The sequence below is a fragment of the Cellulosimicrobium sp. BMG9.22 genome, assembly GCF_059159975.1.
The window spans coordinates 170,347-226,333 of record NZ_JBZGBY010000001.1; the positions used below are offsets into that span (position 1 = coordinate 170,347).

52 protein-coding genes and 2 pseudogenes (2 of these 54 running past the window's edge) are annotated in these 55,987 nt (G+C 72.3%); 28 read left to right on the forward strand and 26 right to left on the reverse strand.

Annotated elements, in window-relative coordinates:
• Both AC4H2H_RS00745 and AC4H2H_RS00750 read right to left on the reverse strand, forming a co-directional pair.
• Window positions 1-266: the 5' end (the start) of a DUF8171 family membrane protein gene (locus AC4H2H_RS00745; RefSeq protein WP_494368899.1), read on the reverse strand. The gene continues 715 nt to the left of window position 1, outside the view; only the first 266 of its 981 coding nucleotides appear in the window; it begins with the start codon at window positions 264-266; its stop codon lies off the left edge, out of view.
• 58 nt (window positions 267-324) lie between these two features.
• Entirely contained in the window at window positions 325-2,142 is a 1,818-nt protein-coding gene (locus tag AC4H2H_RS00750; RefSeq protein ID WP_494368900.1) for an HAD family hydrolase, read from the reverse strand.
• 176 nt (window positions 2,143-2,318) lie between these two features.
• Here AC4H2H_RS00750 and AC4H2H_RS00755 point away from each other — a divergent pair, with 176 nt between their 5' ends.
• Window positions 2,319-3,158, forward strand: a complete 840-nt coding sequence (locus tag AC4H2H_RS00755; RefSeq protein WP_494368901.1) for a hypothetical protein — start codon at window positions 2,319-2,321, stop codon at window positions 3,156-3,158.
• Window positions 3,155-4,153 carry a LacI family DNA-binding transcriptional regulator gene (locus AC4H2H_RS00760; RefSeq protein WP_494368902.1) on the forward strand — a complete coding sequence of 333 codons (999 nt, stop codon included), beginning with the start codon at window positions 3,155-3,157 and terminating at the stop codon, window positions 4,151-4,153. Before AC4H2H_RS00755 ends, AC4H2H_RS00760 begins: the two co-directional genes overlap by 4 nt.
• An 8-nt stretch (window positions 4,154-4,161) precedes the next feature.
• On the opposite strand, the gene AC4H2H_RS00765 is transcribed toward AC4H2H_RS00760, so the two are convergent.
• Genes AC4H2H_RS00765 through AC4H2H_RS00775 form a run of 3 tightly spaced genes read right to left on the reverse strand, consistent with a single transcriptional unit; the run spans window position 4,162 to window position 6,910 of the window.
• Window positions 4,162-4,803 (reverse strand): GNAT family N-acetyltransferase, encoded by a 642-nt coding sequence (locus tag AC4H2H_RS00765; protein WP_494368903.1) that lies wholly within the window; start codon window positions 4,801-4,803, stop codon window positions 4,162-4,164.
• Between the two features lie 59 nt (window positions 4,804-4,862).
• Window positions 4,863-5,714 carry an ABC transporter permease gene (locus tag AC4H2H_RS00770; protein ID WP_494368904.1) on the reverse strand — a complete coding sequence of 284 codons (852 nt, stop codon included), beginning with the start codon at window positions 5,712-5,714 and terminating at the stop codon, window positions 4,863-4,865.
• Complete coding sequence (locus tag AC4H2H_RS00775) at window positions 5,711-6,910, reverse strand: ATP-binding cassette domain-containing protein (RefSeq protein ID WP_494368905.1); 1,200 nt, start codon at window positions 6,908-6,910, stop codon at window positions 5,711-5,713. The genes AC4H2H_RS00770 and AC4H2H_RS00775 overlap by 4 nt, the downstream gene beginning before the upstream one ends.
• Window positions 6,911-7,026: 116 nt before the next feature.
• Here AC4H2H_RS00775 and AC4H2H_RS00780 point away from each other — a divergent pair, with 116 nt between their 5' ends.
• From AC4H2H_RS00780 to AC4H2H_RS00825, 10 genes and pseudogenes are all read left to right on the forward strand, one after another.
• On the forward strand, window positions 7,027-7,896 hold the full coding sequence (locus AC4H2H_RS00780; protein WP_494368906.1) for a TetR/AcrR family transcriptional regulator: 870 nt from the start codon (window positions 7,027-7,029) through the stop codon (window positions 7,894-7,896).
• Between the two features lie 158 nt (window positions 7,897-8,054).
• A complete protein-coding gene (locus AC4H2H_RS00785) occupies window positions 8,055-8,684 on the forward strand; it encodes a DNA-3-methyladenine glycosylase I (protein ID WP_494368907.1) in 630 nt (209 codons plus the stop codon).
• Between the two features lie 57 nt (window positions 8,685-8,741).
• Window positions 8,742-10,184 carry an L-serine ammonia-lyase gene (locus AC4H2H_RS00790; RefSeq protein WP_494368908.1) on the forward strand — a complete coding sequence of 481 codons (1,443 nt, stop codon included), beginning with the start codon at window positions 8,742-8,744 and terminating at the stop codon, window positions 10,182-10,184.
• Window positions 10,185-10,277: 93 nt separating this feature from the next.
• Window positions 10,278-10,877, forward strand: a complete 600-nt coding sequence (locus AC4H2H_RS00795) for a sulfite oxidase-like oxidoreductase (protein ID WP_494368909.1) — start codon at window positions 10,278-10,280, stop codon at window positions 10,875-10,877.
• Entirely contained in the window at window positions 10,870-11,730 is an 861-nt protein-coding gene (locus tag AC4H2H_RS00800) for a ferredoxin reductase (RefSeq protein ID WP_494368910.1), read from the forward strand. Before AC4H2H_RS00795 ends, AC4H2H_RS00800 begins: the two co-directional genes overlap by 8 nt.
• A 189-nt stretch (window positions 11,731-11,919) precedes the next feature.
• Window positions 11,920-15,081, forward strand: a complete 3,162-nt coding sequence (locus AC4H2H_RS00805) for an alkaline phosphatase D family protein (RefSeq protein ID WP_494368911.1) — start codon at window positions 11,920-11,922, stop codon at window positions 15,079-15,081.
• Window positions 15,082-15,121: 40 nt separating this feature from the next.
• Window positions 15,122-16,417, forward strand: a complete 1,296-nt coding sequence (locus AC4H2H_RS00810) for a serpin family protein (protein WP_494368912.1) — start codon at window positions 15,122-15,124, stop codon at window positions 16,415-16,417.
• A 310-nt stretch (window positions 16,418-16,727) separates the two neighbouring features.
• A pseudogene (locus AC4H2H_RS00815) lies at window positions 16,728-17,327 on the forward strand (serpin family protein); the annotation flags it as partial.
• Complete coding sequence (locus AC4H2H_RS00820; RefSeq protein WP_494368913.1) at window positions 17,266-17,829, forward strand: serpin family protein; 564 nt, start codon at window positions 17,266-17,268, stop codon at window positions 17,827-17,829. The pseudogene AC4H2H_RS00815 and the gene AC4H2H_RS00820, both read left to right, overlap by 62 nt.
• Before the next feature lie 233 nt (window positions 17,830-18,062).
• Window positions 18,063-21,446 carry a discoidin domain-containing protein gene (locus AC4H2H_RS00825; RefSeq protein WP_494368914.1) on the forward strand — a complete coding sequence of 1,128 codons (3,384 nt, stop codon included), beginning with the start codon at window positions 18,063-18,065 and terminating at the stop codon, window positions 21,444-21,446.
• A gap of 54 nt (window positions 21,447-21,500) precedes the next feature.
• On the opposite strand, the gene AC4H2H_RS00830 is transcribed toward AC4H2H_RS00825, so the two are convergent.
• The 3 genes from AC4H2H_RS00830 to AC4H2H_RS00840 all read right to left on the reverse strand — a co-directional run bounded on the left by AC4H2H_RS00830 (window position 21,501) and on the right by AC4H2H_RS00840 (window position 23,294).
• Window positions 21,501-22,088: a pyridoxamine 5'-phosphate oxidase family protein gene (locus AC4H2H_RS00830; RefSeq protein WP_494368915.1), complete on the reverse strand. Its 588-nt coding sequence runs from the start codon at window positions 22,086-22,088 to the stop codon at window positions 21,501-21,503.
• A gap of 123 nt (window positions 22,089-22,211) precedes the next feature.
• Window positions 22,212-22,727, reverse strand: a complete 516-nt coding sequence (locus AC4H2H_RS00835; RefSeq protein WP_494368916.1) for a GNAT family N-acetyltransferase — start codon at window positions 22,725-22,727, stop codon at window positions 22,212-22,214.
• A gap of 105 nt (window positions 22,728-22,832) precedes the next feature.
• Entirely contained in the window at window positions 22,833-23,294 is a 462-nt protein-coding gene (locus AC4H2H_RS00840) for a hypothetical protein (protein ID WP_494368917.1), read from the reverse strand.
• 96 nt (window positions 23,295-23,390) lie between these two features.
• Here AC4H2H_RS00840 and AC4H2H_RS00845 point away from each other — a divergent pair, with 96 nt between their 5' ends.
• Together AC4H2H_RS00845 and AC4H2H_RS00850 are read left to right on the forward strand one after the other, a co-directional pair.
• A complete protein-coding gene (locus AC4H2H_RS00845; RefSeq protein ID WP_494368918.1) occupies window positions 23,391-24,464 on the forward strand; it encodes an App1 family protein phosphatidate phosphatase in 1,074 nt (357 codons plus the stop codon).
• Window positions 24,465-24,512: 48 nt separating this feature from the next.
• Window positions 24,513-25,361, forward strand: a complete 849-nt coding sequence (locus AC4H2H_RS00850) for a hypothetical protein (protein ID WP_494368919.1) — start codon at window positions 24,513-24,515, stop codon at window positions 25,359-25,361.
• Window positions 25,362-25,546: 185 nt separating this feature from the next.
• On the opposite strand, the gene AC4H2H_RS00855 is transcribed toward AC4H2H_RS00850, so the two are convergent.
• Window positions 25,547-26,695 carry a hypothetical protein gene (locus tag AC4H2H_RS00855; protein WP_494368920.1) on the reverse strand — a complete coding sequence of 383 codons (1,149 nt, stop codon included), beginning with the start codon at window positions 26,693-26,695 and terminating at the stop codon, window positions 25,547-25,549.
• Window positions 26,696-26,980: 285 nt separating this feature from the next.
• On the opposite strand from AC4H2H_RS00855, the gene AC4H2H_RS00860 reads away from it, so the two are divergent.
• Entirely contained in the window at window positions 26,981-27,319 is a 339-nt protein-coding gene (locus AC4H2H_RS00860; RefSeq protein WP_494368921.1) for a hypothetical protein, read from the forward strand.
• A gap of 1,098 nt (window positions 27,320-28,417) precedes the next feature.
• Window positions 28,418-29,035, forward strand: coding sequence for a hypothetical protein (locus tag AC4H2H_RS00865; protein ID WP_494368922.1), 618 nt, complete (start codon window positions 28,418-28,420; stop codon window positions 29,033-29,035).
• A gap of 242 nt (window positions 29,036-29,277) precedes the next feature.
• Here AC4H2H_RS00865 and AC4H2H_RS00870 read toward each other — a convergent pair whose 3' ends face one another.
• Complete coding sequence (locus tag AC4H2H_RS00870; protein ID WP_494368923.1) at window positions 29,278-29,523, reverse strand: hypothetical protein; 246 nt, start codon at window positions 29,521-29,523, stop codon at window positions 29,278-29,280.
• 14 nt (window positions 29,524-29,537) lie between these two features.
• Window positions 29,538-30,182, reverse strand: coding sequence for a peptidoglycan DD-metalloendopeptidase family protein (locus AC4H2H_RS00875; protein WP_494368924.1), 645 nt, complete (start codon window positions 30,180-30,182; stop codon window positions 29,538-29,540).
• Between the two features lie 214 nt (window positions 30,183-30,396).
• Between AC4H2H_RS00875 and AC4H2H_RS00880 the strand changes: the two genes are divergently transcribed.
• The 5 genes from AC4H2H_RS00880 (at window position 30,397) to AC4H2H_RS00900 (ending at window position 34,572) form a co-directional block, all read left to right on the forward strand.
• Window positions 30,397-32,814 (forward strand): glycoside hydrolase domain-containing protein, encoded by a 2,418-nt coding sequence (locus tag AC4H2H_RS00880; RefSeq protein ID WP_494368925.1) that lies wholly within the window; start codon window positions 30,397-30,399, stop codon window positions 32,812-32,814.
• 143 nt (window positions 32,815-32,957) lie between these two features.
• Complete coding sequence (locus tag AC4H2H_RS00885) at window positions 32,958-33,302, forward strand: hypothetical protein (protein ID WP_494368926.1); 345 nt, start codon at window positions 32,958-32,960, stop codon at window positions 33,300-33,302.
• A gap of 35 nt (window positions 33,303-33,337) precedes the next feature.
• Entirely contained in the window at window positions 33,338-33,562 is a 225-nt protein-coding gene (locus AC4H2H_RS00890; protein WP_494368927.1) for a hypothetical protein, read from the forward strand.
• A gap of 117 nt (window positions 33,563-33,679) precedes the next feature.
• Window positions 33,680-33,904, forward strand: coding sequence for a hypothetical protein (locus AC4H2H_RS00895; RefSeq protein ID WP_494368928.1), 225 nt, complete (start codon window positions 33,680-33,682; stop codon window positions 33,902-33,904).
• Window positions 33,901-34,572: a DinB/UmuC family translesion DNA polymerase gene (locus AC4H2H_RS00900; RefSeq protein ID WP_494368929.1), complete on the forward strand. Its 672-nt coding sequence runs from the start codon at window positions 33,901-33,903 to the stop codon at window positions 34,570-34,572. The genes AC4H2H_RS00895 and AC4H2H_RS00900 overlap by 4 nt, the downstream gene beginning before the upstream one ends.
• Window positions 34,573-34,593: 21 nt before the next feature.
• Here the strand turns inward: AC4H2H_RS00900 and AC4H2H_RS00905 are convergent, their stop codons facing one another.
• A complete protein-coding gene (locus AC4H2H_RS00905) occupies window positions 34,594-35,256 on the reverse strand; it encodes a hypothetical protein (RefSeq protein WP_494368930.1) in 663 nt (220 codons plus the stop codon).
• A 388-nt stretch (window positions 35,257-35,644) separates the two neighbouring features.
• On the opposite strand from AC4H2H_RS00905, the gene AC4H2H_RS00910 reads away from it, so the two are divergent.
• Window positions 35,645-36,757: a hypothetical protein gene (locus AC4H2H_RS00910; protein WP_494368931.1), complete on the forward strand. Its 1,113-nt coding sequence runs from the start codon at window positions 35,645-35,647 to the stop codon at window positions 36,755-36,757.
• A 461-nt stretch (window positions 36,758-37,218) separates the two neighbouring features.
• Complete coding sequence (locus AC4H2H_RS00915; protein WP_494368932.1) at window positions 37,219-37,509, forward strand: hypothetical protein; 291 nt, start codon at window positions 37,219-37,221, stop codon at window positions 37,507-37,509.
• Here AC4H2H_RS00915 and AC4H2H_RS00920 read toward each other — a convergent pair.
• The 7 genes and pseudogenes from AC4H2H_RS00920 to AC4H2H_RS00950 form a co-directional block, all read right to left on the reverse strand.
• Complete coding sequence (locus tag AC4H2H_RS00920; RefSeq protein WP_494368933.1) at window positions 37,506-37,688, reverse strand: hypothetical protein; 183 nt, start codon at window positions 37,686-37,688, stop codon at window positions 37,506-37,508. The two genes, AC4H2H_RS00915 and AC4H2H_RS00920, sit on opposite strands and share 4 nt — an antisense overlap.
• Before the next feature lie 46 nt (window positions 37,689-37,734).
• Window positions 37,735-38,334 (reverse strand): hypothetical protein, encoded by a 600-nt coding sequence (locus tag AC4H2H_RS00925; RefSeq protein ID WP_494368934.1) that lies wholly within the window; start codon window positions 38,332-38,334, stop codon window positions 37,735-37,737.
• A 259-nt stretch (window positions 38,335-38,593) separates the two neighbouring features.
• A pseudogene (locus AC4H2H_RS00930) lies at window positions 38,594-38,839 on the reverse strand (hypothetical protein); the annotation flags it as partial.
• 152 nt (window positions 38,840-38,991) lie between these two features.
• Window positions 38,992-39,396 (reverse strand): DoxX family protein, encoded by a 405-nt coding sequence (locus tag AC4H2H_RS00935; RefSeq protein WP_494368935.1) that lies wholly within the window; start codon window positions 39,394-39,396, stop codon window positions 38,992-38,994.
• A 66-nt stretch (window positions 39,397-39,462) separates the two neighbouring features.
• Window positions 39,463-40,122, reverse strand: coding sequence for a response regulator (locus tag AC4H2H_RS00940; RefSeq protein WP_494368936.1), 660 nt, complete (start codon window positions 40,120-40,122; stop codon window positions 39,463-39,465).
• Window positions 40,119-41,468: a sensor histidine kinase gene (locus AC4H2H_RS00945; protein ID WP_494368937.1), complete on the reverse strand. Its 1,350-nt coding sequence runs from the start codon at window positions 41,466-41,468 to the stop codon at window positions 40,119-40,121. The genes AC4H2H_RS00940 and AC4H2H_RS00945 overlap by 4 nt, the downstream gene beginning before the upstream one ends.
• Window positions 41,469-41,584: 116 nt before the next feature.
• Window positions 41,585-42,361: a helix-turn-helix domain-containing protein gene (locus tag AC4H2H_RS00950; RefSeq protein ID WP_494368938.1), complete on the reverse strand. Its 777-nt coding sequence runs from the start codon at window positions 42,359-42,361 to the stop codon at window positions 41,585-41,587.
• Between the two features lie 86 nt (window positions 42,362-42,447).
• Here AC4H2H_RS00950 and AC4H2H_RS00955 point away from each other — a divergent pair, with 86 nt between their 5' ends.
• Window positions 42,448-42,861: a nuclear transport factor 2 family protein gene (locus AC4H2H_RS00955; protein WP_494368939.1), complete on the forward strand. Its 414-nt coding sequence runs from the start codon at window positions 42,448-42,450 to the stop codon at window positions 42,859-42,861.
• 49 nt (window positions 42,862-42,910) lie between these two features.
• Here the strand turns inward: AC4H2H_RS00955 and AC4H2H_RS00960 are convergent, their stop codons facing one another.
• Entirely contained in the window at window positions 42,911-43,555 is a 645-nt protein-coding gene (locus AC4H2H_RS00960) for a lysophospholipid acyltransferase family protein (RefSeq protein ID WP_494368940.1), read from the reverse strand.
• A 97-nt stretch (window positions 43,556-43,652) separates the two neighbouring features.
• Between AC4H2H_RS00960 and lgt the strand changes: the two genes are divergently transcribed.
• Complete coding sequence (gene lgt, locus AC4H2H_RS00965) at window positions 43,653-44,606, forward strand: prolipoprotein diacylglyceryl transferase (RefSeq protein WP_494368941.1); 954 nt, start codon at window positions 43,653-43,655, stop codon at window positions 44,604-44,606.
• Between the two features lie 135 nt (window positions 44,607-44,741).
• Here the strand turns inward: lgt and AC4H2H_RS00970 are convergent, their stop codons facing one another.
• From AC4H2H_RS00970 to AC4H2H_RS00980, 3 genes are all read right to left on the reverse strand, one after another.
• On the reverse strand, window positions 44,742-44,948 hold the full coding sequence (locus tag AC4H2H_RS00970; RefSeq protein ID WP_494368942.1) for a hypothetical protein: 207 nt from the start codon (window positions 44,946-44,948) through the stop codon (window positions 44,742-44,744).
• Between the two features lie 209 nt (window positions 44,949-45,157).
• Entirely contained in the window at window positions 45,158-46,837 is a 1,680-nt protein-coding gene (locus AC4H2H_RS00975; RefSeq protein ID WP_494368943.1) for a nucleobase:cation symporter-2 family protein, read from the reverse strand.
• A gap of 260 nt (window positions 46,838-47,097) precedes the next feature.
• Complete coding sequence (locus AC4H2H_RS00980; RefSeq protein ID WP_494368944.1) at window positions 47,098-48,456, reverse strand: 8-oxoguanine deaminase; 1,359 nt, start codon at window positions 48,454-48,456, stop codon at window positions 47,098-47,100.
• Between the two features lie 267 nt (window positions 48,457-48,723).
• Between AC4H2H_RS00980 and AC4H2H_RS00985 the strand changes: the two genes are divergently transcribed.
• Window positions 48,724-49,923 carry a cation:proton antiporter gene (locus tag AC4H2H_RS00985; RefSeq protein ID WP_494368945.1) on the forward strand — a complete coding sequence of 400 codons (1,200 nt, stop codon included), beginning with the start codon at window positions 48,724-48,726 and terminating at the stop codon, window positions 49,921-49,923.
• Window positions 49,924-49,999: 76 nt separating this feature from the next.
• Here AC4H2H_RS00985 and AC4H2H_RS00990 read toward each other — a convergent pair whose 3' ends face one another.
• Window positions 50,000-51,187: a ricin-type beta-trefoil lectin domain protein gene (locus AC4H2H_RS00990; protein WP_494368946.1), complete on the reverse strand. Its 1,188-nt coding sequence runs from the start codon at window positions 51,185-51,187 to the stop codon at window positions 50,000-50,002.
• Window positions 51,188-51,615: 428 nt separating this feature from the next.
• Here AC4H2H_RS00990 and AC4H2H_RS00995 point away from each other — a divergent pair, with 428 nt between their 5' ends.
• Window positions 51,616-52,458 (forward strand): alpha/beta fold hydrolase, encoded by an 843-nt coding sequence (locus tag AC4H2H_RS00995; protein ID WP_494368947.1) that lies wholly within the window; start codon window positions 51,616-51,618, stop codon window positions 52,456-52,458.
• A gap of 7 nt (window positions 52,459-52,465) precedes the next feature.
• On the opposite strand, the gene AC4H2H_RS01000 is transcribed toward AC4H2H_RS00995, so the two are convergent.
• Complete coding sequence (locus AC4H2H_RS01000) at window positions 52,466-53,803, reverse strand: NYN domain-containing protein (RefSeq protein ID WP_494368948.1); 1,338 nt, start codon at window positions 53,801-53,803, stop codon at window positions 52,466-52,468.
• A 9-nt stretch (window positions 53,804-53,812) separates the two neighbouring features.
• On the reverse strand, window positions 53,813-54,910 hold the full coding sequence (locus tag AC4H2H_RS01005; protein WP_494368949.1) for an AI-2E family transporter: 1,098 nt from the start codon (window positions 54,908-54,910) through the stop codon (window positions 53,813-53,815).
• 281 nt (window positions 54,911-55,191) lie between these two features.
• Between AC4H2H_RS01005 and AC4H2H_RS01010 the strand changes: the two genes are divergently transcribed.
• On the forward strand, window positions 55,192-55,987 hold the 5' portion of the coding sequence (locus AC4H2H_RS01010) for an alpha/beta fold hydrolase (RefSeq protein WP_494368950.1). It continues 11 nt past the right edge of the window; 796 of the gene's 807 nt are visible here — the first part of the coding sequence; it begins with the start codon at window positions 55,192-55,194; its stop codon lies beyond the right edge, outside the window.

The following is a 55,987-nucleotide window of genomic DNA, read 5'->3' on the forward strand; positions in this document are numbered from 1 at the left end:
TCGCCGATCGCGACGCCGAGCGCGACCCACACCGGGGTGAGCAGCGCGGCGAGCACCACGGGGATGAACGCGAAGTAGGCGATCTCGACCTCGAAGGAGCCGACCTCGAACGAGGGCAGCATGTCCGCGACGAGGTCGGCGACGCCGTACAGCGTCATGGACAGCACGAGGATCATGAGCTTCTGGGAGCCGGAGATCCCGTCGGGGTCGTGCACGAGACGGCGGAGCGTCGGGCGGGGAGCGGTGGTGGTCGGCGAGCCGGTCATGAGGGCCTTCCTCGGGTCGGTGGTGCTCGTCGGGCGGGTGTGTGGAGCGGGTCGTGAATCAGGGCAGGACGAGCGCGAGGACCTCATGGATGCCGTCGACGACGTGGTCCGGCGCGGGAGAGCCGACGACGTCGGGGGCGCCGAGCCCGTCGAGCGCGTCGAGCGCGTCGTCGGGGGTGGAGCCGCCACGGACGAGCACGACCGTGCCGACGCCGGCTCCGCGCGCGGCCGGCACGTCGCGGCCCGGCTTGTCTCCGACGAACCACGCCCGGGCGGGGTCGGCGTCGAGGGCCACGAGCGCCGTCCGGGCGGTCGTCGGGTCGGGCTTGCGCACGCCCAGCTCGTCCGAGTAGACGTGCGCACCGAGGAGCTCGTCGAGGCCTTCCTCCACGAGCTCCTCGCGCACCGCGCGCCCGCACACCGTGTTGGACACGACCGCCACCGGCACGCCCGCGTCACGGGCGCGCTCGAGCAGCTCGCGGACGCCCGGGCGCACGGTCGGCACGGACTTGCTCCGCGCGTACCGGACCATGAGCTCGTGGCACTCGGCGCGCAGCCAGTCGCGCAGCCCGGCCTGACGGACGCCGTCGGGCTCGTCGGTGGGCTCGCCGGCGGGTGCGGCGCCGGCCCGCACGGCGACGACGCCGTCGAGGCACGGCCCGACGAGGTCGACCCAGAACGTCGCGGCGTCGATCTCCGGCACCGTCGACCCGACCGAGCGCCCGGCGGTCTCGTGCGCGTGCTTCCAGGCCCGGTGCCGGGCGCGAGCCTCGGTCAGGGCCTGCGCGGCGTCGTCGGTCGACACGGCGTACCCGGCCCGGGTCAGCCGCAGCGCGAGGTGCTCGGCGAAGCGCCGTCGGACCGCCTCGTCGGGCGTCGAGACCGCGATGACGCCGCCATGATCGAGCAGGATCGCGGAAGGAAGCCCCTCCTCACGTGCCGAACCCGGGGCTACCGGCCCTTCAACGGCCCGATCCGCCGATAACCCCGGATTCGGCGGCGGGAGCGGGGCGTGCCCTGGCACCGCGACACCCGACGCGAGGCGCGCGTCGCGGAGCAGCGGGACCAGGCCTGCGGGCGTGTCGAGCACGACGTCGGCCGTCTCGCGGACGGGGAACGGCGGGTTGTCCGTGTGCGTGTGTCGCGTGACGACGACGGCGGCCACCCCGGCGCGACGACCGGCGACGACGTCGCGGTCCTGGGTGTCGCCGACGTACCAGCACCGTGCCGCCGTCGTCCCGAGCGCACGCGCGGCGAGCTCGACGATCCCGGGGTGCGGCTTGCGGATCCCGACCTCGTCGGAGTACACCTGCACGGCGAACCGGTCCTCGAGGCCGTGCTGCGCCAGCAGGGCCCGGTGCGCTCTGCCGGAGTGCGCGTTGGACACGATGCCGACGGGGACGCCGAGGTCTTCCGCGAGGTCGAGCAGCTCGACCACGCCGGGCCGCACCTCGTGGTCCGCGAGCGTGGCGGTGAGCCGCTGCTGCAGCGTGCCCGCGCTCCCGGCGAGGATCTCGCGCGCCGGCTCGGGCAGCGGGCTCCCGTAGAACTCGCGCCAGATGGTGCGGTGGTCGAGCTCCGTGGGCTCGAGACGCCGGGACTGGGCGTGCTTCCAGTGCTTGAGCGCGACGTTGCCTCCCTCCAGGACGGGCAGCAGCTCCTCCGCGGTGAGGTGCTGCCCACCGCGGGCCAGGACGTCCGCCACGTGCGCCGCCATCGTGGCCATGCCGTCGGGCCGCTTGCGGGTCGCGAAGACGACGCCGCCGAAGTCGAGGAGGAGCGCGGTCGGCCGCGTGGTCAGCCCCGGTGCGGGCGCCGCGGCCACCCGGGACTCGGCCTGGGAGCCGGGTGCAGTCGAGGTGGAGGTGAGTGTCACGTCGGTGACGCTAGGGAAGGCTCCCCAACCGCCGTCGTCCGGGTGGTGGCGCCCGGGTGAACGCCGCACGAAGTTTCTGGAACGTTCCAGACGCCGCGAGCTCGCGGCCGGTCGGTGTCCCGACGGACGCGACCGCCCCACGACCTGACGGCGGGGTCCGCAACTAGGGTGTCGGCGTGACGCTGCTCCTCAAGCTCGTGCTGGCTCCTGCCCTCGTCGTGGCCTCCTCGATGGCCGGGCGCCGGTGGGGGGCCGGGCTGACGGGCGTCCTGGTGGCGCTGCCGATCGTGGCGGGACCGATCCTGCTCATCACGACCCTGGAGCACGGCACCCGCTTCGGGGCCGCCGCGGCGTCGTCCTCGCTGCTCGGCCTCGTCTCGCTCGCCCTGTTCGCCGTGGTGCTCGCCTGGTGCTCGCGCCGGACCGGCTGGGTCGCCTCGCTCGCCGCCGCCTGGGTGGCCTGTCTCGCGGCAGACGTCGTCCTCGCGCCGCTGAGCGTGCCGCCCTGGTGGGGCTTCGCGGTCGTGCTCGTGGCGCTGTGGGGTGCGTCCCGGGCGCTGCCGCCCGACGCCCTGCCGCCCGACGCCCTGCCGCCGGGCGCTCGACCGTCGGTGGCGTGGCCCTGGTGGGACCTGCCCGGCCGCGCGGTGGCGACGGCCGCGCTCGTCGTGATCGTCACCGGGCTGTCGGGCACCCTGGGCCCCGGCATGACCGGGGTGCTCGCCCCGTTCCCCATCGCGTCGAGCGTCGTCGCCGCGTTCACGCTGGCGCAGCACGGCTCGGCCGAGACGGTGCGCCTGCTCCGCGGCCTCCTCGCCGGGCTCCTCGGGTTCGCCGTCTTCTGCCTCCTCGTCGCGCTGCTGGTCGACGAGCTCGGGACGGCGCCCGCGTTCGGCATCGCGCTGGCGGGGACGGTCGTCACCCAGCTCGCCCGGCAGCACGTGCTGCGCCGACGTCGCCTCCGGCGCCCGTCCGGGAGGAGCCGCGACCCGCGCCGGGCGAGGATGGACCCGTGACCGTCCCCGGCGCCGCTCGCCGGCCCACGCTGCTCGACGTCGCCGCGCACGCGGGCGTCTCGAAGTCGCTCGCCTCCCTCGCCCTGCGCGGGGACGCCGGGGTGAGCGACCGGACGCGCGAGCGGATCGCGCGGTCGGCCGACGCCCTCGGCTACCGGTCCAACACGCTTGCCCGTGCTCTCAAGCAGGGGCGCAGCACGTTGCTCGGGGTCGTCATCTCCAGCCTCGACAACCCGTACCACACGGAGATCGTCGCGTCGGTCGAGGCCGCCGCCGAGGCAGACGGGCTGTCCGTCCTGCTCGCGCACGGCTCCCGGGACCGCGGTCGACTCGCCGGGCAGGTCCAGCGGCTCCTCGACCTCGCGGTCGACGGGCTCGTCGTCGTCTCCTCGTGGGTGGAGCCGGAGGTGCTGACCGCCGCGACGCACCGGGCGCCCGTCGTCATGGTGGGCCGCCCGGCCGCCCCCGTGGCCGGCGTCGACACCGTCAACAACGACGACGAGCGCGGTGCGGCGCTCGTCGTCGACCACCTCGTCGCGACGGGCCGGACGAGGATCGCGCACGTCACCGGGTCACGACGCCCCGCGGGGCTCGCGCGCCGGGCCGGATACGAGACGGCGATGCGCGAGCACGGGCTCGGCGCGCACGTGCGCGTCGTCGAGCACGACGGCGCCGTGCCCGACCTCGGGCCGCTGCTGGACGCCGGGTGCGACGCCGTCTTCGCGCGCAACGACGTCGAGGCGTTCGACGTCCTCGACCGCACGCACGACCTGGGGCTGCGCGTGCCGCAGGATCTCGCGGTCGTCGGCTACGACGACACCGCCCTCGCGACCCGGGCCCGCCCACGGCTCACGAGCGTCCAGCAGCAGCGCGACGTCATGGGACGGCGCGCGGTCGAGCTGCTGCGCGAGCGCGCCGGCGGACGGCGCGACGACGTGCACGAGGTCCTCGCCCCGACGCTCGTCGTGCGCGGCTCGAGCGTCGACCACCTCTGATCCACCGCTCAGACCGCGCCTCGCCCCGGCGCCGAGGTAGAACCCTGGTCCGCCCGGGACGCAGCGGCGCGGGTGCGGCTCATGGATACGTACGCGGAGAAGCCCGCCCGCCCGGCGAACCGCACGGGGCGGCGGTGGGACTCCGTGAACCCGAGCTTGCGGTAGAGCCCGAGCGCCGGCGCGTTCGTGTCCTTGATGTCGCGCAGCACGAGCTCGTCGTACGGCAGGTCCATGAGATGACGCATCAGCGCGGTCGCCACGCCCTTGCCCTGCTGCTCCGGCGTGGTGGTGACGAACCCGACCTCCGCGAGACCCTCCCGGGCGCCGTCGTACGCTCCGAGGAACTGGCTGCGGACGATCCGGTAGCTGATCGCACCGTGCACACGGCCGAGCGCCTCCCGGAAGGGGCCCTTCACGGGCGCGAAGCACTCCTGCGACCCCTCGGTGAGCGAGGCGACGGCGGCCGGCTCACCGTCCGCGAGCGCCACGGAGAAGCGCTCGAGGACGAGCATGTGCTCGAACGCGTCGGCGAGGACGCGCGGATCCTTGGAGAAGTACGCGAAGTCCTCGGCGAAGCCCTGCACGAGAACCTCGGTGATCCGTCGTCGGTAGGCCTCGCCGAGCACGTCGCCCCGCTCGATGGTGATCATCCTGTCGCTCCTTCCGGGAGGTCGATCGGCAGCGGACCCACCGCCGGCCGTCACGAGGTTCACTGCCGCCGCCGGCGCGCGAACACGAACGCCGCGGCGCCGAGGAACACCAGCACGATGCCGACGCACCACGCGAGGGCGAGCGCCGCCGTCGGGCCGAGGTCCGTGACGGGCGCGCCGGTCGAGTCCGTCCCGACGAGCAGGCCGCGGATCGTCTCGATGACGGGCGTCACCGGCTGGTGCTCGGCGAACCCGCGCAGCCATTCCGGCATGGTCTCGGGCGGCACGAACGCGCTCGACACGTACGGCAGGAACAGCATGAAGAAGGCGAACCCGCCGGCCGCGGCGGCCGAGCGCACGAGCACGCCCACGAACGCCGCGACGCTCGTGATCGCCAGCACGTACAGCGCCACCACCCCGACCGCGCCGAACCACTCGAGCACGTTCGCGTCGGGCCGGAACCCGATGACGAACGCCACGCCGAGCACGACCGCCGTCGTGACGAGGTTCTTCAGCACGCTCGCCACCACGTGCCCGACGAGCACCGTCCAGCTCGCGATCGGCATCGACCGGAAGCGGTCCATGATCCCGCCGGACATGTCCTGCTCGACGGCGATCGCCGTGTTCGACGCGCCGTACCCCGCGCACAGCAGGATGATCCCCGGCGTCGCGTACGTGACGTAGGCGGTACCGACGTCCATCGCCCCGCCGAACACGTACACGAACAGGATCATGAGCACCACCGGCAGCACGAACCCGAGGATCAGCTCGTCCGGCTCGCGCCGCACGAGCCGCAGCGAGCGCGCGACCATCGTGCCCGCGTCCATCAGCACGTGCCGTCCGGGTCGGGGCGTCGGGGCGGGAAGCCGCGCCGCCGTGCCCGACGGCGCAGCAACGGTCTGGGCGGTCATGCTGCGGCCTCCTCGTGGTCGCCGTGGCTGGTCCGGTCCGTCGCGTCGCGATCACGCGTCCGCGCGGCGTGCCCCGTCAAGGTGAGGAACACGTCGTCGAGCGTCGGCTCGCGCACCTCCCACCGCACCGGCTCGACGCCCCTGGCAGCGACCGCGGCGAGCACGTCCCGCACGTGCGCGACCGACCCGTCCGTCGGCACCCGCAAGGTGGTGCCGTCGGGTCCGGGGCCGGCAGGTGAGCCGGAGTCGCCCGGGCGACCCTCCGCGCCAGGCGAGACGGGCACCTGAGCGGGCGAGGGGGCGGAGGATGCGAAGGGCGTAGAGGCCGCGCTCGCTGACTGACGGCCGGACGACCGAGGCGACGGCGCGGCCAGCCCGAGCACCCCCGCCCCCTCGCCCGCGGACCCGACCGACACCCCGCCCGCGGACCCGACCGCCGCCCCGACCGCCGCGGCATCAGCAGCCGAGGCGAACGTCAGCTCGATGCTCGCCTCACCGACCCGGCGCTTGAGGTCCGACGGCGACCCCTCGGCGACGACGCGGCCGTCGTCGATCAGCGCGACGCGGTCGGCGAGCTGGTCGGCCTCCTCGAGGTACTGCGTCGTGAGGAACAGGCTCGTGCCGTCGGCGACGACGCCGCGGATGACCTCCCACATCGTCTGGCGGCTGCGCGGGTCCAGCCCCGTGGTGGGCTCGTCCAGGAACATCACCTGGGGCCGCGTGAGCAGCCCGGCCGCGAGGTCGAGCCGGCGCCGCATGCCTCCGGAGTAGGTGCCGACGCGGCGGTCGGCCGCGTCCGCGAGGTCGAACGCGTCGAGCAGGTCGTCGACGCGAGCGCGCGCCGCGCGCCGGGGCAGGTGCGCGAGTCGGCCCATCATCGTGAGGTTCTCGCGGCCGCTCTGCTTCTCGTCGACGGCGGCGTACTGGCCGGTGAGGCTGATGAGCCCGCGCACGCGCGCGGCGTCGCGCACGACGTCGTGGCCCGCGACCGTCGCGGTGCCGCCGTCGGGGACCAGCAGCGTGGCGAGGATGCGGACGGTCGTGGTCTTCCCGGCGCCGTTGGGGCCGAGCAGGGCGAGGACCTCGCCTCGGTGGAGGGCGAGGTCGACACCGTCGAGCACGCAGACGGGCCGGCGCGGCGAGCCGTAGCTCTTGCGCAGCCCCTCGGCGCGGACGAGCACGTCGGAGGTGGGCACGCGGTCTCCTTCGGTTCGGTCTTTCATGTACGGCACAAACTGTTTATGACGTCTACTGTTCTGCTTACGGTAGACACTGTTTTGGTGGACGGTCAAGGCCGCGGGAGGATGACGGGATGAGCGAGACCGACGACGCGCAGCGACCAGGGGCCCAGCCGATCGCCGGCGACGACGTCGTCTCACCCACGCTGCGTCGCCTGTGGGGCCACGCCGCGCCACCCCGCCGCGGCCCGAAGCCCGCCCTGAGCGTGGAGCAGATCGTGCGCGCCGCCATCGACCTCGCCGACGCCGAGGGCCTGCCCGCGGTCTCCATGGCGCGGGTGGCGGAATCGCTCGGCTACTCCTCGATGGCGCTCTACCGCTACGTGGAGAGCAAGGACGAGCTGCTCGTGCTCATGTCCGACGCCGCGTCCGACGTGCTGGAGATGCCGAGCGTCGACGGGGACGACTGGCGCACCGGGCTCGAGGCCTGGACGCGCGCGCAGATCGACGGCATCCTTGCGCGCCCGTGGTTCCTCGACCTCCCGGTGACCACAGCCCAGGTCGGCCCGAACCGGCTGCGCTGGATCGACCGCGCCTTCGAGATCCTCGCCCCGGTCGGTCTCACCGTGGACGAGACGCTGCAGGTCGTGGGCCTCCTCGCCCAGTACGTCCTCGGCGAGGGCCGCGTCCAGGTGGAGACGCGACGCGCCGCCGCCGAGACCGTCCGCCGCGCCCAGGGGCTCCCGGAGGACACGCCCGAGGACGAGCTCGACGAGCACGCGCTCGCCGCCGCGAACCCGTACGCCGACTACGAGCTCGTGCTCTCCCGGTTCGTCGACCCCGCGACGTACCCCGCGCTCACGAGCGCCCTCGCGACCTGGCAACCCTCGGCGACCCCGCCGGACGCCTGGGAGAGCGACGTCGACCTCGGCCTCGACATCGTCCTCGACGGCATCGAGTCCTTCATCACCAAGCGCACCGCGGCCCGCCGAGATAGACCCTGATCAGTCGAGGTAGAACCCTGGTCCACCTCGCGCGACCACGCGCGAAACGGGGGGAAGAGACGCTCTCGCGCCCGTCCACAGGCCCGTTCGTCATGGCGCCGCCCACAGGCCGGCGCCGCAGGGCGACGCGTGTCGGCGGGAGGCGGCACAGTGGACGCATGACGACCGAGACGACCAGCACGTCGGGGACGACCCCCCTCGCCGTCCCTGACGACGCACCCCAGCGCCCGCAGCCGGGCGCCCGCTGCTTCGGCGACGGGGATCCGCTCTACGAGGCGTACCACGACACGGAGTGGGCGGTCCCCGTCCACGGGGACACGGCCCTGTTCGAGCGGATCGCGCTCGAGGGCTTCCAGGCGGGGCTGTCGTGGATCACGGTGCTGCGCAAGCGCCCCGCCTTCCGCGAGGTCTTCGCGGGGTTCGACCCCGCGGCCGTCGCGGCGTTCGGGGAGGACGACGTCGCGCGCCTCCTCGGCGACGCCCGCATCATCCGCAACCGGCAGAAGATCGAGGCGACGATCGACAACGCGCGGGCGGTCCTCGCGCTGCACGAGCAAGGGCGCACGCTCGACGAGCTCTTCTGGTCGTTCGCCCCACCGCCCCGCACCGGCCGCGTGGCGACGTGGGACGACGTCCCCGGGTTCTCCCCCGAGTCGCTGGCGCTCTCGAAGGCGCTCAAGAAGGAGGGCTTCCGGTTCGTCGGCCCCACCACCGCGTACGCGGCGATGCAGGCGTGCGGCCTGGTCGACGACCACCTCGCGACGTGCCCGGTCGTGCTGCGCGGCTGAGGCAGCGGCCCGCACCGGTCGTGCTCGCATCGTGAGACGCGGTGCGACCATGGATCCATGAGCGCCTACGTGTCCGTCCTCGACCTGTTCTCGGTCGGCATCGGCCCGTCGAGCTCGCACACGGTCGGGCCGATGCGGGCGGCGAAGGCCTTCGCCACCGGCCTGGCCGAGTCGGGTGACCTGGAGCGGGTCGCCGGCGTCCGAGCGGTGCTGTGCGGATCGCTCGGCGCGACGGGGGTCGGGCACGGGACGCCGGACGCCGTCGTCGCGGGACTGCTGGGGCTCGACCCGGAGACGTGCGACCCCGACCGGGTGCCGGGCGCATGGGAGAAGCTCGGCGACGGCGCCCCGGTCGCGCTGCTCGGACGGCACCGCGTCACGATGACGACCGAGCACGTCCGGCTCGCGCCGCTCACGCGCATGCCGGGCCACCCGAACGGGATGCGCTTCACCGCGCTCGACGCGAAGGGGGCGGTGCTCGCCGAGGAGGCGTACTACTCCGTGGGCGGCGGCTTCGTCCTCACCGCCGACGAGCTCGAGCAAGCCGCCGCGAACGAGGCCGCGCAGCTCGGGGCCGAGCTCGCGGGGGCGGCGATCGACCCGGAAACCGAGCCCGACGGCGTCCCGTTCCCCTTCGCCAACGCCGCGGAGCTGCTCGCCGTGTGCGAGCGCGAGCGCACGACGGTCGCCGCCGTCGCGTGGGCCAACGAGACCGCGCTCCGGACCGCCGAGGAGGTCGGGGCGGGCGTCGACCGCATCTGGGACACGATGAGCGCGTGCGTCGACGCCGGTCTGGCACGCGAGGGCGTGCTGCCCGGCCGGCTCGGGGTGCGCCGTCGGGCCCGCGCCCAGCGCGAGAAGCTCGAGCAGGCCGACGAGCGCGGCGCGGACACGACCATCGAGTGGCTCCAGGCGTTCGCCATGGCCGTCAACGAGGAGAACGCCGACGGCCGTCGCGTCGTGACGGCCCCCACGAACGGGGCGGCGGGCATCATCCCGGCCGTGGGCCGGCATTTCCTGCGCACCCACCCGGACGTCGCGGCCGACCCGGGGCGCCGCCGTCGGGCGATGCGGGCCTACCTGCTCACGGCGGCCGCGATCGGTGCGCTGTACAAGCGCAACGCGTCCATCTCCGGCGCGGAGGCGGGCTGCCAGGGCGAGGTCGGGTCCGCGTGCTCCATGGCCGCGGGCGCGATCTGCGCCGTGCTCGGCGGCACGCCGGCCCAGGTCGAGAACGCCGCGGAGATCGCGATGGAGCACAACCTCGGGCTCACGTGCGACCCCGTGGGCGGGCTCGTCCAGGTGCCGTGCATCGAGCGCAACGCCATCGCCGCGTGCACGGCCGTGTCCGCCGCGCGCCTCGCGCTGCAGGGCGACGGCTCGCACGTCGTGTCGCTCGACACCGTCATCGAGACGATGCGTCAGACGGGCGTCGACATGTCGACGAAGTACAAGGAGACCTCGACGGGTGGCCTGGCGGTCAACGTCATCGAGTGCTGAGCCTCGACCTGGGCGCGTACGTGCAGCTGGCCGCGGGCCGGCGTCGTCCCCGTACGGGAGGCGACGCTCAGGGCACTGCGCCTACCGTGTGCCATGAGCACCCTCACCCCGGGCTTCCAGGGCCGGCCGCGCCCGCAGGGCGTCGCGCTCCCGCCGGGCCAGTACGTCGAGAGCGGGTTCCCGGTGCTCTCGGCGGGCCCCACGCCGCGCGTCGACACGAGCACGTGGCGCCTCGACGTCACGACCGAGGCGGGCGAGACCCGGTCGTGGTCATGGTCCGACCTCCTCCGGCTCCCGCAGGAGGAGCCGACCGTCGACATCCACTGCGTCACCCGCTGGTCGAAGTTCGGCACGACGTGGCGCGGCGTCTCGCTCGACACCCTCCTCGCCGAGGTCGAGTCGACCGCGGACTTCGCGATGGTCGGCTCGTACGGCGGGTACACGACGAACCTGCCCGTCGCCGACCTGCTCGGCGGCAAGGCGTGGATCGCGCACACGTTCGACGGCGCTCCCCTGCACCCCGTGCACGGCGGCCCGGCGCGGCTGCTCGTGCCGCACCTGTACTTCTGGAAGTCGGCGAAGTGGGTCAACAGCATCACGCTCATGCCCATGGACCGGCAGGGGTTCTGGGAGCGGCTCGGCTACCACGACCTCGGCGACCCGTGGCGGGAGCAGAGGTACCAGGGTGACTGAGGCGGCTGTCCGCCTCGGGGCGCGGTACGCGACCCCGTCGAAGTGGCAGGTGGCCCGGCTCGTCGACGCGTGGGACGAGAGCCCGTCGGCGCGCACGCTCGTGCTCGAGGTCCCCGGCTGGCCCGGGCACCTCGCGGGCCAGCACGTCGACCTGCGGCTCACCGCGCCCGACGGCTACACCGCCGAGCGCAGCTACTCGATCGGCAGCGCCGCGACGCGCGCCACCCTGCCCGACGACGCCCCGCGTCCGGGCGGGTCGCCCGCCCTGGCGAGCACCGCCGTCGGGCACGACGGCGGCGCCCCGGCGCGCGTCGAGGTCACCGTGCAGCGCGTGCCCGGTGGGGAGGTCTCCACGTATCTCACCGACGTCTTCGCGGTCGGGGAGGCGATCGAGCTGCGCGGACCGATCGGCGGCTGGTTCGTGTGGTCGCCCGAGCACGACGCCGGGACACCCGTCGTGCTCGCGGCCGGCGGGTCTGGCCTCGTGCCGCTCATGGCGATGCTCCGGACCCGGCGGGGCGCCGGCGATCGGACGCCGTTCCGGCTCGTGTACTCGGTGCGGCGCCCCGAGGACCGGCTCTACGTCGACGACCTCGACCGGCTCGCGAAGGCCGGGGACGGGCTCGACGTCCAGGTCGTCCACACCCGCTCGAGCCCTCTGGGATCGACGCGCGGACCGGGCCGCCTCGAACGGCGCGACCTCGCCGCGTGGGGGTGGCCGCCAAAGATCGAGCCCGCGTGCTTCGTGTGCGGGCCGACAGGGTTCGTCGAGGCGGTCGCGCGCCACCTCGTCTCCCTCGGGCACGACCCGGCGCGCGTGAAGACGGAGAGGTTCGGGCCGGCGGTCGACTGACAGTTCGCAGCGACCCGCACGTCCGGCCGTGTCGCGTGGCCGGAGGCGTGGAGCTTGCCCGGACAAGTGGGCGCGGTCGCCGTCCGAGTGCCCCTCTCCGTTCACCTGAGGATCGACTGTCGGACACCCGGGGCCGGTCGGATCGGGACCGTGCGCGTCGGCGCACGCCCAGTCCGCTGGATCCCCCTGGTGACGGAGAGATGTCCCGTGAAGAAGCGCGCGCCCGAACAGGGCAGTTCCACCCCCGCCGGCACGAGCCGGCGGACCTTCCTCGGCGGGGCTGCGACGGCCGCCGCCGCAGCCCTGCTCGCGCAGAGCGCCGCACCGGCCGCCGCGGCCGACGACGTACCGCTGCGCGCGGCGGTGCTCGAGCACCGCGACCAGTGGACGAGCGCGACCGGTCTGCGCGAGCTGCTGACCAAGGCCGGGGTGACCGTCGTCGCGCTCGACCCCGCGAAGCCCGCCACCGAGCAGGGCGTCGACGTCATCGCGTTCGGCACGTTCACGAACAACGCCCCGACGTACGGGCGGTACATCACCGACCAGGCGACGTCGCTGCAGGAGTTCGTGGCGGCGGGCGGCGTGGTGCTCGACATGGCGCAGTCCGACCAGTTCCACTCGACGGCGTCGTACCTGCCCGCGCCGATGTCGGCGAGCCGCAACGACGCAGACTACGACTCGATCTTCCCGGTCGTCGCCGACCACCCGCTGGTGACGCACCTGCGCGTGGTCGACGGCAAGGTGTTCACCGGCCGGTCGACGCAGATCCGCGTGAGCTGGGAGTCGCTGCTCGACTGGCGTCAGATGCGGGTGCTGCTCGCGTGCAGCGCGGGTGGGCGCCCCCCGGCCCTGCTCGAGGGCGCGCACGGGCGCGGGCGCTTCGTCCTGTCGAGCCTCACGATCGACAAGATCTACAACGCCGCCGGTCAGACGATCCAGCCGACCGAGGCCGTCGCGGACAGCGAGATGTTCTTCACGGCCTTCGCCGCCTACGTGCGGATGGTCATCGCCGGGACGGCGCCGGTGGTGACCCCGACGATGCAGGCCGTCGCCGGACCGCTCGTGGGCGACACCGGGACGACCCACTCGCGCGTGCTCGTCCGTCCGGGCAGCGACCTGCACGACCGCGAGTCGTGGACGCTCGAGTACTGGACCGAGGGCGGGCCCCGCCAGAGCGTCGGCGCCGCCCTCTCGCCCGACAACGACTCGACCGTGCTCTTCGACATCGCCGGGCTGACGGCCGCGACCACCTACTCGTACGCGGTGGCCCCCGACGGCGACCAGATCCCGGGGCTCGACATCTCGGGGTCGTTCACGACGGCGCCGCCCGACGACGCCCCGACGAAGCTGGTCGTGGGCCTGGGGTCGTGCGTGTGGACCGAGCAGAACCACATCTGGGACACGATCCGGGCCGAGGGGTGCGAGGCCTTCGTCTTCCTGGGCGACACGCCGTACATCGACAGCACGAACCTGCAGACCGCGCGCGACAAGCACCGCGCGTTCCTCCAGGTCCCGCAGGTGCGTGAGGTCACGCGGTCGATGCCGGTCTGGGGCACGTGGGACGACCACGACTTCGGCGGCAACGACGTGCACGGCGACCTGCCGGGCAAGCGCAACAACCGCACGGCGTTCGTCGACTACCGCGCGAACGCGACGTTCGGGCACACCGCCGCGGGCGAGACGCTGCGGGAGCGCACGGTCGACGGCGAGGGCATCTACACCTCCTTCCGCCGCGGCCCGCTCGAGGTGTTCCTGCTCGACCCGCGGTGGTTCAGCCGGACCGAGCAGAGCTGGGCCGACGCGACGAAGAGAACGGGCATCGGCCGGGTGCAGTGGGAGTGGCTGCAGGAGAGGCTCCTCGCGAGCACCGCGCCGTTCAAGCTCCTCGCGAGCGGGATGATCTGGGACGACAAGCAGAACGGCGAGGCCGACGACTGGGGCACGTACTCCTACGAGCGCGACGCGATCTTCGACCTCGTGCAGGAGCACCGCATCCCCGGGGTCTTCCTACTCGGCGGCGACATCCACGTCTCGCGCGCGCTGAACTACGGTCCCCGCGTGGGGTACGACCTGTGGCAGTTCATCGTCAGCCCGATGCACAGCTCGGTCATCCCGAGCCTCAACGTGCCGAACCCCGCCCTCGTCCACAGCGCGGTCGAGCCGCACGTGTTCCTGCGCCTCGAGCTCGACTCGACGGTCGAGCCCGCGACGATGACGGCGACCTGGATCAACCGCGACGCGGAGCGCGTGTTCGAGGTGAGGACCGATGCCGCGCAGCTCACGCCGCTCCCGGTCCTCGTCGGCTTCCCGTCGGCGGCGTCCGAGCTTCTCGCCGCACAGGGCTCGACCATCACGACGAGCGTCACCAACCAGTCCGGCGGCACGCTCGACGAGGTGACGGCAACGCTCGAGGCGCCCCTCGGCTGGCAGGTCATGGCTACGACCGAGACGACGTTCCGCAACCTTGCGGACGGCGAGACCCGTACGACGAACTGGACCGTCGAGCCGCCCGTGGGGGCGGAGCCCGGTGAGTACGCGCTCGTCGCACGGTCGACCTACTCCCCCGCCGGAGCGCACGGCACGGCGACCCGACAGGCGACGGTCGCGGTGATCGCGGAGGGGACGGTCCCCCGCTCGCTCCTGTCGATCGCCGGGTTCAGCAGCGAGGAACCCGCCGGCGACTCCGCCGTCAACGTGATCGACGGCCGACCGCTGTCGAACTGGCACACGAAGTGGGCCACCCAGCCGGTTCCGGGCTACCCGCACTGGATCGCCCTGGACCTCGGGTCCGAGCACCGGCTCGACGGCCTCGGCTACCTGCCCCGGCAGTCCGGCGGGACCAACGGGCAGATCAAGGGCTACGAGGTCTACGTCTCGCAGGACAACGCCACGTGGGGCAGCCCTGTCGCGACGGGGTCGTTCCCGGCCGGCACGGCGCTCGCGCGCGTCGACTTCGCCGAGACCGCCGGCCGCTACGTGAAGCTGGTTGCCCTGAGCTCGCAGAACGGCCTCCAGTTCGCTGGGGCGGCCGAGCTCACGCCCTATGGCCGGGCGACCGAGCGTGAGCGCCCCGAGGCGGTCGTCACGGCGGAGACACGCACGATCGCTGACAAGGTCGTGGTGGCCGTCCGGGTCGAGAACACCGAGGCCGTGCCGGTGGACGTGAAGATCACGACGGACTACGGCACGAAGTCGTTCCTCGGCGTCCTGCCCGGCAGGAACGCGTACCAGGCGTTCGCCACCCGGCGGACCGCGGTCCCGGCGGGGGCGGTGACGGTCGAGCTGAGCGGCCGGATCGACCAGCTCGCGGTGCGCAACACCCTCACGGCGCTCTACGACGCCCGGGGCTGACGTCCCGCAAGCATCCGGCGCGACGTGACACAGACGGGGCATGGGGAGACGACGCGGTTCGAGCACGGTCCTGCGCACGGCGTCCGCGGGCGTCGCCGTGCTCGGGCTCGCGATCACCCTGGGTGCGTGCGCGACGCCGTCGGGCGCGCCTCCCGAGGCCACGGTCGCGACGGGCACGGAGCGGCACGTCGTGACGGTCGCCGATGCGCCCGGGGTGGCCGGCGTCGTCGAGGCGACGGACCGGCTCGGGCTGACCATCCTCGGCTCGGCGTCGCGAGAGGGGAACGTCGTCGTGTCGCCGGCGAGCGCCGTCGTCGCGCTCTCGATGCTTGCCGAGGGTGCGCGCGGTGAGACGGCCGCGTCGCTCGACGCCGCGCTCGGCGCGTCCGGGTCCGAGCGCACGGACGCGGTGAACGCCCTGCTCGCCGCCCTCGAGTCGTACGACGGCGACCCGGCCGCCGTGCAGGAGGACGACCTCCCCACGCGACCGCTCGTCCATGTCGCGAACCAGGTCGTCCTCGACGACCAGGCGCAGGTCCACGACGCGTACCTCGAGGCGCTCGCGACCGGCTACGGCGCGGGCGTGCTCGAGACCGATCTCGGCACCGACGCCGGTCTCGAGCCGCTGCACCGGTGGGTCCGGCACCACACGGGCGGGCTGATCGAGAAGTCCGCGATCCAGCCCGACCCGCTCTCCCGCGTCGCGCTCCAGAACGCCGTCCTGCTCGCGGCGCGCTGGGACGCGCCGTTCGAGGAGCACGCGACGCGGCCGCGGCCGTTCGAGCTGGCGGACGGGACGGCGATCGAGGCCGAGGTGATGCAGCAGACGCACGAGCGGGCGTTTGTCGAGATCGACGGCTGGACCGCGGTGCGGCTGCCCTACACCGAGGGGTTCCACGCCGACGTCGTCCTCCCGCCCGACGGCGTCGACCCCGCCTCGATCACGCCCGACCAGAGCGCCGCGCTGCGCGGCGAGCTCGACTCCGCAGCACCGCGCGCCGTCGACCTCACGCTGCCGACCCTCGACGTCGACGCCGAGGACCCCCTCGACCTGCTGCCCGCCTTCGACGCGGCCGGGCTCCTGCTCTCCGACTTCAGCGGGATCAGCGACGACGAGCTGTCGCTGACGCAGGCGTGGCAGCAGGCGGTCCTGACGGTCGACGAGGAGGGCACCGTCGCCGCGGCCGTCACCGAGCTCGCGCTCGCCGAGTCGGCGGCCCCGGTCCCGCCGGACGTCGTCGAGCTGCGCGTCGACCGGCCGTACCTGTTCACGGTCTCCCACACGGACACCGACTGGCCGCTGTTCACCGCCGCGATCCGCGACCCCCGCCACTGACCGGACCCTGGACCTCGCCACCGACCACCGGACGGAGCGCATCATGACGGTACGGACGACGACGCACGGGACGGCTGCCCGCCGCACGGGAGAGCGGGCGGCGAGGGTCGCGGCGCGGGTCACCGCGAGGATCACGGCGACGGCGGCGACCCTTGTGCTCGTCGCGACCGCGGCGGCCTGCGCGACGGGTGTCCCGGACGGACCGGACCTCCCGCTCGCCCGCGCGGACGTGAGCCGGCACGTCGTGACCGTCGCCGACGCGGACGCGACGCCCGACGTCGTCGACGCGACCGAGCGGCTGGGAGTCACGATGCTCGAGGCCGCCCCGCGCGCCGGGAACGTCGTCGTGTCTCCGGCGAGCGCCGTCGTCGCGCTCTCCATGCTCGCGGAGGGTGCGCGCGGCGAGACGGCCGCGTCGCTGGACGACGCGCTCGGCGCTTCGGGAACCGAGCGGACGGACGCCGTCAACGCGCTCCTGGCGGCGCTCGAGACGTACGACGGCGACCCGGCCGTCGTGCAGGAGGACGAGCTGCCGAAGAAGCCGCTCGCGCACGTCGCGAACCAGGTCGTCCTCGACGACCAGACGCGGATCCACGACAGCTACCTCGCCTCGCTGGCGACCGGCTACGACGCCGGGGTGCTGCACACGGACCTCGGGACGTCGTCGGGCATCGAGCCCCTGAGCGACTGGGTCCGGTTCCACACCGGAGGGTTGATCCCGAAGAGCGCGATCGAGCCCCACGACGACCTGCGGCTCGTGCTGCAGAACGCCGTGCTCTTCGCCGCGCGCTGGGAGGCGCCGTTCGACGAGGGCAAGACCACGCCGGCCCCGTTCGCGCTGCCCGACGGTGAGGAGGTCGACGTCGAGTCGCTGCACCTCACCGCGCGGTGGGCGTTCGCCCACGACGGAGGCTGGAGCGCCGTCCGGCTCCCGTACGTCGAGGGGTTCCACGCCGACGTCGTGCTCCCGCCCCCCCGGGTCCGACCCCGCGGAGATCACCGCCGAGCGTCTGGCCGCGCTGCGGGAGGCGCTGGACGAGGCGCCGCACCAGGAGATCGCGCTGACGATGCCGACGCTCGACGTCCCCGCAGACGAGCCGACGGACCTGAAGCCCGCACTGGTCGACGCCGGGCTCGGCGGACTCCTGGACCGGGTCAACCCCCCGGACCTCAGCGGCATCAGCGCGGAGGACCTGTTCGTCTCGCAGGCGAAGCAGCAGGCGCTCCTCCAGGTCGACGCCGAGGGCACCGTCGCCGCGGCGGTGACCGAGATCGGTGCCCAGGCGATGTCGTCCGACGCGCAGGTCGTCGCCCTGTCGTTCCAGGTCGACCGTCCGTACGTGTTCTCGATCTCCCACACCGACACCGGCTGGCAGCTCTTCACCGCCGCCATCCGCGACCCGCGCCACTGACCCCGCCGAGCGAGACCCTCGTTCGCCGAGGTAGAACCGTGGTCGCGCGAGGTAGACCCGTGGTCGCGCGTCCTTGCGAGATGCCTTGACGGTCCGTACCGGCAGAAGTAGCGTTCTTGCGTGTTGATGCAAGAAATCAACACTCACCTGTGCGGTGCGGCACGGGTGTAGCGCAATTCTCGAAGGTACTGACCCAACCCCCGTCGACGACGACGGAGATCGAGGACACCCCCATGAGAAGTCGACCCAGCACGTCGCACCGCACTGCCCCGGGGGCGCCACCGCGGCGCCGCCTCCGCGCCCTCGCCACGACGGCGACGGCCGCGGCCCTGATCGTCCCGCTCGGGCCCACGACGACGGCCACCGCAGCACCCACGGTGCTGTCGGCGGGCAAGTCCACCGCCGCGAGCAGCAACAACTCCCCGTACCTGTCGGGCAACCTCACCGACGGCAACCCCGGCACCTACTGGGAGTCGACGAACAACAGCTTCCCCCAGTGGGCCCAGGTCGACCTCGGCGCCGCGGCGACGGTGGAGGACCTCGTGCTCAAGCTCCCCACCGGGTGGGAGACCCGGGACCAGACGTTGAGCGTCCAGTCGAGCACGGACGGCTCGACCTTCGCGCCGCTCAAGGGGAGCCAGGCGTACACGTTCAACCCGGCGTCGGGCAACACCGTCACGGTCGACGTCCCGGACACGTCCGCCCGGTACGTCCGCGTCAACGTCACGGCGAACACCGGCTGGTCCGCCGCGCAGCTCTCCGAGCTGGAGGTGCGCGGCACGGCGGGCACCACCGACCCGACCGACCCGACCGACCCCCCGCCCCCGACGGGCTCCAACCTCGCGTTGAACAAGCCGATCGAGGGATCCTCCACCGAGTGGCAGTTCGTCGCGAAGAACGCGAACGACGACAGCACGTCGACGTACTGGGAGGGCGCGGGCGGCCAGTACCCGAGCACGCTCACGGTGAGCCTCGACTCCGCGACCCAGGTGTCGCAGGTCGTCGTCAAGGTCCCGCCGGCTGCGGCCTGGGGTCCGCGGACGCAGACGTTCGAGGTCCAGGGCCGCGCGACGCCGACCGGCGCGTGGCAGACCCTCAAGCCGTCGGCGGGCTATCAGTTCGCCCCGAGCACCGGCAACACGGTGACGATCCCGGTCACCGGCACCGCGAAGGACGTGCGGCTCCGGTTCACGGGCAACACGGGCTCGGGCAACGGGCAGGTCGCCGAGCTCCAGGTCTTCGGGACCGCAGCCCCCAACCCCGATTTCGTCGTCACGAGCGTCACCGCGACCCCGGCCTCGCCGCTCGAGTCGCAGGCGGTCACGCTCTCCGCCGTCGTGAAGAACATCGGCACGCAGGCCTCCGCCGCGACGGACATCGCGTTCACCGTCAACGGCCAGACCGTCGCGACGAAGGCCGTGGGCGGCCTCGCCGCCGGGGCGCAGGCGACCGTCACCGCGGACATCGGCGCACGCCCCGCCGCGAGCTACACGATCGGCGCCGCGGCGGACGCGGCCGGCACCGTCGCGGAGCAGAACGAGGGCAACAACTCCTACGCCAACCCGACCCCGCTCGTCGTCACGGCCGTCCCCAGCTCCGACCTCGTGCCGACCCTCACGTGGTCGCCGAGCACGCCGGCCGCGGGCAACACCGTGACGTTCTCCGCGACGCTCGCCAACCAGGGCAACGTCGCGACGTCGGCGGCTGCGAAGGGCCTGACCGTCACCGTGACGAACAAGACGACGGGCGCCGTCGTGCGCACGCTGACCGGCTCCGTGAGCGGCGCGATCGCCGCGGGCGCGAGCAGCGCGAGCGTGAACCTCGGCACGTGGACCGCCGCGAACGGCAACTACGACGTCACCGTCGTCGCCGCCGCGGACTCCACGGAGGTCGCCGCCAAGCAGGCCAACAACACGGCGACCCGGCCGCTGTTCGTGGGCCGCGGCGCCAACCTGCCGTTCGACACGTACGAGGCCGAGGACGGCGTCGTCGGCGGGGGCGCGACGGTGCTCGCCCCCAACCGCGTGGTCGGCGACCTCGCGGGCGAGGCGTCGGGCCGCAAGGCCGTCACGCTGAACAGCACGGGCGCGTTCGTCGAGTGGACGACCAAGGCCCCGACGAACACCCTCGTGACCCGGTTCTCCATCCCCGACTCGACGGGCGGCGGCGGCACGAACGCGACGCTCGCGATCTACGTCGACGGGCAGTTCCTCAAGAACATCGACCTCACCTCGCGCTACGCGTGGCTCTACGGCAACGAGACCAGCCCGGGCAACCAGCCCGGCGCCGGCGGCCCGCGCCACATCTACGACGAGGCGAGCGTGCTGCTCGGCACGACCGTCCCCGCCGGCGCGAAGATCCGCCTCCAGAAGACGGCACAGAACACGTCGCAGTACGCGATCGACTTCGTCGACCTCGAGCTGGCGACGCCGAAGGCCAACCCCAACCCGGCGCAGTACACGCAGCCCGCGGGCTTCACGCAGCAGGACGTCCAGGCCGCGCTCGACCGCGTCCGCATGGACTCGACCGGGACGCTCCAGGGCGTCTACCTGCCCGCGGGCGACTACCAGACCTCGAACAAGTTCCAGGTCTACGGCAAGGCCGTCGAGGTCGTCGGCGCCGGCCCGTGGTTCACGCGGTTCTTCGCGCCGCAGAGCCAGGAGAACACCGACATCGGCTTCCGCGGCGAGGCGAGCGCGAACGGCTCGACCTTCCGCGACTTCGCCTACTTCGGCAACTACACGTCGCGCATCGACGGCCCCGGCAAGGTGTTCGACTTCACGAACGTCAAGGACATGACGATCGACAACATCTGGGTCGAGCACATGATCTGCATGTTCTGGGCGTCGAACATGGACGACTCCGAGGTCAAGAACTCGCGCATCCGCAACACGTTCGCCGACGCGATCAACATGACCAACGGCAGCTCGAACAACCACGTGCACAACAACCAGGCGCGCGGCACCGGTGACGACTCGTTCGCGCTCTTCGCGGCGACCGACAACGGCGGCAGCGGCCAGCGCGGCAACGTGTTCGAGAACCTCACGTCCACCAACACCTGGCGCGCCGCGGGCCTCGCGGTCTACGGCGGGCAGGACAACACGTTCCGCAACATCTACATCGCGGACGCGCTCGTGTACTCGGGCCTGACGATCAGCTCGCTCGACTTCGGGATCGCGATGGAGGGCTTCGGCCCGGCGCCGACCGTCTTCGACGGCATCACGGTGGTCCGGTCCGGCGGGCACTTCTGGGGTGACCAGGTGTTCGGCGCGGTCTGGCTGTTCTCGGCGTCGAAGACGTTCGCGAACATCGACGTGAGGAACCTCGACGTCATCGACCCGACGTACTCCGGGATCATGTTCCAGACCCAGTACATCGGGAACCAGCCGGTCAACACGATCCAGAACCCGACCTTCAACAACGTCACCATCACGGGGGCGACGAAGAGCGGCGACAGGTACGACGCCAAGTCCGGCTTCGGCATCTGGGCAAACCCGAACCCGGAGACGGGTCAGGGCCCGGCCGTCGGCTCGGCGACGTTCACCAACCTCACGTTCTCGGGCAACTTCAAGGACATCGAGAACCCGACCTCGACCTTCACCATCATCCGGAAGTAGCGCCGCGAGACCCTCCGTGCCCGCCCGGGCACCTGCACGACGCCGCAGCCCGCCTCACGAGGCGGGCTGCGGTGCGTCCGGTGCACGCAGGGCGGACTCCTCGCCGGGCCCGAACCGCCACCGCATCGCGGCGTGCTCGGCCGTGCGCTCGTAGGCGAACACGACCTCCGGCCGCACGGCGAAGACGAGCGACGGGTCCCCGGCGTTGACGAACGTGCCGTCGCCGACCGTGAACGACCACTCGTCGCCGTACTTGCAGCGCCACCGCTCGGCGAGCCGGTGCAGCGCGGAGTCCTCGGTGACGCGCACGGCCGTCCCCTCCACGACGACGTCGAGCGCGTCGGAGTACGCGTTCGTGCCGGTCGTGAGCACCACGCGCGCGTTCTCGGCGAGGTTGCGGGCCTTGCGCTCCTCGGGGCCGGTCGTGACGTGCAGGCAGCCGTCCGCGACGACCGTCATGAGGGGTGTGACGTGCGGTCGGCCGTCGGGCCGCACGGTCGAGATCCAGGAGATCTGGGCGCGCTCGAGCGTCCGCCGGACCGTCTCCCAGGGCACCGGGCTCGCGCCCGGTGAGCTGTAGCCGGGGATCAGCGTCCCCTCCGGGTCCGTCGCCGCGGGGTGGTCGGTGCTCGTGCCGGTCATCGTGTCGTCCTCTCGTCGGTCCTGTGGGGACCGACGGTCGAGCCGGAACTCATCGGCCGGAACGACGCGGTGACTCCGCTGCCCTGCTGGACCTCCGGGTCGGAGAGCGAGAGGGCCTCCAGATCACGCGCGCGATGCTGCGACCCGGTGCTTGGACAGGTAGACGGCGCCGCCGATGTGCTGGCCGAGCTGCCCGCTCGGTGGCTCGGTCAGCTCGTATCCGGCTGCCCTGTACATCTTGACGTTGCGTTCGCTGCGGCCACCGGTAAAGAGGTCGAACCGGTGCACGGAGTCCGGCGCCTGGGACTCCGCGTGCGCGAGCAGCCAACGCCCCAGACCCAGACCTTGGAGATCGGGCGCGACCATGAGGCGCCCGATCTGCCAACTGTGGCCCTCCTGGTGTGCGCGGATCGCCGCCACGAGTCTCGGGCCTTTGCGGACCGTCCAGACATGCTGGCTCTCGACCCAGGCCTGGACCGCCTGAAGGTCTTCGTGCAGCGCCGGGATCGCGAGCGTGTCGTTCAGGATCGCCTCGGTGACCCAGCAACAGCGCTGAAGCACGAGCAGTTCGGCAGCATCCTCGCGTCGGGCGTATCTGAGCGTGCAACCGGGTACCGGAACCAGTTCGTCGTGAGCCATGGCGACGAACGTAGGTCCGCGCCAGCTCGGAAGCAAAGCAGGTCGGATGCTCCCGGATGCACGGGGCAGTCCGTAGGCAGGCCGACGACCGGGAGCCCGCTGCCGTCAGCCGACGTCCTCCGGGCCTGCTTCGTGGCCCGGACGGCCGGGCGTGCGGCGCTCCTGCTTCATGCGCGCCTCGAAGAGGTGCCGCACACCGTGCGCGAGCTCGTCGCGCGCCCGGCGCTCGTGGTCGCGGAAGACGGACCAGTAGCCGTCGTCGTACTCCTCGACGAGCTGGAACGTCCAGCGACCGGGAACGACGTTGCGCCCCACGAGGTCCGTGGCGATCCGGTCCGAGACCTCCGCGTGCCCCGCCGCGCGCAGCTTCTCGACCGCCTCGCCCAGCGCGAGGTCCGCCTCGCCGGTGAGCTGGTGGAACGTGTAGAGGTGGCCGCGCGCCCGCTCGGTGGTCTCGAGGGCCTCGCTCAGCGCGCCGAGGGCGTCGACGGTCGCCTCGCTCACCCCGGGGGGCACCGGTCGCGACGGCAGGTCTCGGGCGGCAGCGGGCGTCTCGTCGTCGGTCACCCGGTCACGCTAGGCGCGGGGCGCAGAGCCCGCACGCGACGGGAGCCTGTGACAGGGTTGACCTCGCCATCCCCGACCGAGGACATGCCGCGAACCATGCCACAGACCGATCCCGTGCCGACCGTCACGACCCACGCGACCCCGAGCCAGCGACCCCACCGTGCGGCCCGGATCGAGGACCGGTGGCGCGCCGTCGTCGCCCGGTTCCAGAGGGCGCGCGGCTGGCGCCCGCGCGTCGAGCCGTTCGCGGGCTACGGCAGCCCGCGGCGCGTACGCATCCTCGGGCGCGTGCTGCTCGCGAGCCCCGCGTTCGACCCGGCGGCCCACGAGCAGCACGCGGCCGACCGGCGCGGCTGGCGCTACTTCTTCACCGCGCCCGCCCCGCGCGAGGAGGTGCGCGTGCACGTCGGCGACGCGGTCGTCGACCTGGTGTCGGACCGCAGCGGGTATCTCGACGCGATCGTCGACGTCGAGCTGGCTCCCGGGTGGCACACCGTGACGTTCCGGACCTCGACGGGCGCCGAGGCGAAGGGGCGCGTGGTCGTGGTCGCGGACGGTCGCCGGCTCGGCGTCGTCTCGGACATCGACGACACCGCGATGGTGACCGCGGTCCCCCGCCCCCTCATCGCCGCCTGGAACACGTTCGTGCGGCACTCCAGCGCGCGCGTGCCCGTCCCGGGCATGGCCGCGATGTACCGGGGAATCGCCGCGGGACGACCCGGGACCCCGTTCGTCTACGTGTCGACGGGTGCGTGGAACACGGCGGCGAACCTGCGCCGGTTCCTGCAGCGGCACGGGTTCCCGCCCGGTCCCCTGCTGCTCACCGACTGGGGCCCGACGAACACGGGTTGGTTCCGCAGCGGCCAGGAGCACAAGAACACCTCGCTCGACCGCCTGTTCCGCGACCTGCCCGACGTCGACTGGCTCCTCGTGGGCGACGACGGTCAGCACGACCCCGACATCTACGCGCGGGCCGCGCGGCTCCACCCCGACCACGTCACCGCCGTCGCGATCCGCGAGCTCACGCCCGCGCAGCAGGTCCTCGCGCACGGGTCGCCCCTGCCCGGGCCGGGCAGCGGGCCGGACCCGGCCGAGAGCGGCGTCCCGACGGCGCACGGCCCCGACGGCGACGCCCTCACCCGCTCCCTGGCCAAGGTCCTGCGCCGCTGACCTGCGGGCCGGGATGCTCGTGCCGCCCGTCGATGGTTGCCTGGCGTCATGACGACGCCCGACGACCCCGTCCCTGCACCCGGCCAGGCCGAGCACCGCCGGACGTGGCCGTGGATCGTCCTGACGGTCGCGGCGTTCCTCGTGGTGCTGGTGGTCGTCTGGCTGACCAACCGTCCCGCAGGGGGTGAGCCGGCGGCCGCGACCCCGCCGCCGTCGGACGCGACCACGAGCCCGGCACCGACCGGCAGCGCCTCGCCCACGGACGACGTGTCGGCACCCGTCGCGGAGGGCTGCCCGGCGACCGACGACGGCCCGCCCGCCGACGCGAGCACGCACGAGATCGTGGACGTCGACGGGGACGGCCGCCCGGACGACGCGTGGCTCACCGGGGGCGCGGGCCGGGCGTTCGGCATCACCACCGCGTCGGGCGCGACGTACTCCGTGCCGGTCGAGTCCGCGAGCCCGGTCCCGGCCAGCGCCGTCGTGAACGTCGTCGCCGCGGGCGACGGCACCGCCCCGATCGCGCTCGTCGACACGGGCCGCGAGGTCCTGCTTCTCTCGGCCGCGGGCTGCGCACTGACCCCGACGCAGAACGCCGAGGGCGAGCCGTACACCTTCGACAAGGGCTTCGCGGGCTTCGGCACCGGCGTCGGCTGCACCGAGGCCGAGGGCACGCTGCACCTCGCCGGGCTGAACGCCGTGTCCGACGACGGCACGTCCTTCACCGTGACCCGCACCGTCGTCGACCTCGACACGGGCGCCCGCACCGCCACCAACGGCCCCACGGACACCGTCGCCGACGGCGCGGTACCCGACGACCCCGTCGTCACGACCGCCCAGCAGACCAGCTGCGGCGACCTCGTCGCCGGCGAGGACGGCCCCGTCGAGCCCCGGTAGCCCTCGGCCGCCAGACGCGAGAGGTGCGACGGGGAAACGAGGGTCGGGGGTCCGGTGGGGCGGGGCGGGTCGTGGCGGGTCTGGCGGGAGCGGCGAGGAACGAGCCGCGGATGGTAGACCCGCCCAGCCCCACCGGACCCCCGACCCGACCCGACCACCCCCGACCCGACCCCGGCACGCCGGACCTACGAACGGCCGCACGCCCCGCACGCGCCCCGACGCCGCAGCCAGTACGCGTAGGTCGCCGCGCCGAGCGCGACGGACCACAGCGGCCACAGGATCATCGGGCCGATGGCGCCCCACCGGTCGGCGGTGAGGGCGAGCTCCCCCGACTCCAGCCCGACCGCGATGAGCGACAGCCCCGCCGGGAGCACCGCGACGGCGACGACGGTCGCGGGGATCACCGCGAGCAGGACGGGCACGCGGCGCCCGGCGAGCCCGAGCATCCAGCGCGGGAAGACCTCGCCCCAGCGCTGGAACAGCCCGAGCGTGAGCACGGCGCCGACGAGCGCGAACCCGCCCAGGCCGAGCGCGGCGATCCAGCCGTCGTCGCCGGCGAGGTCGGCGACGTCGTCGGGCGCGAAGCCGAGCGGGATCCCGAGCACCCAGGCGATGCGGGTCAGGGCGTAGAACGCGGGGACCGCCGCGGCGACGAGCGCGGCGGTCCGGCCCCAGCGGGCGGCGGCAGCCGGCGTGGTCCACGCCGGGTCCTGTCCGTCGAGACGGCGGCCGCACGACTCGCACGCTCCGGCGGTCCGGCGGACGAACCGCCAGGTCGACGCCGCGAGCGACGTACCCCCGACCAGGACCGCGAGCTGCAGGACGCTCCCCGGGGTGACGAGCTCGGAGAACGCGGCACGCAGGTCGGCGTCGAACGGCGCCATGATCGTCAGCACGGGAAGGTAGCCGAGGCGGGCGAGCACCGTCGCGTCGACGAACGTCACGGCCGCGGCCAGGACGACGACCACTCCGGCGACCGTCGTCGTGCGCACGATCGGCGCGACCCGGGACCCCTGGCCCCCGCGCCACGTCCACACCGCGAGCGCCGCGCCCACGACAGCGACGACCGCGAGCCACGGCGTGAGGTCGGCCGCGGGGACGGAGTGCCACATGCCGAAACCCGACGGGTCGCCGTCGCCCACGGGCAGGGCGCGCCCGGTGAGCGTGACCGCGAGCGCGACGGCGGCACCGAGCGCCCACCACAGCGTCGCGGTCGGGGCGATCCATCGCCCACGGCGCGGGTGCGGCACCGGTGGAGCGCTGCCGCCGCGCGATCCGACGACGACCGTGCGGCGGTCACCAAAAACCGGAGGGGAGGTCTGCGAGGTGTTCATGCCTCGACCCTGCCGCCGACGTCACGGCGGCGGATCACCCGCAGCGACGACGCCGCTCCCCCGCGTGGGGGATCAGTCGCGCGAGCGCGCCTCGCGCACGGGCCGGAGCGCTCCGGTGGACATGAGAGCGAGACAGTGGGCAGTGCTGTCGGCGGCGGCACTGAGCACCGCGGTCATGGGTGGCTGAAGTGCTGATGGTGAGGCGCATGCAGAGAGGTCGAGCCGTCGCAGGCTGGCACCGCAACCCAGCAGCCTTCGCCCGTCACCTCGCCAGAGGTCGACGCCATGGACGACGCCGCCATCTGCACCGCCTTCAGTGATGTGCTGACGATCGCGGAGAACGCCGACCTCGCCCTCGCCGAAGGCCGCATGGAGGCGCAGGAACACGACGGCTGGTACCAGCTGGCAACCCGCGTGCTCGATCGCCTGCCATCCACTGGGGACAGCGCGGTGCAGACGGCAATCGGTCAGCTGAAGGAGGTCGCGCCGGCCGTACCGTCTGGTGCGTTCGCGGAGTCGACCGGTGTGCGCTCCCCCGAGTGGGACGAGGTCGAAGGCGCCCTCGGGGGAGCGTGCGACGACCTCGGTGCTCCGCTGGTGATCAACGCCCTCACCGGCGGATGACACAAGAGCCGGCGCCCAGAGCGGTCCACTGATCCAGGGATGCACCCTCATAGCTGTGCTGACCTGAATAGGCCGCTCGTGAGAATCCGCGCCCTACCGAGGCACGACGGTTGCGAGGGGCCGACTGCTCGAGCCGTGGGGCGACCCTTCTGCGATGTCGCAGTTGTGCCGACCACGTGGCGGAGGGCACAACTGCAAGAGCCGATTGGCTGCATCGATTCGCGCGACGTTCTCTTGAGCAGTTGCCGGGCACTGCGACGAACGCCTCGGGCGTAGCGATCGCAACATGAACCGGCTCCTGGGTGTGCAGGATGACGAGCCCCAGGACGGGTGTAAGGGTGCCTCCTGAGACCTTCTGACTCGAGACTGAATCCACGCTGTCGACCTCGGCGGCGACGGCATGGGCGGTGACTACTCCGGGATAGACCCGGGCGCGGCCACCGGCCACGGCCATGAATCGTTGCCCGTCGTGACCCTGTCCGGTGGACACGATCGTGCTTCCGACAAGATCCCTGGCGGTCCTCGAGCAACTCCGGTACTCTCCGGACCACGACAGCAACGAAGTTGTCGTCCCAGGGGTGGCTGACAATGGTTCGTCAGCCAAGATCGGAGCGTAAGTGTGCTCAGTTTGAGAAAAGTTGCAACAGCCGGTGTGCTCGCGATTGTTCTGGCCGCAGGCGGCGTAGCCGTCGCACCCGCCGAGGACGCATCCGCGGGGACTGCGAACACATCGGGTTTGATCTCGAAGTACCTCAGGCAATACTCCACTTGGCGAACGAAGACGCCTGGGGGAGGCGTGTACTTCACCGGCACTGCGAGCGCAACATGGGATTGCTGCGGGGGGACTCTGGGATTTAGTCCCACCTCGGACCACTGGACGCTGGGCCTTCGCACCTCATCCGGATCACAATTCAGCAGTCGGACGTATACGGGGCGCAACGCATCGGGCTTGTTCCCCAACACGGCCGGGGTTACCTATAGCCTGGTTTTCGCAATGAACACGAAGGCCTACGGGAACGCGATCGACAACTGGGACAGCAATGCCGTCGCGTCCTTCTCGGGTACCCTCAACTACTGATCCTGAAGGAAGGTTACGGTATGCGCTGGACTAAGAATGTTGTCGCCAATGGATCAATGGCGGCGGTCGTGGCTGCTGGCGCCCTCGCGGCGGTGTTAGGAGCAAGTTCGGGCGGGTCGCCAGCGGAACCCGCTCCTAGCGACCTGGACACGGTTGTCCAGGAGCTCGAGCGGAACTTGACGGAAATTAGCACCCAGCAGGATCTCGAGCGGACCGAGGGTGAGGCCGTATTCAGCTTGCCTCCTGGGGCCTCATTCGCCGCTCCAGAGTCATTCGATAGTGTCGAGTCGCAGATCGGCACTCTCGAGGCGTCCCAGCAAAGCAGGTCGGTCGCGGCATCGGAAGTCGAGGACCCGGAACTCCTGTGGTACGAAGACGGGTTCTTTACGTCGCTCATGGCAATCGACTGGCAGTGTTCGTGGCTGTCAACCGGGGTGGCGCAGGTCGAAGCTGGCGACGTGGATGGTGTTCGTGAGACCGTAGAGACCCTGCGTTCGTTCACTTCCACCGAGTACGTCTCGTCATTTCCTGACTACGACGCGTTCCTGACGGACCAGGTTGACCCGCTCCTCGAAGGCGAAACCGCTGGGGCGGAGTCATTCTTCCCGAACTGTTCAGACTCAACGCTCGTCCACTGAGAGGTGTTCGCACCAGGTTGTCGACGGCGTGGCCGTTCGTGTGCCTGGACTGCATCCGGATCGGATCACCCGGTTGCTGACGAGCTCGTCCAGGGCGGCTACTGGTAGCGATGGGCACACCGCGCCAGTGGGGGATTCGACGGCTGCTCATCCGGTCGGCTGCCCGGTGTGGGACTGCGGTGACGGCTTTCGACGCGGTGTCAGTGTCGCTTCTCGGCGAGACTGACACCGCGTCGGCACGTCTACGACGTCTGAATGCCTTCGCGTTCTTGCCGCTTCTGGTTGCTGGAGAGGCCTTCGAGCTCTGCGCGGGCTCGGGAGGCTTGGTCGACGGCGATGAGTGAGGCGATGGTGGGGACGATGGCGCTGACGATGACGGACGCGATGCCTTGGATGTCGTGCCCGGCGGCGGTGAGCCAGGCGAGGATCGCGGTGATGGCGACGAGAGTCGCGCAGACGATGGCGATGGTGATGTGGGTGGTGCGCATGGACGCTGCTCCTGTCAGTCGAGGCCGAGGCTTGCCCAGGTGAGGGGTCCGACGACGCCGTCGGGGTCGAGGCCTGCGCGGCGCTGGTATTCCTCGACGACTGCGCGAGTCTTGGGGCCGAAGCTGCCGTCGACGGCGAGGTTGCGGGCGTAGGCGGGGTAGGTGGTCTTGAGGTGCTGCTGCAGGTCGCGCACGTGCTGGCCCTGGCTGCCCTCACGCAGGACCGGACGCCCACCGCTGGCTGAGCCTGCCTTTCCGAGGGTCAGGCCTCGCTCGCGGTAGTAGGCCTGGGGGTCGGTGCGAGTCCCCCCGATCCAGACCTCGAAGTGCAGGTGGGGTCCGGTCGCGGTCCCGGTGGATCCGACGTCGCCGATGTGGGTGCCGGCGGCGACGCGCCCGCCTTCGAAGACGCGGCGGCGTGACAGGTGCAGGTAGTGCGTCGCGTGGCCGGTCTCGGCGCGGATGGCGATCCAGTTTCCGCGGGAGGCGTCGTGGCCGGAGGTGGTCACGACGCCGGCGTGCGCCGCCTTGATGGGTGTGCCGTTCGGGGCGGCGATGTCGGTGCCGGTGTGGGGTGTGCGCTTGCCGGTGATCGGGTGTGTGCGTGCGCCGTAGCGCGAGGAGATGCGTCCGGCGACTGGGTTGACGAGCTGGCTCATGGTGCCCCCTCCTGGGTCGGTGAAGGCGCAGGTCACGGGGTCGTGGCCTGCGTGTGGGGAGGAGTGTGCAGGGAGCCGCCCACATGCTACGTTCGAACACACGTTCGAATCGATCGTGTCAGTGGGCGCTGGCAGGGTCTGGTTCCACGTCCCCGGCCGCAGCCGATCTGCGGGGGGCACCGGGTGCACGAGCAAGCGAACGGAGCAACACGCAATGACAACTCAGATCGAACCGAGCACCATCGCGGTCGCGGACGAGCCGGCGGTCGACCAGCTCGTCCTCGAGGTCCAGCAGTATCTCAACGCCACGTACGGCCCGGCGGCCGGGTCGCAGTGGATCACCGTGCCCGAGACCGGTCGTACCGGCTGGTCGACGATGTACGGGCTCACGCGTGCGCTGCAGTACGAGCTCGGGATCGGGACCCTGTCGAACAACTTCGGCAACGGCACTCTCTCGGCGCTGTCGGCGCAGTATCCGCAGATCAGCACGACCACGACGTCCCCGGACCCGGCGACGGCGGCGAAGATCGCACGCGTCGTGCGGATCGTGCAGGGCGGGCTGTACTGCAAGGGCTACAACCCGTCCGGGTTCGACGGCAACTTCGGGCCTGGGTGCGCTGCGGGTGTGCTGGCGATGAAGACCGACATGGGGCTGGCGGGTGGTGGGATCGTCACGCCGAAGGTCTTCAAGGCCATGCTGACGATGGACTCCTACAAGCTCTTCGGCGGGGGGACGACGCAGGTCCGCGAATCCCAGCAGTGGCTCAACCGGATGTACGGGCACCGGCTAAACTTCTACTACATGCCGTGTGACGGGCTGTTCTCGCGCGAGGTGCAGAAGAGCTTCATGCTCGCCATCCAGTACGAGCTCGGGATGGACGACGCGACCGCTACCGGCACGTTCGGCAACCTGACCAAGGAAGGTCTGGAAGACAACGCGACGTTCAACGTCGGGGAGAGCGACACGTCCCACAACTTCGTGCAGCTGTTCCACATGGCCCTGGCCTTCAACCGCTTCGTCCCGAGCGACTTCGTCGTTGATGGGAACTTCGATGCCGACGACGTCGATGTCACCGCCGACTTCCAGGAGTTCTGCGCTCTGCCCCGTACCGGAGGAGCCAACCTGGCGACTTGGGCATCGCTCCTCGTCAGCACCGGCGACACCAACCGGACCACGACCGGAGCGGACACGAGCACCGAGCTCACCGCCGCGCGCATCGCGACCCTGAAGGCCGAGGGCGTCACGAGCGTCGGGCGCTACCTCACGAACTATCCCGGATCGTCGTTCAACAAGAAGCTCCAGCCCGGCGAACTCCAGCGGCTCATCGACGCCAACCTCGGCGTCTGGCCGATCTTCCAGACCTCGGGCAACGCACTGGCGTACTTCACCACCCAGCAGGGCACATCCGACGCAGCCACCGCACTCAGCGCAGCGAGGGACTACGGATTCCCCAACGGAACGGTGATCTACTTCGCCGTCGACTTCGACGCTACGGACCCCAACATCACCTCGAACATCATCCCCTACTTCCGGGAGATCAAGAGCAGGTTCCGCGCCGACGGCAGCGGCTACATCGTCGGGATCTACGGGTCCCGCAACGTCTGCACGCGAGCACGTCTCGAAGCCGGCGTCGGGTACAGCATGGTCCTGGGCATGTCGACCGGCTACTCCGGCAACCTCGGCTTCCCCCTGCCCCGGGAATGGGCCTTCGACCAGATCCAAACCGTGACCCTCGGCACCGGCACAGGCCAGGTCCAGATCGACCGCTGCGTCAAGTCCGGACGCGATCACGGCGCTCGAACGCTCACCGGACCCACGTCCCTTAGCGAGGCCACACTGGAGTATCTGGGCTGGCTGGACCAGCAGATCGCAGAACGCGTCGCGGACCCTAGGAAGCGAGTGGACCCGACGCTCAGCATGTATCGCGCACCGCGATATACACGTGACCTCTGGAACGTCGCCGCCGGCCCGTGGGACCCAGCATTCAACGCCGCGATCGACGCCCTGGGTGTTGAACGCCAGAACACGCTCATTGACCCACGGACCATGGCCGAGGTCGGGGTTGAGCACGTCGCGATCGCGATGAAGACAGGGCTCTACCAGATGACCGATCCGCCTCCGCAGCCGCAGGACCTTACCCTTGGCGACTTCGGGGGCTGGGGCGGGGACCTCATCTCGATCGTCTTCGACTACTACGAGAAGGGCGCTGGATATAGCGCACTTGAGTTCGGCGAGGCCTGGATCGGCGGTCGATCTGTCGACAGCAGGTTCTCCGAGTCCAACCTCATCGAAGACGCAGACGCCTGGAACTTCCTGCAGAAGCTCCTGAATCAGCCGTACAACGGTATCGAACCGGTTGTCCGTGGTACTTATGACCTGAGCGGGGACTGGAGCACACGTTTTACGCGGTGGTTCGAGTCACGCTTCGACGGTGACTGGGACCTCGTCGAGTCCCTCGCGCTCGATGCACTCACCTCTATCAACTCAGTCTTCGCCGCCACCCGCGAGGCCTTCTACCAGGTGCAGGGCTTCGACACTACGTCCGTATCTGCGGCCGACAAGGCCGCCCTGGGCATGGCGTTCGTGAACGTCTTCAAGCAGCGAGTTGCAGAGGAAGCGCAGTCGGTCTAGCAGGATCCGAGTAGTGGCTGTGAACGAGTCGCCCGCCCCATAGCGGCGGGTGACTCGTTCTCCACGAGCGTGGCGTCATCGTCTTGATCGAAATTGCGGGTCCAAGAACGGCACATGTCGAACGGGTGCGTATGTCTGCCGTGATGGCCGAGCGCCTGATCCGTTCATCGAATCACCCCGAGCATCAAGAATCCAAACACGCTCAGACCCACAAGTGCAGTCGCTGTCAACCAGAGAGCCAGGCGGCGTGGCCAGGCAACCACAATGCCGAGCGCGAGAGGGACCACGACCAGTACCGCGACAACACCGAAGGCATGAGCGTCAGTGACGCCACACGTATTCCCAAAGAGGTCGTCACCGTCGCAAAGGCCCGAGCGGTAGTCGCGACCGAGCGCGATCGCAATTCGAGCAGGTATGACGATTGCGAAGAGCCCAAGCAGAGCAACCAGGGCGCCCAGAGCGACGCGCCAGATCGGCGTCCGACGTGACCCGACAACGTCAGAGCTTTGAGCCTCAGGGCCGAATGACATACGGCAAGTCTTACCAGGGCACCCACGGCGCGTGCGAATCACGGGGCCACGCGGCATGGGCTCCCACGAGCGATCGCGGCGGCGACGGCTCGCGCTCGAGGGCCGACCGCGACGGCGCCGCGCGGGCCCAGGGCGGGGGAGACGGCCAGGGCCTCACGCGGGCTCAGCTCGTGGCCGACGTCGTCGGGGTCGTCGTCGCGCTCGTCGCGCTGGGGTGACCCGGCCGTGGTCGGTCGTCGAGCTCCGCCGGCTGAGCGCCGGGACGGTACGTCGGGGGGCTCGGGCGGTCCAAGCTCGTCGCGAAGCTCGCCTCGGAGGCCGCGAAGCCGGGCGGGATGCGCGTCGTCGGCGCCGACGACGAAGACGCGTTCCTGCTCGAGCTACCCGTGCGGGCGTTGTGGGGCGTCGGCCCGGTGTCAGCCGCGCGCCTGGACGAGCTCGGTGTGCGCACGATCGCCGACCTGCGCCGACAGCCGCTCGACACCCTGGTCATGGTGGCCGGCGAGGCGGGCGGGACGAACTCCACCGGATCGCGCGCGGCTGGGACGACCGGCCCGTGACGACGGTGCGCGAGCGCAAGTCGGCGGGTGCCGTGCACACGTTCGACACCGACCTGCACGGCCGAGCCGCGGTCGACGCTGCGCTCGACCCCGTGATCGACGCCGCGCTGGCCCGTCTCGAGCGGCACGCCGTCGCGGCGCGCACGGTCGTCGTTAAGGTTCGGGACTCGTCCTTCACGACCCTGACCCGCTCGGTGACCCTGCCGCGCCCTACGGCGGACGAGGGCGCGCTGCGCGACGCCGCCCACCGTGCGCTCGGACTTGCGGATGTCACCGAGCCGGTCCGCCTCCTCGGGGTCGCGTTCCACGCCCTGTCCGAGCACGTCCAGCTCATGCTGCCTCTCGGCCAGGACGAGACCGAACAGGGGAGCCCCGTGGAACCGGTCGACCTCGCCCAGGTGGCGCCGAGGTCTCCGCGCGTGCGGGCCCGGGCCGCTGCTGCGGACGTCGCACCAGGGTTGGACGTCGCGACTGAGGCCGACGGGCGTGGGTGGGTCGTGCGCGTCGGCGACGACGGACGTGTCGCGGTGCGGTTCGAGACTGCCCGGACCGGGCCGGGCTACCAGCGATGGATCGATCCGGACGTCGAGGACCTCGCGCTGGTCGAGCCACTCGGGCCCGACGGTGAGCCGGCGAGCAGGGGCGGACCGGCTGACGACGACGCGTAGCGCACCGTCAGCAGTCCGCTCTCAGCTCCTGGTGTGGAGCACGCGGACAGGTGCATCGGGCGCCTTGACGAACCCCAGCCCGGGACCCGAGGCGACGCCGGCGACACGGACACGCACGCGCAGCACGCTGCCGTCCTCCGCGATCTTCACGACTTGCAGGGGCGACAGCTCCCGCAGGCCCGCACCGACGACGATCTGCATCCCCGGCTCGAGCTCGGCAACCGTGACGACCCGGCTCCCGTCCCGGAAGCGCGTACCCGGCCGGCGGACACCTTGCTCGACGGGATCGGCACCGCCCGGTACGCGGTGCCCATGCGCTGGCACGAGGAACGCAATGACGACACCGCCGAGCAGAGCCAGCACCGCCGCGAGCGGCCAAGCACCCCTGACAGCCAGCTCGGCGAAGGTGCCGGCGAAGGCCAGACCGAGGCCGACCATCCGCAGCACTCTGAGACGCCTGCCAGCGGTCGTCGTCGTGAAGCCCGGGCGGGTGTCCTCGAGCCAGACGAACGTGGCGTGCAGCGCGAGCAACATGCCGACGAGCCAGGTGCTCAGCCCGATGCCGGCTTGCCCGGAGAACTCGAGGTAGCCCAAGCCGCCCGCCACCACGGTGCACGCCACGAGCGTGAATCGCGCGTGTGCGGACGGAGGCCGCCGTTCAGCGGTGCTCGGTGCGTCACTCATCAGTCTCGGACCCCCTACATCGGTTCTCGCGCAAGGATGCCCGACCCCGCCGACAGACGTTGGTTCGTGTGGGTCGATCCGCCTCGAGGGCCGCCCCTTCTGCGTGATCCCGCCACGCCGCGGCCCTGCGCCGTCACAGCGCCCGGAGCCGGCACACCTTCCCCAGGTGAACCGACACCGGACCGCCGTCGCACGTCACGAGGAAGGCGCAAAAAGCCATGGCCCAGCCGACGATCACCGCACCAGCCTGGGGCGACCCCGAGAGGGGGGAGTGCGTGCACGGCGACCCTCGGCCCCATCGGTGCGCCCTGTGCCGGCACTCCCGCCGCTCCACGCCGCCTCCGACGTTCGACCGGCAGCGCGCGGCCGCCGGCGAGCGCGAGGACCGATGAGCACGGAGGCACGCTGCGAGGACTGCGGCTTCACCAACCGATCCGAAACGCGCCGCCTGGCCCTCGCTGGAATCGCCCGGCACTCCTGCGAACGCGAGCACGCGCGTCGCGCCGCCGCCCGCGACGCACTTGCCCGAGAGGCTGCTCGAGACCGCACGCCTATGCCGTGCCGGCACGCCGATGCCCAGCACGAGCACGGCACCCGAGCCTGCTACGTCCAGGACGAATGCCGTTGCATCCCCTGTACCACCGCGAACAGCCAGTACGAAGCGCAGCGCACGCGCGAGCGCGCCTACGGCCACACCGCATTCGTCGACGCCGGCGCAGCCGTCAAGCACGCCAGTGAGCTCGTGGACGCCGGACTTGGATCGCGACGGATTGCCGAGCTCGCCGGCGTATCCCGATCGACCCTGGCAGCCCTGCTCCGCGGGACCCGCACCACCACCCGACAGAGCATCGTCGACAACCTCCTGGCCGTCCCCATGCCCACCCTCGACGAACTCGCACCCGGCGCCACCACCGACGCCACCGGCACCACACGCCGAGTCCGCGCCCTCATCGCCCACGGATGGTCCATCACGGCGCTCGCGGACCAGACGGGGATCGACCGGCAGGCACTCGACACCGCGGCGAACGCAGGTCGGCGGTCCGTCCTGGTCTCGACAGCTCGCGCCGTGCGTGTGGCCTACGACGAGCTCTGGGCGGCGCCCGCGCCCGAGTCGCCGGGAAAGACACGAGCGCTCATCCGGGCCCGCCACGAGGGATGGCCGCCACCCCTGGCGTGGGACGACGACGAGATCGACGACGCTGCCGCACTCCCAGCCCCAGGGTGGCGCGAGGGCGAGTGTCTGGAGACCGGCTGTCCCGAGACCAAGCTCATCGCTCACGGGCTGTGCTCCACGCACTACCACGCCAGCCGGCGGGCGTCCGCTCGCGGGGTCGTCGACCTTGACGAGTTCCTTCACCTGGTGCGCAGCGGCGAGGACCTCGACCGCGCCGCGGCACGCGTGGGCGTGCGGCTCGGCTCGATCGAAGAGCGCGCTCGCGGGCACCAGCGTGACGACGTCCTCGAGGCGATCAGGCTCACCCGCGCAGGCGTGGCGGTGTGACTCGGACCGCGCCGCCCCGTGTCACAGGGGCGCACCGGCGCCCACCTTCCCTGGGTGAAGAGGCGGTGCGGCAACGGCACCACCAGGAAACGAACATGAGGTGGGAACGATGGGCAACCTCGGCGTCCCGACACTGCCGCCGGTCACCACCACGTGGCATCCATCCACGTGGTGGGAGCACCACGACGCGCCTCGAGACGAGGAGCCACCGAGCCACCTCGTCCGGCCTGGCGACCTCGTGGTTCTGGCGCACACCGCCGGCTCGTCGACTCGCTACCGCGCCGACGGCTCCGGCCACCTCCACACCGAGCGCGGTCCCCGACCTGTCGATGACCGAGCAGAGGTCGTCGACCTGCCCAGCTACCCGCGCGCGAGCTGACGCTCACGACATCGTCTCTCCTTGGGCGTGCGAGCCGTCCTGACCGAGAAGACGCCCTGAAACCGGAACTCGAGGAGTACTGATGCCGGACCCGACAAGCCCTTTCCACGACCCGCACGCCGAGCCCGTGCAGCCGATCCGCGTCGAGGTCGACGACCGGACTCTGGACCCGTTCGCAGGGCTCCAGGTCGAGGAGGCGTGGGTGGTGCGCTCCACTCCTCAGTCACGCGCATCGGTCGACAACGGCATCCGCTCGAGCCGCACACCGCGCGTCGTCGTGCAAACGCCGGCCGACTTCGGGGAGACGGGCCCGCTCACCGAGTACTCAGGTAGCGGCAATGACTCACGCGGCCAGCGGCGAGACCTCGCCTAGCGGTAGTGGTAGGTGCCGAAGCCGACGATCGACGGACCCCACATGCGCGCCGGCTCTCCCGTCACCCGCTCCATGAGCACCACGAGCCGCTCGGCGTCGCGGTGCCGCACCGGGTGCTCCACGCTCGCGATGAACTCTCCGACGTCGCCGTCCGACGCCCGGGTCTTGTTCTCCGCCATACGGCCAGTGTCTCCCAGCCTGCGTGCCGTGTCATGGTCGTTGCCGTCAGCGCTGCGGCGGCAGGATGAACACCGTCTCGTACGAGTGGACGACGCCGTTCACGTCGCCCACGCTCGTGATCGTGTACGGGCTGAGATTCAGCGTGTCGCCCACGTAGAGCGGCGTCAGGTACGCCTCGTTCGTCGGGTCGACCGAGTGCAGGCTTCCCCGGCGAACAGCGTTCAGCGCCTCGTAGGCGTAGGGACCGAGGCAGAGCCGCTCGACGATCGCATCCCGGTAGTCGCCGGAAGCCACCACGTACGACGCGAGGGTGCCATCAGCCGCATAGCTCACCGTCCCGTTCGCGCCCTCTCTCGGCCCGAGGTCTTCCATGTCCTCGTACAGGTCGACGTCAAGCGGCTCGTCGTTGTGGACGTCCCCGCTCGGGTGCCTGCACTCCGACGTCGTCTCGGGAGCGGGCGCAGCGCTCGGCGTCGTCGACGGCGAGGGCACCTCGCGCGGCGTCGGCTCGACGCTCGGCTGCGTCGTGGAGGGAGAATCGGCAGCAGCATCCGATGCCGACACCGAGGCCGTGCAGCCGGTGAGCACGGCGCCGGTGAGCACGGCGATGAGTACGACGGCGACCCGGTCTGCACGTGTCAACATGAGCGGACACTAACGAGCATGCTGCTGAGTACGCCAGCTCCCTTCAGCTCGTCAGCCTTCTGAACTCGGCGGGTGCGGCTGTTCGTCCCGTGCAGGACGTCGGTCAGCCGGCCGATGATCTCGTCGGCGTGGGCGAGCGGCCTCATAGCGAGGACCGCTACCTCCAGGCATGACGCCCGGCCCAGACGACGGCGGGGCGCCCACCTCGAGAGGTGAGCGCCCCGCCGGGGTGCGCGTGCGCCGTCGGGCTTGCGGTACCTCAAGCCACCAGAGAGCGCAGTATGTACTGCAGGATGCCGCCGTTGCGGTAGTAGTCCGCCTCGCCGGGCGTGTCGATGCGCACGACGGCGTCGAACTCGACGGCGGTGCCGTCGGCCTTCGTGGCCGTGGCCTTGACCGTCGAGGGCGTGGTGCCCTCGTTGAGCGCCGTGACACGGGCGACGTCGAACGTCTCGGTGCCGTCGAGGCCGAGCGACGCGGCGTTCTCGCCCGCCGGGAACTGCAGCAACGGTGAGCGGTCAGCCAACTCCGACACCGCACCCGAACCCGCCGCGCCAGGACCACCCGCACCCGACGCTCACGGGGGAGTCGACGTCGCCCCCAGCTCCAGCCCCGCCTCCTGCGCCTCCGCCACCGGAGGTGCTCGAGCCCGCGCCGTCATCGGTGCAGCGCCCAGGCCACGAGCACGGGCTGCAAGAACAGGCGGCCGAGGCGCTCGGCGTCGGTGTCGAGGCCGAACCCGTCCTTGCCCTCGACCCACTGCGCGACGTTGCCCGGGAAGATCACGACGAAGAACGCCGCGGCCACGAGGCCGACGGCGACCTTCCAGCGCGACAGCGCGACGAGTGACCCGCCGAGCACGATCTCGACCGCGCCGGACGCGAGCACGGTGACGTCCTCGTCGACCGGGAACCAGCTCGGCACCTGCGCCTGGAACTCCTCGCGCGCGACGGTGAGGTGGCTGATGCCCGCGCCGACGAGCGCGAACCCGAGCGCGACGCGCGCGACCGTCGCCGTGGGCGAGGTGCGGGGTGCGGGGCCGGTGAGCGCGGAGAGGTCCATGGGGCGATCGTCGCACCGCCCGGCGCCGCCCGCAGGAGCCGCCACCCCTGCACCCCACGGGCGTCGTCAGCCCGCGCGGACGAACCCCGACTCGTACGCCCGCACGACGGCCTGGGTCCGGTCGCGCACGCCGAGCTTGGCGAGCAGGTTGCCGACGTGCGTGCGCACGGTCTCGACGCCGAGGTACAGCTCGGCCGCGATCTCCGCGTTCGAGAGCCCGGCCGCGACGAGGCGCAGCACCTCGCCCTCGCGCTCGGTGAGGCGGGCGTCGCGCAGCTCGTCACCGGACGGGGGGCGGGCGGTCGCGAGGCGCCGCACGGCGTCGGGGAACAGCAGCGACTCGCCGCGCGCGACGACACGCACGGCCTGCGCGACCTCCTCCGGCCGCGCGCGCTTGAGCAGGAACCCGTGCGCGCCCGCGCGCAGCGCGTCGAGCACGTGGTCGTCGTTCTCGAACGTCGTCACGACGAGCACGCGCGGCGCGGGCTCGCGCGCGAGCAGCGCGCGCGTGGCCGCGATGCCGTCGACGCGCGGCATGCGCACGTCCATGAGCACGACGTCGGGGCGTGCGCGCGCGACCACGCCCGGCACCTCCGCCCCGTCGCCCGCCTCGCCGACGACCTCGAGGTCCGGCTCCGCGTCGAGGATGACCCGCAGCCCCGCGCGCACGAGCGGCTCGTCGTCGACGAGCACGACCCGGATCGGTTCGTCCCGTACTTCCGTCATGCGCTCGATCCTGCCAGCGGGAACGTCGCGCGCACGACCCACGTGCCGCCGTCGGGCGTGGGACCCGCGGCGACCTCGCCGCGCAGCAGGCGCGCACGCTCGCGCATGCCCGCGATGCCGCGGCCGCCGGTCGGCGGCGCCGTGGCGCGCTCGCCGTCGTCGGGCCGACGACGCAGACCCGGCCCGAGCGGGTTGCGCACCTCGACGCGCAGGACCCCGGGCTCCTCGGTGGCGACGTCCACGGTCACCTCGACGGACACGGGCGCGCCGGGCGCGTGCCGCAGCGCGTTGGTGAGCGCCTCTTGCACGACGCGGAACGCCTCCTGCGAGGGCGCTCGCGGGACCGTGGCGAGGGCGACGCCCTCAGGACGCCGCGCGCGCCGGACGTCCGCACCCGCGCGGCGCGCGTCGTCGAGCAGGACGTCGAGGTCGTCGAGCGTGCGCGCCGGGTGGCGCGGCACCGGGGCCGACGGCGGAGCACCGGGGTCGGCGCGGAGCAGCCCGAGCACGTGGTCGAGGTCGGCCATCGCTGCGCGGCCGGTGTCCTCGATCGCGGCGAGCGCGCGGCGAGCGGCGACGGGGTCGGTGTCGAGGAGGCGCGCCGCGGCGGCGGCCTGGAGGGTGGTGATGGTGAGCGCGTGGCCCACGGAGTCGTGCAGCTCGCGCGCGAGGCGGCCGCGCTCGGCCACGCGGTCGGCGGCGGCCTCGAGCTCGGCGATCCGCTCGGACTGGTCGGGGCCGAGCAGCGGCCAGGCGGCCTGCCGCAGCACGAGGCGGGCGAGCGCGACGACGTACGGCAGGACGAGCAGCACGACCACCGCCGTCACGCCCCACGCCCACGTCGGCAACGCCTCCCACGGGCGCCAGTCCGTGAGGAGCAGCGGCTCGATCCCGGTCGCCGAGAGCACGAGCTGGGTGGCGACGGGCACGCCGAAGAGCACCGCGACGAGGACCGCGGCGCCGAGGGTGAGGTGCAGCCCGTACCAGGCCGCCGCCCGCCAGCGGGTGGCGGGGGTCGGGTCCCCGGCGTGCGCGCCGGGGAGCGGCACGTCGGCGTCGAGGAACGTGCGCGCGGCCGCGATCTCGAGGGTGCGCACCGGCACGAGGAACGGCGGCATGCAGACGATCACCGCCGAGACGACGGCGAGGACGAGCGTCGCGACCTTCGGAGTCTGCGCCGAGGCGAACATCTGCACGAACCCGGCGACCAGGGTGACGTACGCGCCCGCGACGACGCCCCCGATGACGAGGAACACGGCCGCCCGGACGGTCGACGCGCTGCGCAGCGGCGCGAGGGCGCGGCGCCACCCGAGCGCGTGCGGCGAACGGGCGTCGTCGGGCGTCATGGCACCAGTGTTCCCGCGGCCCGTCGCGGGCGCCTCCCCTTCCAGGGTGAGCCGGCGAGCAGCCCGTGCGGGGCGCTGAGCACCTGGCCGGGTTCGGTGCGAGCGTCCGGGTACCGTCACCCGGACGCGGGTGAGTCCGTGAAGTAGGCGGCGGTCGCCGCGTCCACCGGGTAGTAGGACTCCATCCACACCTCCGCCAGCGTGACGTCCAGCGGGGTGCTGAACGTCGTCATGGTCGAGAACAGTCGAAGCTCCTGGTCGCCGACGCGAACGACCATCGGGACGACGACGTCCGGTTCGACCGGCGGTGTCGTCGGGTCCTCGGGACCCGTCGCGAGGAACTCGTCGTAGAGCGACGCGAGCGCGGGGTCGGGAGCGTCGAGGAGCTGACGTCCGATCCTCGCCCGGAAGACGGCGCGCACCTCGGCCAGGTTGACGATCGACGGCGCGAGGCCGCGTGGGTCCAGGCCCAACCGCACCATGTTGACCGGCGGCGCGAGGAGCTCGGGAGCGACGTCGACGAAGAGCTCGTCGACCGCGCGGTTCGTCATCAGGATGTTCCATCGGCGATCGAAGACCACCGCCGGGTACGGTTCGTGCGCGCGGAGCACCCGCCCGACGGCGGCCCGTGCCGTCGACAGCGCGTCGCCCTCGAGGTCGCGCTCGGGGTACCGGGGCGCGAAGCCGGCCGCGAGAAGGAGACGGTTGCGGTCCCGCAACGGCACGTCCAGCTGGGCCGCGAGCCGCAGGACCATGGCCGCGCTCGGGTTGGACCTGCCGGTCTCGACCAGGCTCACGTGACGGGCGGAGACGTCGGCCGCGATCGCGAGGTCGAGCTGGCTGACCCGGCGGCGCTGCCGCCACTCCCGCAACAGCTCTCCGACGGTGGGCACGATCGCGACACTAACTCGCCTGCGGCACGGGCGCCATGAAGTCGGATTTCATCGACAGCCCTCATCGCGGCGGAGACGATGCCACCATGACGACGAACACGACGACGGACAACAAGGCCATCGTCCAGCGCGCGCTGGCGCAGCTGGTCACGACCGGCGACGTCGACGCCCTCGCCCCGGCGCTCGGCGACGACTTCGTCCACCACAGGCCGGGCTCGCCCCCGTCGACCAAGGCCGAGTGGCTCGCTGCGGTACGCGCCGCGTGGCCGCGCCTGGCGGGGATGCAGCTCGAGGTCGACCACGTGCTCGCGGAGGGTGATCACGTCGTGATGCACTCTCGTCGCCGGCTTCCCGACGACGGGCCGGAGATCGCGGTCGTCGACGTCTGGCGGCTGGACGACGGGCTGATCGCGGAGGCATGGGAGACGATCGAACCAGCAGCCGAGGCAGCCGTTCACGACGCGTGGTGGGAGCTGCCCGGCCGCATCGACCGGGACTGAGCGACGGGTCGGCCCGGACGGGCCGTCCCCGTCATCGCCGCACGGGCGGTCAGGCCGCGAGGTCCTGGCCGCTCATGCGGTGGATCGACGCCATGACCTCGTCCGTGAGCTCGCGACGAGCCTGCGCGGGCTTGGTGCCCGCCGTGATCTGCCGCTGCGGGTCGATGGGCTTGCCGAAGTGGACCTCGACGCGGTGCAGGCGCGGGATCCGCGTGCCGATCGGCTGCACCTTGTCCGTGCCGCGCACCGCGACCGGCACGACGGGCGCGTGCCCCGCGAGCGCGAGCCACGCGACGCCCGTACGGCCCTGGTGCAGCTTGCCGTCGCGCGAGCGTGTGCCCTCGGGGTAGATGCCGAACGCGCCACCGCGCTGGAGCACCTCGAGCGCGTCCTCGAGCGAGCGCTGCCCGGCGCGGGGGTCGTCGCGCTGCACGGGGATCATGCCGATCGTCGTGAAGAACCACCGCGAGAGGCGGCCCTTGAGCCCGCGGCCCTCGAAGTACTCGGCCTTGGCCAGGAACGTCACGTGTCGCGGAGCGACGATCGGGATGAGGAGCGAGTCGATGAACGACAGGTGGTTGCTCGCGAGGATCACCGCGCCGTTGCGGGGGATGTTGTTGCGTCCCGTCACCTGCGGCCGCAGCAGCACGTAGGCGAGCAGCGACAGGATGAGCCTGAGGACGCGATAGGTCATCCGTTCATTGTGCACCGTCGCCGGCGCACGCCCGTGCACGCCGACGCCCCGGACGGGTGGGATAAGGTCGCGGGCAGCCGACACCCAGGAGCCCCGCATGCGCCTCGGAATCCCGAGCCCCGACCTCTCCTGGGCTTCCGTGAGCCTGGGCCCGCTGACCCTCCACGTCTACGCGCTGTGCCTCCTCGCGGGGATCGTCGGCGCCGTCTGGCTCACGTCACGACGCCTCACCGCGCGCGGCGGCCACCCGGGCGCCGTCGTCGACATCGCGATGTGGGCGGTGCCCTTCGGGATCGTGGGCGCCCGGATCTACCACGTGCTCACGCACTACGGCGACTACTTCGGCGCCGGCCAGGACCCGTTGCGCGTGCTGTACGTCTGGGAGGGCGGCATCGCGATCCTGGGGTCGCTCCTGGGTGGGGCGGTGGGTGCCTACATCGGGTGCCGGCGCTCCGGCATCCGGTTCTGGTCGTTCGCCGACGCGCTCGCCCCCGCGATGCTCCTGGCGCAGGCGGTCGGCCGCCTCGGCAACTGGTTCAACAACGAGCTGTTCGGCGCGCCCACCACGCTGCCGTGGGGCCTCGAGATCCCGGCGGACAACCCTGCCTTCCCGGACGGGCTGCCCGCGGACACGCTGTTCCACCCGCTGTTCCTGTACGAGATGCTGTGGAACGCCCTGGGGATCGCGGTGATCCTCCTGCTCGAGAGGCGCTTCGCGCTGCGGTGGGGCCGGGCGTTCGGCGTCTACCTCGTCTGGTACGGGTCCGCCCGGGTGTGGCTCGAGGCGCTGCGGATCGACCCCACGAGCGTCACCCCGCTCGGCCTGCCCGCGAACATCTGGGGCGCGCTGCTCGCCGTGGCGGTGGGCGTCGCGATCATCGTCGTCCGCGGCCGTCAGCACCCCGAGCCCGAGGCGTCCGTGTACCTCCCCGGGCGCGAGCCGGCGGTGCCGGTCGACGCGACGGCGGGGGCGAAGGACGACGTGCCGGCTGCCACGCCCGGCGACGACCGCTCGGCCCCAGGGCGGGCTTCGGCCCCTCCGGGCGGCTAGCGCCGACGCCCTCGACGGTTCAGAGGCCGCCGAGCGTCGCCAGGATCAGCGGCAGGGTGATGCTGAATCCGTCTGGGTGTGCGCGGCGCTGCTGGAGGCTGAAGCCGCCGTCCGTGCTGCTGGTCCTCGGCGAGCTCAGCTCAGCACCTTCCCCAGGCGCCGTGCGCCTTCTCCGATCTCCTCGATGGTGTGGGTGACGAACGACAGCCGCATGGTGCGCTCGGCGCCGGGTGCTTCGACGTGGAAGGGCGCGCCCGGCACGTAGGCCACGTCGTGTTCAACGGCGCGCGCATGGAGTGCGAGGGTGTCGTAGCCCTCGGGTAGGCATGCCCAGACGTCCACGCTGCGCAGGGCTGGTCCCGCCGAGCCGACGTGAGCGGGCCGCGATCAGCGGCCCGGTTCCCTTCGGGTGGACGCCGCTGCGCCACGGCCAGGGCGCCGCTCGGACGAAGGCTCCACGTCCCGACGACGACGCCCCGCGCCTGGGCAGGTGACCTGCCCAGGCACGGGTCGGGCGGGCACGACGCTGTGCCGCGACCGGTCCCGAGCCGTTACGGCTTCGTGGTCTTCGGGGCGGGAGCCAGGTCCCCGGGTACCTGCGAGACGGCCGACGGCGGCCGGCCGGGCTGCGCGCCGTCGTCGGGTCGCACGGCGCTCTCGGCCCGTGCGGTGCCGTCGTCGGGTCGTGCGGTGCCGTCCTGGGGTCGCGCGCCTGCCAGCGGGTCGTCGCCGGCGGGCTGTGGCGCGCCGTCGGCCCCGCGGTCGGCGTCCGCGACCGGTCGGCGCGTCGACCCGTTGAGCACGCCGTCGTCCGCGAGGTCGTCGAGGTCCTCGTCGTCGACCGAGCTCGCGCCGCGCTCCGCACCCTCGGCGAACACCGACGGGTCCGGTGGCGTACCGGCCTTGATGTGGTTGAACAGGATGTTGAGCAGGATCGCCATGATCGCCGCCGAGCTGATGCCCGAGTGGAAGATGATGCCGAACCACGTGGGGAACTGGTCGTAGAAATCCGGCTTGGCGATGGGGATCATGCCGAACGAGATCGACGCCGCGACGATGATGAGGTTCATCGAGTTGGAGTAGTCGACCTTGGCCAGCGTGCGGATGCCCGACGCCGCGACCGAGCCGAACAGGACGACGCCCGCGCCACCGAGGACCGGCGTCGGGACGGCGGCCACGACGCGGCCCAGGACTGGCAGCAGACCGAGGATCACGAGGATGGCACCGCCCGCGGCGACGACGAATCGAGACTTCACGCCCGTGATGGCGACGAGCCCGACGTTCTGCGCGAACGCCGACTGCGTGAAGGAGCCGAAGAACGGCGAGACGACCGACGAGGCCATGTCGGCGCGCAGGCCGTTCGCGATGCGCTTGCGGTCGACCTTGGTGTCGACGATCTCGCCCACCGCGATGATGTCCGCCGTCGTCTCGGTGAGGGTCACGAGGATGACGATGAGCATGGAGACGATCGCGGCGATCTCGAACGTCGGGGCGCCGAAGCCGAGGAACGACGGGAACGCGGCGACACGACCCTCGCCCACGCCCGAGAAGTCGGCCATGCCGAGCGCGAGCGCGACGAGCGTGCCGATCACGATCGCGAGGAGGATCGAGAGGCGCGAGATCGTGCCGCTGCCCACCTTCGACAGCAGGATGACGATCGCGAACGTCAGCGCCGCGAGCCCGATGTTGCTCACCGACCCGTAGTCGGTGGCCTCGGCGTTGCCGCCCATCGCCCAGTTCGCGGCGACGGGCATGAGGGTGAGCCCGATCGTCGTGATGACGACGCCCGTGACCACGGGCGGGAAGAACCGGATGATCTGCGCGAAGAACGGCGTGATGAGCAGCCCGACCGCGGACGCCACGATCACCGCGCCCAGCACCCCCGGGATCCCGCCCCCGCCGTTGACGATCGCGACCATCGTCGACACGCCCGCGAACGACACGCCCTGCACCAGCGGCAGCTGCGACCCGAAGAACGGGATGCCGACCGTCTGCAGGATCGTCGCGAGGCCGCCCATGAACAGCGACGCCGCGACGAGCGTCCCGATCTCGGCCCCCGTCAGTCCGGCGGCAGACCCCACGATGAGCGGCGGGGCGATGATGCCGCCGTACATCGTGAGCACGTGCTGGAACCCGTACCCGAACGTCGCCCCGAGGGGCAGCCGCTCGTCCTCGGGGCGAACCGGACGACGTTCGGCGTCGTCCGTGACCCTCGTGGCTCGCGCGTTCATAGCGGACCTCCTCGTCAGCTATCGTTCCGCTCAGCGGAAAAGTACTTCCACCATTCGAAGCCCTAATGTGACGTGTGTCAAGTCCGTCGGGGCAACTCACGCGTGGCCAGCGCCGACGCTCTGGATCGCCTCCCGAGTTGTCAGCGTCTCGACGACGTATGGCGCGCCCAGGCGCTGACAACTCCCCGGCGCGACACGTTGTCAGCGTCTCGACGACGTATGGCGCGCCCAGGCGCTGACAACTCCCCGGCGCCGCGGGCTCAGCCCGTCACGAGGCGGCGGGCGGCCGCGGAGTGCTCGGCGGCGAGGGCGCCGAGGTCGAGGTCCGGGATCGCGCCGTCGACGACGCGCCACTCGCCGCCCACCATGACCCGGTCCGCGCGGTCCGCGCCGCACAGGAGGAGCGCGGCGACCGGGTCGTGGGAGCCGGAGAAGCGGAGCTCGTCGAGGCGCCACAGCGCGAGGTCGGCCTGCTTGCCGACGGCGAGCACGCCGACGTCGTCGCGGCCCAGGACGCGCGCGGAACCGCGCGTGCCCCAGCCGAGCGCGCGCGTCACGGGGATGTCGGCGCCGTACTTGAGGCGCTGCAGGTAGAGCGCCTGGCGGGCCTCGAGGATCATCGTCGAGGCGTCGTTCGACGCGGACCCGTCGACGCCGAGGCCGACGGGCGCACCCGCGTCCTCGAGCTCCACGGCCCGGGCGATGCCGGACGCGAGGCGCATGTTCGACGTCGGGCAGTGCGCGACGCCGGTCCCCGCGGCCCCGAGGCGGCGCACCTCGTCGTCGTCGAAGTGGATGCCGTGGCCGAGCCACGCGCGGTCCGTGAGCCAGCCGACGGACTCGAGGTAGTCGACGGTCCGCAGCCCGAAGCGCTCGCGGCAGAAGTCCTCCTCGTCGATGGTCTCGGCGAGGTGGGTGTGGAGGCGGACGTCGAGGGCCTCCGCGAGCGCCGCGCTCTCGCGCATCGCCTCGGTCGTCACGGAGAAGGGCGAGCACGGCGCGAGCGCGATCTGGACCCGCGCTCCGGCACCGCGTTCGTGGTAGGTCTCCACGAGCCGGCGCGAGTCCTCGAGGATCACGTCGAGGCTCTGCACGACCGACTGGGGCGGCAGGCCGCCGTCGTCCTGGCCGAGGGTCATGGACCCGCGCGTGAGCGTCGCGCGCATCCCGAGCCGCTTCACGGCGCCGACCTGGATGTCGATCGCGTCGTCGAGGCCGGCGGGGAACACGTAGTGGTGGTCGGCCGCCGTCGTGCAGCCAGAGAGCAGCAGCTCGGCGAGCGCGACGGTCGTCGCGAGCTCGTGGTCGCGCGGCGTGAGGCGCGCCCACACCGGGTAGAGGCGCTGCAGCCACGGGAAGAGCGGGGCGTCGGCGACCGGCCCCCAGGCGCGCGTGAGCGTCTGGTAGAAGTGGTGGTGCGTGTTGATCAGCCCCGGCGTGAGCACGTGCTGCGACGCGTCGAACGTCTCGTCGACGGGCGTCGTCGGCTGCGCGCCCGCGGCGACCACCTCGGCGATCACCCCGTCCTCGACGACGACCCCACCGCCCGCGTCGGGCGCGTCCTGGGCGTCGTCGGCGGTGAAGACGCCGAGCGGGTTGCGGATCCACGTCCTGGTCATGGTGCCTCCTGGTGGCTCGTGCGTCACCGAGCGCCTCGGCGCCACAGTGCGCCGGCTCAGTGGTCCTGTCTGCCGATCCAGGTGCCGCGAGAACCACGGCTGCGGCGACCGTAGGCCGGGGCGGGACGGACCGTCAACCGGTGCGTGCGCCGTCGGCACGACCTCGCACGCACCGGGCGAGGTGCGCCGGGGCCGCCGCCGCGCGCCGGTGCGCCGCCTGCGGCATGCTGAGTCCCGCCGTCCGCCGACCACCCGGGGAGCACGCCCGTGAACGTCTACGCCCCGCTCGTCCCGGTGTTCGTCGTCGCTCTGCTCGCGCCGTTGCTCGCGGGGCTGATGCCCGCGCGCTCGCGTCTGCCCCAGGTCGTGCTCCTGCTCCTCGGTGGCGTGCTCATCGGTCCGGCGCTGCTCGACCTCGCGGACCCCGCCGACGTCACCCTCCTGTCCGACCTCGGGATGGGCTTCCTCTTCCTGCTCGCGGGCTACGAGCTGGAGCCGAGCGTCCTGCGCGAGCGCAGCGGGCGCCGCGCGGGGGCGGCGTGGCTGACGTCCCTCGTCGTCGGCGCGGTCGTCGTCGTGGCGCTCGTCGAGCGCGACTCGGTGCACACCGTCGCCGCGGGTGCGATCGCGCTCACCACGACCGCGCTCGGCATCGTGCTGCCCATCCTGCGCGACAGCGGTCAGCTGGGCTCACGACTGGGCCGCACCGTGCTCGTGGTCGGGGCGGTCGGCGAGCTAGGCCCGATCGTCGCGATGGCCCTCCTCCTCGGGACGCGCGAGACGGGCGTCGCGGCGACGCTGCTCGTGCTGTTCGCCGTGGCCGCCATCGGGCTCTCGGCGCTGCCGAGCCGGTTCCACATCGCCGGCGGCGGCCGGCTCCTGCTCGCGTCCGAGCACGGCACCGGGCAGAGCACGGTGCGGCTGACGGTCCTCCTCCTCGTCGCCCTGCTCTCCGTCGCGGCGGCGATGGGTTTCGACGCGGTGCTCGGGGCGTTCGTCGGAGGCATGGTCCTGCGCCGCTGGGCACCGGGTGACGTCGAGAGCCTCGAGAAGAAGCTCGACATCGTCGCGTGGGGCGTGTTCGTCCCCGTGTTCTTCGTGAGCTCGGGCATGGGGCTCGACGTCGACTCGATCGTCGCGTCGCCGCTCCTCCCGATCCTGTTCCTCGCGCTCATGCTGGTCATCCGCGGCGGACCGGTCCTCCTGTGGTTCCGCCGCGAGCTGCCGCGGACCGAGCGCGTGCAGACCGCGCTCTACTCGGCCACGGCGTTGCCGCTGCTCGTCGCGCTCACCGAGATCGCCGTCGGGGAGGGCGCGATGACCTCGCGCGTCGGGGCGGCGCTCGTCGGGGCGGGCGTGCTGTCCGTGATCGTGCTGCCGATGGTCGCGAGTCGCCTCGGCCCCCGTGACCCCGAGCCGACGGCGGCCCCGGACGCCCAGGGACCCGACGTGCGCTCCGCCGAGTGATGCGTCCGCGCGCGAGTGCTGCGTCCCTGGACGCATCGCTCGCGCACGGACGCATCGCTCGGCTACCGGCGAAGGCTCAGAACGACCACTGCTGGTTCGGGGCGCCGTGGCAGTCCCAGACCACGAAGCGCTGACCCTCGCGGAGCGGGGTGCCGCCCTCGGCGTCGAGGCACTTCCCCGCCTGCGGGTTGCGGAGCGTGCGAGCGCCCGCGTCGTACGACCACCTCTGCGCGCCCGAGCCGTTGCAGGTCCAGAGCTGGACCGCCGTCCCGTTCGCCGTGCCGCCGCCGCTCACGTCGAGGCACTTGCCGAGCGCCCTGATCGTCCCGTCGCTCCCGCGGGTCCACGACTGCGCCGCGTTGCCGTTGCACGGGACGATCTGCACGCGGTTGCCGTCGTGCGTCTGCGCCCAGGGAATGTCGAGGCAGTACCCGTTGGCGATCCGTATCGTGCCGGTCCCGGTGGGCAGCCCGCCGCCCGGGTTCGGCGAGCCGGAGCCGTTGTCGTAGACGCGCACGTAGTCGACCTTCATCTGCTGGGGGAGCTGCGTCGTCCCGTCGGGGTAGCCCGGCCACTGACCCCCGACAGCGACGTTGAGGATGACGAAGAACGGCTGGTCGAACACCCACGCGTTCGCACCCACGCTCGCGCGCGTCACCCGGTGGAACTGCTGCCCGTCCACGAACCACGTGATCTCGCCCGGCTTCCAGTCGACCGCGTACGTGTGGAACGTGTCCGCGAACGCCCAGCCCTGCGGGTGCTGGTACGTGCCCGAGATCGCCGAGCCGCCGGAGTAGCCCGGTCCGTGCACCGTGCCGTGCACGCGGTGCGGCTCGAAACCGACGTTCTCCATGATGTCGATCTCGCCCGACGTCGGCCAGCCCACCCCCGGCAGGTTCCCGCCGAGCATCCAGAACGCCGGCCAGATGCCCTGACCGCGCGGGATCTGGATGCGCGCCTCGACGCGCCCGTACTGCGGCTGGTACTTGCCCTGGGTCGTCAGGCGCGCGGACGTGTACGACCCGTCGGACTCCCGGCGCGCGGTGATGACGAGGTTGCCCTGACCGTCGAGCGCCGAGTTCGCGCGCGACGTCGTGTAGTTCTGCAGCTCGGCGTTGCCCCAGCCGTGCGCGCCGGTCTCGAGGTTCCAGACGCCCGGGTTCGGCGCCGAGCCCGCAGCGCCGTCGAACTCGTCCGACCAAACGACGTCGCCCGGCGCGGCCGACGCCGCGGGCGCGGTCACCACGAGCGCTGCGGCGCTCACCGTGACCACCGTGAGTGCGGCGGCCACGAGCCGGCGCGAGCCCGCTCGGCCCATGGCCGTCCGACGACGGGCCCCGCCTCTTCGTGGGCGAGTGCCCGGCGGGAGGGCGGGCTGGTGGGAAGGTTGACGTGCGAGGTCCATCGATCCTCCAGATCCGGCGGCGGTGCCGCCTGCGTCGCGCCTCGGTGCGTGACGTGCTCACGGCGCGACGGTGGGCCGAGGCGGGGGCCGTCGGTCGACCCTCCGTGCGCGAACCTACGCGCTGGGCCGCCGTCGAGCGAGCGCTCTCTCGGCGTGTCGTGGGATCGCTCCCACCGCGTCGGGCGGTGTCGTGGGCCGGCGCTCCCCTTGCGTGGAGCGCCGACGTTCTCTTGTGTAGCGACTGGGAGGACATCCGTCCTCATGCCGCCACGAAAGGGAGCACGACCATGGGGTACGTCACCGTCGGGCAGGAGAACTCCACCGACGTCGAGCTGTACTACGAGGACCAGGGCGCCGGGCAGCCGGTCGTCCTCATCCACGGCTACCCGCTCGACGGGCACAGCTGGGAGCGCCAGACGCGCGAGCTGCTCGCGGCCGGCTACCGCGTCATCGCCTACGACCGCCGCGGGTTCGGCGCGTCCAGCAAGGTCGGCAGCGGCTACGACTACGACACGTTCGCCGCAGACCTGAACACCGTCCTCGAGACGCTCGACCTGCGCGACGTCGTCCTCGTCGGCTTCTCGATGGGCACCGGCGAGCTCGCCCGGTACGTGAAGAACCACGGGCACGAGCGCGTCGCGAAGCTCGCGTTCCTCGCGTCGCTCCAGCCGTTCCTCGTCCAGCGCGGCGACAACCCCGAGGGCGTGCCGCAGTCCGTGTTCGACGGCATCGCCGACGCCGCGCGCCAGGACCGGTTCGCGTGGTTCACGCAGTTCTTCAAGAACTTCTACGACCTCGACGAGAACCTCGGCTCGCGCATCAGCGAGGAGGCCGTCCGGGCGAGCTGGCTCACCGCCGTCGGCGCGGCGCCCGTCGCGGCGTACGCCGTCGTGCCGACGTGGATCGAGGACTTCCGCGCCGACGTCGAGGCGGTCCGGGCGTCCGGGAAGCCGACGCTCATCCTGCACGGGACGCAGGACGCCATCCTCCCGATCGACGCGACGGGCCGCCGCTTCCGCACGCTCCTGCCCGACGCCGAGTACGTCGAGGTCGACGGCGCGCCCCACGGTCTCCTGTGGACGCACGCCGCCGAGGTCAACGCGGCGCTGCTCGGGTTCGTCAGGCGCTGAGCGGCTCTCAGGGGGCGGTCACCAGGTAGTCGTCGGCGTCGTCGTCCCACGCGAGGTCGACGGCGCCGGCGGCCTGCGCCGCCTTGCAGAACTGGAGGAAGCCGCGGTACCCGAGCGCCTTCTCGCTGAACTCGGGCCGCTTCTTGCGGATCGCGTTCTTCAGGCCGGACAGGGCCGCCGAGCCGCCCTCCTCCTGCACGACCGAGCGCAGGAGCGCGAAGGTCTGGTCGGTGCCGCCCTGCGCGGGCAGCGAGACCTCGGGGTCGCCGGTCGCCGGCCCCGGAGCCAGCTCGACGAAGCCGCGGTCCGCGAGGAACCGCAGGAACTCGCCGAACGTCCGGAACCCGTAGTCCGCCTCGCTGAACGTCGGGTCCTTGCGCAGCAGCGTCCGCTTGAGCACCGAGGCGGTGACCGCGCCGCTCGTGGACGCCTCCAGGTCCGCGAGGGTCTGCGCGACGCGCACCTCCATCGGGACGTCCTCGCCCGCGGGCGCGTCGTCGTCGACGTCGTCCGCCGGCTCGGCGGCCGCCCCCGTGGCCGTGACCGTGGCGCCCGACGGCGTCCCCGCCCCGGCGAGCGGGGTCTCCTCGCCGTCGACCTCGTCCGCACGCGTCGTCACGGGCTCGCCGCGACGCGCGGCCCGGCCGACCGCCTCGCCGAGCTCCGCGAGCGCCGCCCCGGGGGTGTCGGCCGCGGGCTCCGCGATCTCGGTCGCCGCGCCGGTCGCGTCCGCCGTCTCGGTCGACTTCCGCCGCGTCGTCGCGCGGCCTCCGCGGCGCGCCTTGCCACCGTTCCCGGTGCCGGTCGCCGCGGCCTTGTCGGCACCGGCGCGCGACCGCACGCTGCGCGGTGCCGGCTCGTCGGGGACGTCGACACCCTCGAGGCGGTCGTAGAAGAGGAACTCGTCGCACGCGGGCGGCAGGAGGCGCGACGTCGACTTCTCGACCCCCACCCCGATGACCCGCTTGTTGAGCTCGCGGAGCTTGTGGACGAGCGGAGAGAAGTCGCTGTCGCCCGTGCACATGACGAACGTCGAGATGTAGTCGCGCTCGAACGCCATCTCGATCGCGTCGACGACCATCTTGATGTCGGCCGCGTTCTTGCGCGACGCGCCCATGCGCTGCGGCATCTCGATGAGCTCGACCTGGTGGCGGGTCAGCGAGCGCCGGTCCTCGTCGAAGTACGACCAGTCCGCGTAGGCCCGCCGGACGACGACGCGGCCGCGCACCGCGAGGGCGTCGGCGATCGGCCCGAAGTCGAACGTCATGCCGCCCAGGTGCTCGCGCGCGCCGAGCGCGAGGTTCTCGTAGTCGATGAAGACGGCCAGGCGTTCCTCGGTGTCCATGCCCTGAGCCTAGGGGGCCGGGGTGCCCGCTGCCTCGCCGGCCCCCTCCGCGCGGTCCGGTTCGTCCCCCGGCGCCTCCGCACCGGAGCCCGACCGCCCGGCGTGCCGGACGGCGTCGCGCACGATCACCGTGAGCGGCGCGGAGAGCATGGCCCCCAGCAGGCCGGCGAGCCCGGCGCCGACGATCGTCGAGGCGAGGTTGGCGATCGGGTGCAGCCGCAGGCGGTCGCTCGAGAGCTTGGTGAGCACGATGGTCTGCACGACGCTCTGTACGAGCAGCACGACGGCGAGCAGCCCCAGAGCCGTCCCCGGGCCCTGCGCGCCGAGCGCGATGAGGACGGCGAACGCGCCGGAGAAGATCGCGCCGATGTAGGGGATGTACGACGTCACGAAGGTCACGAGCGCGATCGACGCCGCGAGCGGGACGTCGAGCACGAGCGCCGCGACGCCGATGAGCACGGCCGTCAGCGCGCTCGAGGCGGTGAGCGCGCCGAAGTACCGGGCGAGCGTCGTCGTCGCCTCCTCGACGACCACCCCGCCCGCCGTGCGCCCGATGCGCGTGCGCCGCGCGACGCCGCTCGCGATCGCGGGCCAGTCGGCCAGCACGTAGAACAGGAAGAACACCGCGACGAGCGTCCCGACGACGAACGCGGCGAGGCTCGAGAACACGCTCCCGAACAGGCCCGCGATACCGCCGAGCGCGTCGGAGGTGCCGCCCGCCACCTGCTCGGGCGAGAGCTGGAGCGCGGCCAGGTCGAGGTCCACGCGCGCCTCGACCTCGGCGAGACCGGTCGAGACCCGCTCGGCGATCTCCTCCGACTGGTCCAGGACGCCGACGACCGTCACCCACACGGCGACGACGAGCACCGCCGCGAGCGCGAGCAGCACCCCTGCCGCTCCGACGCCGCGCGGGACGCCGGCCCGCTGCGCCCGGTCGACGACGGGGTGGAGCAGGACGCCGAGGACGGCCGCGACCGCGAGCGGCACGACGAGACCCGAGAGCGTCGCGAACGCGACGTAGGCGATCGCGGCGACCACGACGATCCCGACCATCGCCCAGGCCCGCCGACCCGCGAGCACGATCCGGTCGTCATCGGGTGCGGCCACGGGCGCTCCTCCTCGCAGGTCCCGGGCTGCCCCGGCTGGTCGTCCTCGCATCATCGCGCCCACCCACGCGAGGCGCGCGTCGACCGACGCTCCGCCCGCCCGGCTCAGACGCACGGCCGGATCGTGCCGAACCCCGGGTTGTGGGCCACCTGGGCGCCGAGACGACCGGTAACCCCAGGTTCGGCACCGTGCGGCGGGCGATGAGTCCGGCCCGCGACGGCGGTCCACCCCAGCGGCGGCCCGTCCGTCGAGCCCGACACACCGCACCCGAGGGAGCAACGATGACCGAGCACGTCACCACCAGCAGGGGCGACACCGTCGCCTACGACCGCCACGGCGAGGGACCGGGCCTCGTGTTCGTCGCGGGGGCCGGACCGTTCCGCGCGATCGACCCGGTGACGACCGGGACGGCAGAGCGCGTCGCGGAGCACGGCGTGACGACCGTCGTCTTCGACCGCCTGGGGCGCGGGGAGAGCACGGCCGACGGCGTCCTCGACCTCGAGCGCGAGCTGTCCGCCGTCGCCGCGGCGATCGCCGTCGCGGACGGCGGGACGGGGCGCGGCGCGGTGCTGTGCGGGCACTCGTCTGGGTGCTCGATCGCGCTCGCCGCCGCGCACGCGGGCCTCCCGGTCACCGGTCTCGTGCTGTGGGAGGCGCCGCTCGGCGACGACGCCGCGGCGACCAAGGAGTGGATCGACGAGTTCGTGCGCCGGCTCGACGCAGAGGACTACGTCGGCGCCACCGAGCAGTACATGAAGGACATGCCGCCCGAGTGGCTCGACGGCATGCGGCAGTCCCCCGACTTCGAGCAGCTCGCGCGCGGGGCGCGCAGCCAGCGCGCGGACGGGGAGTCGCTCGTGTGGGCCACGGCCGCGATCGAGGACGGCACGCTCGCGAGCGTCGACGTCCCCGTGCTCGCGGTGTACGGCACGACGACGTTCCCCGAGATGGTCTCGTCCGCCCACAAGGTCGCCGCCGCGGCGTCCGACGGCACGGTGCGCGCCGTCGCGGGCGCGTTCCACTCCTGGGAGCCGCCGGCGATGGCAGACGAGCTGGTCCGCTTCGTGCGCGCGACGT

Excerpts from the sequence above, each read along its gene's own strand:
- AC4H2H_RS00975 (WP_494368943.1), bottom strand. The coding sequence starts at position 46,837 with ATGAACGCGCGAGCCACGAGGGTCACGGACGACGCCGAACGTCGTCCG.
- AC4H2H_RS00865 (WP_494368922.1), top strand. The coding sequence starts at position 28,418 with ATGCGCTGGACTAAGAATGTTGTCGCCAATGGATCAATGGCGGCGGTC.
- AC4H2H_RS00835 (WP_494368916.1), bottom strand. The coding sequence starts at position 22,727 with ATGGCTCACGACGAACTGGTTCCGGTACCCGGTTGCACGCTCAGATAC.
- AC4H2H_RS00875 (WP_494368924.1), bottom strand. The coding sequence starts at position 30,182 with ATGAGCCAGCTCGTCAACCCAGTCGCCGGACGCATCTCCTCGCGCTAC.
- AC4H2H_RS00880 (WP_494368925.1), top strand. The coding sequence starts at position 30,397 with ATGACAACTCAGATCGAACCGAGCACCATCGCGGTCGCGGACGAGCCG.
- AC4H2H_RS00960 (WP_494368940.1), bottom strand. The coding sequence starts at position 43,555 with ATGACCTATCGCGTCCTCAGGCTCATCCTGTCGCTGCTCGCCTACGTG.
- AC4H2H_RS00980 (WP_494368944.1), bottom strand. The coding sequence starts at position 48,456 with ATGACCAGGACGTGGATCCGCAACCCGCTCGGCGTCTTCACCGCCGAC.
- AC4H2H_RS00765 (WP_494368903.1), bottom strand. The coding sequence starts at position 4,803 with ATGATCACCATCGAGCGGGGCGACGTGCTCGGCGAGGCCTACCGACGA.
- AC4H2H_RS00850 (WP_494368919.1), top strand. The coding sequence starts at position 24,513 with ATGACGACGCCCGACGACCCCGTCCCTGCACCCGGCCAGGCCGAGCAC.
- AC4H2H_RS01000 (WP_494368948.1), bottom strand. The coding sequence starts at position 53,803 with ATGGACACCGAGGAACGCCTGGCCGTCTTCATCGACTACGAGAACCTC.
- AC4H2H_RS00890 (WP_494368927.1), top strand. The coding sequence starts at position 33,338 with ATGACATACGGCAAGTCTTACCAGGGCACCCACGGCGCGTGCGAATCA.
- AC4H2H_RS00910 (WP_494368931.1), top strand. The coding sequence starts at position 35,645 with ATGAGCACGGAGGCACGCTGCGAGGACTGCGGCTTCACCAACCGATCC.
- AC4H2H_RS00795 (WP_494368909.1), top strand. The coding sequence starts at position 10,278 with ATGAGCACCCTCACCCCGGGCTTCCAGGGCCGGCCGCGCCCGCAGGGC.
- AC4H2H_RS00770 (WP_494368904.1), bottom strand. The coding sequence starts at position 5,714 with ATGACCGCCCAGACCGTTGCTGCGCCGTCGGGCACGGCGGCGCGGCTT.
- AC4H2H_RS00895 (WP_494368928.1), top strand. The coding sequence starts at position 33,680 with ATGCGCGTCGTCGGCGCCGACGACGAAGACGCGTTCCTGCTCGAGCTA.
- AC4H2H_RS00845 (WP_494368918.1), top strand. The coding sequence starts at position 23,391 with ATGCCACAGACCGATCCCGTGCCGACCGTCACGACCCACGCGACCCCG.
- AC4H2H_RS00955 (WP_494368939.1), top strand. The coding sequence starts at position 42,448 with ATGACGACGAACACGACGACGGACAACAAGGCCATCGTCCAGCGCGCG.
- AC4H2H_RS00920 (WP_494368933.1), bottom strand. The coding sequence starts at position 37,688 with ATGGCGGAGAACAAGACCCGGGCGTCGGACGGCGACGTCGGAGAGTTC.
- AC4H2H_RS00825 (WP_494368914.1), top strand. The coding sequence starts at position 18,063 with ATGAGAAGTCGACCCAGCACGTCGCACCGCACTGCCCCGGGGGCGCCA.
- AC4H2H_RS00940 (WP_494368936.1), bottom strand. The coding sequence starts at position 40,122 with ATGACGGAAGTACGGGACGAACCGATCCGGGTCGTGCTCGTCGACGAC.
- AC4H2H_RS00945 (WP_494368937.1), bottom strand. The coding sequence starts at position 41,468 with ATGACGCCCGACGACGCCCGTTCGCCGCACGCGCTCGGGTGGCGCCGC.
- AC4H2H_RS00860 (WP_494368921.1), top strand. The coding sequence starts at position 26,981 with ATGGACGACGCCGCCATCTGCACCGCCTTCAGTGATGTGCTGACGATC.
- AC4H2H_RS00780 (WP_494368906.1), top strand. The coding sequence starts at position 7,027 with ATGAGCGAGACCGACGACGCGCAGCGACCAGGGGCCCAGCCGATCGCC.
- lgt (WP_494368941.1), top strand. The coding sequence starts at position 43,653 with ATGCGCCTCGGAATCCCGAGCCCCGACCTCTCCTGGGCTTCCGTGAGC.
- AC4H2H_RS00885 (WP_494368926.1), top strand. The coding sequence starts at position 32,958 with ATGGCCGAGCGCCTGATCCGTTCATCGAATCACCCCGAGCATCAAGAA.
- AC4H2H_RS00810 (WP_494368912.1), top strand. The coding sequence starts at position 15,122 with ATGGGGAGACGACGCGGTTCGAGCACGGTCCTGCGCACGGCGTCCGCG.
- AC4H2H_RS00785 (WP_494368907.1), top strand. The coding sequence starts at position 8,055 with ATGACGACCGAGACGACCAGCACGTCGGGGACGACCCCCCTCGCCGTC.
- AC4H2H_RS00830 (WP_494368915.1), bottom strand. The coding sequence starts at position 22,088 with ATGACCGGCACGAGCACCGACCACCCCGCGGCGACGGACCCGGAGGGG.
- AC4H2H_RS00925 (WP_494368934.1), bottom strand. The coding sequence starts at position 38,334 with ATGTTGACACGTGCAGACCGGGTCGCCGTCGTACTCATCGCCGTGCTC.
- AC4H2H_RS00855 (WP_494368920.1), bottom strand. The coding sequence starts at position 26,695 with ATGAACACCTCGCAGACCTCCCCTCCGGTTTTTGGTGACCGCCGCACG.
- AC4H2H_RS00790 (WP_494368908.1), top strand. The coding sequence starts at position 8,742 with ATGAGCGCCTACGTGTCCGTCCTCGACCTGTTCTCGGTCGGCATCGGC.
- AC4H2H_RS00915 (WP_494368932.1), top strand. The coding sequence starts at position 37,219 with ATGCCGGACCCGACAAGCCCTTTCCACGACCCGCACGCCGAGCCCGTG.
- AC4H2H_RS00905 (WP_494368930.1), bottom strand. The coding sequence starts at position 35,256 with ATGAGTGACGCACCGAGCACCGCTGAACGGCGGCCTCCGTCCGCACAC.
- AC4H2H_RS00995 (WP_494368947.1), top strand. The coding sequence starts at position 51,616 with ATGGGGTACGTCACCGTCGGGCAGGAGAACTCCACCGACGTCGAGCTG.
- AC4H2H_RS00870 (WP_494368923.1), bottom strand. The coding sequence starts at position 29,523 with ATGCGCACCACCCACATCACCATCGCCATCGTCTGCGCGACTCTCGTC.
- AC4H2H_RS00935 (WP_494368935.1), bottom strand. The coding sequence starts at position 39,396 with ATGGACCTCTCCGCGCTCACCGGCCCCGCACCCCGCACCTCGCCCACG.